The sequence below is a fragment of the Tolypothrix tenuis PCC 7101 genome (assembly GCF_963874875.1).
Taxonomy (GTDB): domain Bacteria; phylum Cyanobacteriota; class Cyanobacteriia; order Cyanobacteriales; family Nostocaceae; genus Aulosira; species Aulosira tenue.
Window position 1 is genome coordinate 6,704,691 of sequence record NZ_CAWNJS010000001.1, and the last position, 57,671, is coordinate 6,762,361.

The 57,671-nt window shown below is 40.1% G+C and carries 36 protein-coding genes and 1 pseudogene (2 of these 37 cut by a window edge); 5 read left to right on the forward strand and 32 right to left on the reverse strand.

The window, feature by feature from the left end:
• Together AACU25_RS26425 and AACU25_RS26430 are read left to right on the forward strand one after the other, a co-directional pair.
• Positions 1 to 657 carry the 3' portion of a pentapeptide repeat-containing protein gene (locus tag AACU25_RS26425; protein WP_096580772.1) on the forward strand. Its footprint begins 93 nt before the window's first position, so 657 of the gene's 750 nt are visible here — the last part of the coding sequence; its start codon lies beyond the left edge, outside the window; the stop codon is at positions 655 to 657.
• Between the two features lie 10 nt (positions 658 to 667).
• Positions 668 to 964 (forward strand): hypothetical protein, encoded by a 297-nt coding sequence (locus tag AACU25_RS26430; protein ID WP_096580774.1) that lies wholly within the window; start codon positions 668 to 670, stop codon positions 962 to 964.
• Here the strand turns inward: AACU25_RS26430 and AACU25_RS26435 are convergent.
• The 27 genes and pseudogenes from AACU25_RS26435 to AACU25_RS26565 all read right to left on the reverse strand — a co-directional run bounded on the left by AACU25_RS26435 (position 961) and on the right by AACU25_RS26565 (position 46,370).
• Entirely contained in the window at positions 961 to 3,585 is a 2,625-nt protein-coding gene (locus AACU25_RS26435) for a chloride channel protein (RefSeq protein ID WP_096580776.1), read from the reverse strand. The genes AACU25_RS26430 and AACU25_RS26435 overlap by 4 nt on opposite strands.
• Before the next feature lie 314 nt (positions 3,586 to 3,899).
• Complete coding sequence (locus tag AACU25_RS26440; RefSeq protein WP_096580780.1) at positions 3,900 to 4,568, reverse strand: hypothetical protein; 669 nt, start codon at positions 4,566 to 4,568, stop codon at positions 3,900 to 3,902.
• Positions 4,569 to 4,837: 269 nt separating this feature from the next.
• Positions 4,838 to 6,730: an alpha-amylase family glycosyl hydrolase gene (locus tag AACU25_RS26445; protein ID WP_096580782.1), complete on the reverse strand. Its 1,893-nt coding sequence runs from the start codon at positions 6,728 to 6,730 to the stop codon at positions 4,838 to 4,840.
• 937 nt (positions 6,731 to 7,667) lie between these two features.
• Entirely contained in the window at positions 7,668 to 10,304 is a 2,637-nt protein-coding gene (locus AACU25_RS26450) for a CHAT domain-containing protein (RefSeq protein ID WP_096580784.1), read from the reverse strand.
• Between the two features lie 85 nt (positions 10,305 to 10,389).
• Complete coding sequence (locus AACU25_RS26455) at positions 10,390 to 13,878, reverse strand: two-partner secretion domain-containing protein (protein ID WP_190445873.1); 3,489 nt, start codon at positions 13,876 to 13,878, stop codon at positions 10,390 to 10,392.
• Positions 13,879 to 13,935: 57 nt separating this feature from the next.
• Positions 13,936 to 17,145 carry a DUF11 domain-containing protein gene (locus tag AACU25_RS26460; RefSeq protein ID WP_096580788.1) on the reverse strand — a complete coding sequence of 1,070 codons (3,210 nt, stop codon included), beginning with the start codon at positions 17,143 to 17,145 and terminating at the stop codon, positions 13,936 to 13,938.
• A 956-nt stretch (positions 17,146 to 18,101) separates the two neighbouring features.
• Positions 18,102 to 19,265: a glycosyltransferase family 4 protein gene (locus AACU25_RS26465; protein WP_096580790.1), complete on the reverse strand. Its 1,164-nt coding sequence runs from the start codon at positions 19,263 to 19,265 to the stop codon at positions 18,102 to 18,104.
• Positions 19,266 to 20,054: 789 nt separating this feature from the next.
• Positions 20,055 to 21,545: a glucose-6-phosphate isomerase gene (locus AACU25_RS26470; RefSeq protein WP_096580792.1), complete on the reverse strand. Its 1,491-nt coding sequence runs from the start codon at positions 21,543 to 21,545 to the stop codon at positions 20,055 to 20,057.
• Positions 21,546 to 21,698: 153 nt separating this feature from the next.
• The gene (locus AACU25_RS26475; RefSeq protein WP_096584090.1) at positions 21,699 to 22,664 is read right to left on the reverse strand and encodes a glycosyltransferase; all 966 of its coding nucleotides are present in this window, start codon (positions 22,662 to 22,664) and stop codon (positions 21,699 to 21,701) included.
• 129 nt (positions 22,665 to 22,793) lie between these two features.
• Positions 22,794 to 23,906: pseudogene (locus tag AACU25_RS26480) on the reverse strand (glycosyltransferase family 4 protein); the annotation flags it as partial.
• A gap of 180 nt (positions 23,907 to 24,086) precedes the next feature.
• Positions 24,087 to 25,181, reverse strand: a complete 1,095-nt coding sequence (locus tag AACU25_RS26485; RefSeq protein WP_096580794.1) for a glycosyltransferase family 2 protein — start codon at positions 25,179 to 25,181, stop codon at positions 24,087 to 24,089.
• Positions 25,182 to 25,363: 182 nt separating this feature from the next.
• A complete protein-coding gene (hepA, locus tag AACU25_RS26490; RefSeq protein WP_096580796.1) occupies positions 25,364 to 27,199 on the reverse strand; it encodes a heterocyst formation ABC transporter subunit HepA in 1,836 nt (611 codons plus the stop codon).
• Positions 27,200 to 27,260: 61 nt separating this feature from the next.
• Entirely contained in the window at positions 27,261 to 28,205 is a 945-nt protein-coding gene (locus AACU25_RS26495) for a hypothetical protein (RefSeq protein ID WP_096580798.1), read from the reverse strand.
• 120 nt (positions 28,206 to 28,325) lie between these two features.
• Positions 28,326 to 29,078 (reverse strand): heterocyst development glycosyltransferase HepC, encoded by a 753-nt coding sequence (gene hepC / locus AACU25_RS26500; protein WP_096580800.1) that lies wholly within the window; start codon positions 29,076 to 29,078, stop codon positions 28,326 to 28,328.
• 535 nt (positions 29,079 to 29,613) lie between these two features.
• Positions 29,614 to 31,902, reverse strand: a complete 2,289-nt coding sequence (locus AACU25_RS26505; RefSeq protein ID WP_190445874.1) for a GumC family protein — start codon at positions 31,900 to 31,902, stop codon at positions 29,614 to 29,616.
• Between the two features lie 11 nt (positions 31,903 to 31,913).
• Positions 31,914 to 33,023: a glycosyltransferase gene (locus AACU25_RS26510; protein WP_096580802.1), complete on the reverse strand. Its 1,110-nt coding sequence runs from the start codon at positions 33,021 to 33,023 to the stop codon at positions 31,914 to 31,916.
• 517 nt (positions 33,024 to 33,540) lie between these two features.
• Positions 33,541 to 34,854: an NAD(P)H-dependent oxidoreductase gene (locus AACU25_RS26515; RefSeq protein WP_096580804.1), complete on the reverse strand. Its 1,314-nt coding sequence runs from the start codon at positions 34,852 to 34,854 to the stop codon at positions 33,541 to 33,543.
• 186 nt (positions 34,855 to 35,040) lie between these two features.
• The gene (gene rfbC / locus AACU25_RS26520; protein ID WP_096580806.1) at positions 35,041 to 35,607 is read right to left on the reverse strand and encodes a dTDP-4-dehydrorhamnose 3,5-epimerase; all 567 of its coding nucleotides are present in this window, start codon (positions 35,605 to 35,607) and stop codon (positions 35,041 to 35,043) included.
• 69 nt (positions 35,608 to 35,676) lie between these two features.
• Positions 35,677 to 36,516, reverse strand: coding sequence for a phytanoyl-CoA dioxygenase family protein (locus tag AACU25_RS26525; protein ID WP_096580808.1), 840 nt, complete (start codon positions 36,514 to 36,516; stop codon positions 35,677 to 35,679).
• 30 nt (positions 36,517 to 36,546) lie between these two features.
• Complete coding sequence (locus AACU25_RS26530) at positions 36,547 to 37,563, reverse strand: glycosyltransferase family 2 protein (RefSeq protein ID WP_096584099.1); 1,017 nt, start codon at positions 37,561 to 37,563, stop codon at positions 36,547 to 36,549.
• Between the two features lie 276 nt (positions 37,564 to 37,839).
• Positions 37,840 to 38,868: an NAD-dependent epimerase/dehydratase family protein gene (locus AACU25_RS26535; RefSeq protein WP_096580810.1), complete on the reverse strand. Its 1,029-nt coding sequence runs from the start codon at positions 38,866 to 38,868 to the stop codon at positions 37,840 to 37,842.
• A gap of 138 nt (positions 38,869 to 39,006) precedes the next feature.
• Positions 39,007 to 39,312 carry a hypothetical protein gene (locus AACU25_RS26540; RefSeq protein WP_321206796.1) on the reverse strand — a complete coding sequence of 102 codons (306 nt, stop codon included), beginning with the start codon at positions 39,310 to 39,312 and terminating at the stop codon, positions 39,007 to 39,009.
• Positions 39,313 to 39,551: 239 nt separating this feature from the next.
• Positions 39,552 to 40,763: an L-2-hydroxyglutarate oxidase gene (gene lhgO / locus AACU25_RS26545; RefSeq protein WP_096580812.1), complete on the reverse strand. Its 1,212-nt coding sequence runs from the start codon at positions 40,761 to 40,763 to the stop codon at positions 39,552 to 39,554.
• A 212-nt stretch (positions 40,764 to 40,975) separates the two neighbouring features.
• Positions 40,976 to 41,749, reverse strand: a complete 774-nt coding sequence (rfbF, locus tag AACU25_RS26550) for a glucose-1-phosphate cytidylyltransferase (protein WP_096580814.1) — start codon at positions 41,747 to 41,749, stop codon at positions 40,976 to 40,978.
• Positions 41,750 to 42,626: 877 nt separating this feature from the next.
• Complete coding sequence (locus AACU25_RS26555) at positions 42,627 to 44,804, reverse strand: tetratricopeptide repeat protein (protein ID WP_096580816.1); 2,178 nt, start codon at positions 44,802 to 44,804, stop codon at positions 42,627 to 42,629.
• Positions 44,805 to 44,864: 60 nt separating this feature from the next.
• Positions 44,865 to 45,647: a PP2C family serine/threonine-protein phosphatase gene (locus AACU25_RS26560; protein WP_096580818.1), complete on the reverse strand. Its 783-nt coding sequence runs from the start codon at positions 45,645 to 45,647 to the stop codon at positions 44,865 to 44,867.
• Between the two features lie 48 nt (positions 45,648 to 45,695).
• Complete coding sequence (locus AACU25_RS26565; RefSeq protein ID WP_096580820.1) at positions 45,696 to 46,370, reverse strand: vWA domain-containing protein; 675 nt, start codon at positions 46,368 to 46,370, stop codon at positions 45,696 to 45,698.
• A gap of 617 nt (positions 46,371 to 46,987) precedes the next feature.
• On the opposite strand from AACU25_RS26565, the gene AACU25_RS26570 reads away from it, so the two are divergent.
• Entirely contained in the window at positions 46,988 to 48,391 is a 1,404-nt protein-coding gene (locus tag AACU25_RS26570; protein ID WP_096580822.1) for a response regulator, read from the forward strand.
• A 47-nt stretch (positions 48,392 to 48,438) separates the two neighbouring features.
• On the forward strand, positions 48,439 to 48,801 hold the full coding sequence (locus tag AACU25_RS26575) for a response regulator transcription factor (protein WP_045873396.1): 363 nt from the start codon (positions 48,439 to 48,441) through the stop codon (positions 48,799 to 48,801).
• 248 nt (positions 48,802 to 49,049) lie between these two features.
• On the opposite strand, the gene AACU25_RS26580 is transcribed toward AACU25_RS26575, so the two are convergent.
• Positions 49,050 to 49,541 carry an orange carotenoid protein N-terminal domain-containing protein gene (locus tag AACU25_RS26580; protein ID WP_096580824.1) on the reverse strand — a complete coding sequence of 164 codons (492 nt, stop codon included), beginning with the start codon at positions 49,539 to 49,541 and terminating at the stop codon, positions 49,050 to 49,052.
• 711 nt (positions 49,542 to 50,252) lie between these two features.
• Between AACU25_RS26580 and AACU25_RS26585 the strand changes: the two genes are divergently transcribed.
• Positions 50,253 to 53,018 carry a PAS domain S-box protein gene (locus AACU25_RS26585; RefSeq protein ID WP_096580826.1) on the forward strand — a complete coding sequence of 922 codons (2,766 nt, stop codon included), beginning with the start codon at positions 50,253 to 50,255 and terminating at the stop codon, positions 53,016 to 53,018.
• Positions 53,019 to 53,595: 577 nt separating this feature from the next.
• Here AACU25_RS26585 and AACU25_RS26590 read toward each other — a convergent pair.
• The 4 genes from AACU25_RS26590 to AACU25_RS26605 form a co-directional block, all read right to left on the reverse strand.
• Positions 53,596 to 55,248 (reverse strand): FAD-dependent oxidoreductase, encoded by a 1,653-nt coding sequence (locus AACU25_RS26590; RefSeq protein ID WP_096580828.1) that lies wholly within the window; start codon positions 55,246 to 55,248, stop codon positions 53,596 to 53,598.
• A 417-nt stretch (positions 55,249 to 55,665) separates the two neighbouring features.
• On the reverse strand, positions 55,666 to 57,252 hold the full coding sequence (locus AACU25_RS26595; RefSeq protein WP_096580830.1) for a glucose-6-phosphate isomerase: 1,587 nt from the start codon (positions 57,250 to 57,252) through the stop codon (positions 55,666 to 55,668).
• 107 nt (positions 57,253 to 57,359) lie between these two features.
• Complete coding sequence (locus AACU25_RS26600) at positions 57,360 to 57,617, reverse strand: hypothetical protein (protein WP_045873391.1); 258 nt, start codon at positions 57,615 to 57,617, stop codon at positions 57,360 to 57,362.
• Positions 57,618 to 57,671, reverse strand: partial view of a hypothetical protein gene (locus tag AACU25_RS26605; RefSeq protein WP_045873390.1) — the 3' portion only. The gene runs 156 nt beyond the window's last position; 54 of the gene's 210 nt are visible here — the last part of the coding sequence; the start codon falls outside the window, past its right edge; it ends in the stop codon at positions 57,618 to 57,620.

Sequence of the window (57,671 nt, forward strand, 5' to 3'; positions counted from 1 at the left end):
GCTTTGATCCGGCAATATGAGGTTGGAGAAAGTGCTTGGTCTGGTAGAGCCAATCTTAGTGGTATTAACCTCTGTGGGGCTAACTTGGAATTGGCTAACCTGGAAGGGGCTATCTTGAATGGAGCTAATTTGATTAGTGCTAATTTGACTGGTGCTAGATTGGATGTTGTTCGGTTGAATGGAGCTGATTTGACTGGTGCTAACATCAGGAATGGTAAATTCTGTAGTGCCAGTCTGCACCAAACCAACATGAGTGGTGCGATCTTGGAAGATGCGGTTTTGACTGATGCCGAATTGATAGGCACGCTTCTGAAGGGAGCCAAGCTCAGATGGGCTGGTTTGGAAACTGCTAGTTTGATTGAGGTTGATTTCAGAGGTGCTGACTTGAGAGAGGTGTCGATTGGGCCTGCTACTGTGGAAAGATGTAATTTTAGTAAAGCCAACTGGAATAGAGGAGATATCTGGCACTGCCACTTCTTTGATTGCAATATGACCAATATCAGTTTTAGTAAAGCGAGATTGATTGAAATGAGATTTGTTCGTTGTAATTTGACTGGTGCGAAACTCAGGGGAATTGAAATGGGCGATGCCACATTTGAGGAAGTTATTCTCCCAGATGGGAGTCGAATCAACAAAGCTACTGATTTCTTCCGTTAAGCTTGTTCTAATGATTCTCATACCCCAAGTAGGTACGACTGCCCAAGAAGATTGTGACACAAAGGCAGCGATCGCAATTTCTAGCCGTGACCGCGCAATAGAGATGCGAGACATTGCCTTTCAAAACCATTGCTATGGTTGGGTTGTGCAAATAAAAGTAAGAAAGGGCGCAACTGGATTTTCTTACTTATGTCTGTATTGTTTCTATCTGCACCACCGGGCGATCGCTCCTGTGGGTGCGACCGCGCAACGTTACTCACAAAGGCTGATTTTGAAAGTGTGTAGACATGGAACCCAATCCTTTTAACTGTGAGTAATTGCACCCCTCACCAAAATGACTGTACTTTCTACACCAGAGGCGATCGCTTCGGGAATATTACCTTGAATTGCCTGCTGTAATAACCCTTCCCGGGAAGCGCCTAAAACGACTACATCGTACCCCTCGGTTTTCACTAAGTTAATCACGCCTTGGGAAACTGAATCAGCTTCAACTGGGCAAGCAATTACAGTACTAGATAATTTGCGGTGGTGAATTAGCTGGCGGATAGACTGTTCTAAAATTGTCATGTCTGGTTCTAATTCCGATGGTTTAAATACCCTTGTGAGGCGAATAAGGGGATCGTCTCCTAATGTCACTAAAGCGGGAAGTAATTTAATCGCCATCCTGGCATTGGGGCCACCAGCCATAGGTACTAACCAACGGTTGAATGATTGTTGACTGTTGACTGTTGACTGTTGACTATTACCCAATTTGACTAACATCACATCACAGGTAGCTTGGCGAATGATGCTATCGACAACGGTGCCAAAAATCCTACCTGGGGTAGATGTGTTACCTTTCCAACCCATCAAAATTAGGTCAATGTGACGCTCGTTGATTGTCTCTAAAATTGCTTGGGCGACATCATGGGCGACGCGAATTTGTGTGTGTAATGGAATGCGCCACTTTTTAGCTAATACTTCTGCTTGTCTGAGTAAGCGGCGACTTTTGGCTGTTCTAACTTGGGTTTCGGTGGGGGAACTGTGGCGCGAGACTAGAATAACTTGCACACACTCGATTTCATAATGGCGATCGCGGGCGATCGCAGCTGCCATTTGTAATAAAGTCTCTGCTGTTTCGGGGTTAGCAACTGTGACGAGTAATCTACCTCTACCAACGTTGGGCGCTCGCGTTTGGTAAACTACATAAGATGGTTCGGGTTGCGGCCCTGGTTTAGCATTCTCACAGTTGAGATAGTCGGCTTCCGCACGAATAATATCTGCACGGGTAATAATACCAATCAGTTTTCGCCCTTCCACTACTGGTAAGCGACTAATTTGATAACGATCCAGCAAATACAAAACATTACTCAGGTTGTGTTTTGGTGTCACCGTGATTGGGCTGGGTGTCATAATCTCCCGTAAAGGCGTATCATTTGGGATATTGCGATCGCGGATTTTCAGTAAATCGGATTGAGTAATAATTCCTACTAGTTTACCTTCTTCGACTACCGGAAACCCCCGGTGATGAGAACGTGAAAATGCTTGTATAGCCTCCTCTGCGCTCATTTCTACATCCAGAGTTTCCACACGTTGTTGCATCACATTATTAGCTGTTAATGTTCGCATGACGCTTTCTACAGGAACATTACAAGCGAGGGTGATACCTTTTAACAGTAAAAGCTTCTCGTAAAGCGAACCTGGGACTACTTTCTCAGCAACCAAGTAAGATGCTACACAAACAATCATTAAAGGTAGCACTAGGTTGAAATCGGTAGTCATCTCAAACACAATCACAATCGCTGTGATTGGGACTTTAGAAACAGCGCAAAAAAATCCGCCCATTCCCGCCAAAGCGTAGGTTGTAGGTAAACCACCTCCTAAAATTTGGGACTCAAATACACCAATGATGTGACCTAAACAAGAACCTAAAATTAGGCTAGGTGCAAATAAACCTCCAGGTGCGCCGGAACCAAAGGCGATCAAGGTAAGAACGAACTGCGCCACAAATGCGATCGCCGCTAATAAAGCATTAGCATCACCTGTAATAAAATACTCTCTTAACCCAGTATTATCACGAAACGAAGCGGGGAGGATAGCGATGACACAACCAGAGACAAAACCCGCTAAAGCCACTCTGAGCGGTAAACTGATGTGTAATCTGCGATAAAATTTGATACTAAAAACTAAACCCTGATTAAATAATGCCCCGAACAATCCAGCTAAAATCCCCAATAGCAGGAAAAAAGGAATTTCAGGGATAGAAAATTGACTTTGGGATTGAGCTAAATGCAGGTTTAAGTCTAGACTCCCGCCACCCAATAAGCGAGATATTACCCCACCAATAAACGAGGCGATAATTGCAGTTCCCAGAGTTAGCCCCGATAAATCTTGCAGTAACTCTTCCACGATAAACAAGACACCTGCGATCGGCGCATTAAACGCAGCTGCCAAACCTGCACCAGCACCTGCTGCAATCATCTGTCGGCGGTAATCTGGAGAGGTGGGAACCCAACGACTCATCCCAGCTGCCAAACCTGCACCCACTTGCACAGTGGGGCCTTGCCGTCCTAGAGTCATACCAGAACCCAGGGCAATAATGGCGCTGAATAACTTTACAGCCGCCACACGCCAAGATAGAGTTATGGGCACATTAGCCAACGAAGCTTTGACTTGCGGAATACCGCTACCTGAAGCCTCTGGCGCAAACCTTTCTACCAACCAGCCAGAGACATACCCCAAACTCATACCAACTAAAGGTAACGCCAACCATACCGGAAACAAGTGAGTCGTATGGACTCGCCATGTCCCCAACCATCCCGATCCCACCTTCAAAAACACTGCCGATAAAGCAGCGACAATACCGATCACAGACGCTTGTGCGATCGCTAAACCTCTTCTTGGCTGCCACAGTCTACGAAAGCGCTGAGTCAGAACAGGGAGCGGCATAAAAATTTAAAAAATATTAAGTTATTAATACATCAAATCATATTTTAGATGGGGATTGGGCATTGGGCATTGGGCATTGGGCATTGGGGAAAAATCAATTCAAAATTCGTCTTGGAAAGTTTGCTCAACGGGGGGAACCCCCGCACGCAACTTTCCGCAAAATTCAAAATTAAAGAACTCATGGGCATTGGGGATAGGGGAAAAGGTAAAGGGGGAAAGGAGATAAATACCATTACCAATTACCAATTACCAATTACCCATTACCATGCCCCATGCCCTATGCCCTATGCCCCATGCCCTATGCCCCACACCCATTACTGACTGCTTGCAAGCGCAGATTTCAGTTTTAGCTTGACGTTTGTTCCTCGTTTGAGAACCACTTCACCCCCAGGGCTGGATAAAACATAAGCAGTCGCAGCTGCCGCACCCCCTAAACCACCATGTTTAACATTGGTTTTTTTGCCGATAAAATGGCCTGCAACGGCTCCACCTAGAATCAGTCCAGCATTTTGGATAAATTTGCCTTTAGTTTTCGTTTCTACTTGAGTATTTACTAAAGCTGCATCAATTGGATATGTTTCGCCAGTTTTCAAGGTAATTTCATCGAAAACTAGACGTAGACTAGCTTTTTTACCTTTAGCCGCTTTAACTACATTTTCTACGTGTCCCTGAATTTCCGCATTTTTTAAGTCTGGTTTTACACCTTTAACCGAGTTTTTAACTCGCAGTGTAAAAGGCTCATTATCGCTATTTTTACCAGTAGATAACTCTTTTTGCAGTACAGTATCTAAGCTGGTTCCGGCTGGTACAGATATTTGGGAATTTTGGGTATTATTTGTGTTTTTAGCAGTCTGAGTAGTTGGAGTAGTCTGAGTAGTTTGATTAGAATTAGCATTGTTGGCAACTTTATCATTTGGCTTACTACAAGCTACGGTGTTAGTAAGTAAAGCCGCACTCAGTAATAGTGGTACAAATCTTTTCATTTTTAGCTTTTGTGAAATTTGGTAGGCTATAAAATTTAAATTAGAGCAAGCAAAATTGCTTAAACTCTAATTTTTAAAAGATTATATGCCAAATCAGAAATAGAGCATTGATTCTCTTTATAAATGTTGTGAATATTTCAGCTTAGTCAGTAATATTTTGTAATCTTATTCTTTCTTAATAGAAATACAGCATTTGTTAGTCCAGTAGGGTGCGTTAGCCTTTGGCTTAACGCACCATCATCTGAGTGGGTTAATGATATTGCTATAGCTTAACTAGCCCAAGTATCACGCCATTTAACAGTACCTTGCTCACTTAAAATCCAGCGACGGCTCACAAGATTTTCGCGCAATGGTGGTTGATTTTTTCGCCAAAGCGCATATTTATAACATATGGCTTTACCCGCGCTTTCATTAAACGGAATTTCCCCAAACCAAGTGTTTTCATTGATATATTCTAAAGCGTAAGCTTTGCTAATATTCCAATCGCCTAACTCTGGACAATCACCAATTACAACAACTGTATCTCCGGGTTGCGTTTTTAAGCCATTTACTTGCGCTCTCACAATGGTTTTCCCTTTGACTCGCTCACCTAAATAGCTGAGGACAATTAGTTCTTTTGCAGCCAATTTTAGCCCTAAAATTTTGCCATTTTTAACTTCAATTTGGCGCTTGGTAACAATACAGTTATATTCCCCATCTTCTAATTCTGTATGCTCCACATTAATAGTAGTGGCAGCACCTTTATTCATGGCGACAAAACAGCGATAATCGCGATAACTCCGCAAATAACAATAGACATTATCGGTAATATATTTCTGTTTTTGGCTACCCAGAGAAACAGCAGGATTTAAACGCCGCAATTTAGATAATAATTGGAGATCCTGGTAAAGCTCTGTTTCTGTGTCCCATTTTTCCATCATGGGACGATTATAAGGATCGTTACCGCCATTAGTATCGTTATGGAGATATTGCTCAGTTCCGTAATAAATACAAGGAATACCGCGACTAGTCATAATGAATGCGATCGCTAGCCGCAACAGTGCTGGATCTGGGTTGAGACTTTGAAAGCGCGGCATATCATGATTATCAATAAAGGTAATCAATTCTGTCGCTGTATTGTAGAGATAATCAAGGTTTAAAATATCTTGAATTAAATGAAATCCGCCTGGTAATCCTTGTGCTAAAGCTTCGCGAATTGCACCACATAAACCAAAGTCTAAAATTGACATTCCAGACTCGTTAGCAAATTTAATTGAGCTACTCTTATTGGGATTGCTAAAACCCCATTCACCAAAAGTAAATACAGAAGGTTTATGAGTTTGGATATCGCTATTAAATTCTTGCCAAAACCAAATCGGCATATGCTTGACTGTATCAACTCGTAAAGCATCAACGCCTCGGTCTAACCATTGTTTAATTGCTGTTTTAATATAATGGCGATAATCAGGATTACTTTCATTGAAAGTCGCTAATCCTGCCATTTCGTAATATAGTAATTGCTCTTCGTTTTCCCAATCAGTAATCTCGGGATTATGGTAATACCAATTATTAACATCATTATAATAATCGGCAATTAATACACCATCTTCGTAAAGTTTCCCTTTTTCCCCATTCACATCTGGGCTACTGTGATTACAAACAATATCTAAAATTAACTTCATGCCTCGCTCATGCAAGCCAGCAATTAAGGTGTCAAAGGTACTACATCTAAATAGAGAATTATCGTCATGAGTAGCTAAAAACCTGGGGTTAATACGTTTAAAATCTTTTGTCCAGTAGCCATGCATTGCCGCATTGTCAAACTGTAATGCTTCTACTTGTTCAAATAGCGGTGAAATCCAAATAGCTGTAACTCCGAGATTTTTTAGATAATCTAGTTTGTCAATAATTCCTTGCAAATCTCCACCCCAATATTTACCCCACTTTTGCTTAGTGGGATCGTAAAGTTCAGGATGAGCGCCTGGATTATTACTAGGGTCTCCATCATTAAATCGGTCTACAATGATAAAGTAAATTGTTTCTTGGCGAAATTCAATTGCTCTGGTGAAGAGAAACTCAACATCTGAGATAGTTTCGGATGTAACTGTATCAGTATGAAACCCAGCAGCAGCTTTAGTCGCTTGAGTTTCAATCTCGGACTTGGCTGAAGAAATTTGCACCATAATCTTATTAAAAAATACTAAAGTTTTGGCTTTTTCTAGTTAACTTATGCGTAGGTATTTCCAGCTTGACCTATCACAAATTTTACATTGTAGAGAATAACTAGTACCGCTACACGGAAGTCAAAAGTCAAAATACTTAATATTCTCTGCTGTTACAGCATTTGAAGATTTTTAGAAGAATATAGCCATCCTATATGAGTTGTAAAGTTAGTCATGAAGTCGTGGAACAGGAAAGAATAACTTATAAATGTACTCTGGCTTTTATATATGCAATAAGATTTTTATATCAGTAATACTAATTTGAAAAAATAATACGACAGATTGTAGGGGCACGGCATTGCCCATACGTGTCAACTTAAGCTAAAAGCTATATATGGCGCGTGTTGTACAAATACCCTCGCCCTCATCCCCTAACCCCTTCTCCCCCAGGAGAAGGGGAATTAAATCTCTGGCTCCCCTCTCCCTGAGGGAGAGGGGCTGGGGGTGAGGGCGAAACCTTGCAACCAAGCGGGTTTCACGTTAAGTTGACACCAATGGGCATTGCCCACCTGTGTCAACTTAAGCTAAAAGCTATATAGGGCGGGCGTTGTACAAATACCTCGCGCCCTCATCCCCTAACCCCTTCTCCCACTGGAGAAGGGGAACTAAATCTCTTGCTCCCTTCTCCCTGTGGGAGAGGGGCTGGGGGTGAGGGCGAAACCTTGCAGCCAAGCGGGTTTCACATTAAGTTGACACCAGTGGGCAATACCGTGCCCTCTAGAAGATATTGATGTGTCGCAATCATTTTGAAAAAAGAATGCGACAGATGGGTAGGGGCACGGCACCAATAAGATATTTGATATGCCAAAAGATTGAGGATGCCGTGCCCTTACAAAGAATTTATCTGTCGCCAACATTATTTGAATTGCTATAATATCGAAGGCGATAGGCGCACAGCTTATAACCAATTACCTACCAATACGAAAGAAGCCCAAAAATAGGGATGTTGATATAAAGGATTAGCCATAATTTTGATTTGCGCTTGTCTTAAGGCTTCAGCTTTGCTCAGTTGAGAGTTATTCAACTGCTGATAAAATTCTTTCATTAAGTTAGCGGTTGATTCATCATTAACTGACCATAAACTAGCAATTGTACTTTTAGCACCCGATCGCAAAGCTAACCCAGCTAACCCTAAAGTGGCGCGATTATCACCAGATGCTGTTTGACAAGCACTCATCACCAAGAGTTCAACTGGTTCTAAAATTCCCAGTCTTCTTTTTTGGAATAACCGATCAAAATCTAAAATAGAAATGCGATCGCTCCATGTGAGTAAGAAAGTTTCCTGAGGATTAGAACTAAATTGACCGTGAGTTGCTAGGTGAACGATGGGGAATGATTGACTATCGAGTTCTTTTTTCAATTTATCGCGAGTAAAATCTTGGTTTAGCAAGGTTTTTGCCGGAAATTCCTTAGTTAGTTCTTTAATTTCTCCTGTTACCGCAGGTAAAGAACTAAAGCCTTGACGTGCTTCTGTTAATCCCGCCGCTAACACATCGAGTTTTTTGCGTTGCAATCCTTGGGGAAATAATTGTAACCCAGGGCTGAGAGCAACGTTATATTTTTCTATCAAGTAGCGATCGCCATCGTGAAGCGCAGACATGGGTAAGTTGCGTAATAAACCATCCAGCACGAATACCAAGGTTTTGACGTTATTGCTATTCAGTTTCTCTTCTGCTGGTGCAATCAGCCATTTGTATAGTCTTTGAGACAAGCGGAAACTCTCTTCCCGAATATAACCACGAGACATATAAGAATAAAGATGTCTCAGGGTATTTTCAACTTGCTTTTTTGACAGTTTTGTGGTGTAGTGATGCAACGGTTGCTTGGGAATAGAAAGGATGACTTCTAAGCGATCGCTTAAAATAATTGGGTAAATAACAGCCGCTTGTACGTCAATTTGGTCGATATTTACAGGATAGTTATCAACACAAGCATCTCGAAAGTAGTTATCTAACTCCGCTATTTGTAGCGCTTCAATTACCTGACGTGCTTGTTTAAGGTTTTTTTGATTGTCACCTTTTTCTAACAACAATCCTACATATTCTCGATATATTGGTTCAATACTTTCTTTAAAATCAAATTGCACATCGGTACTAATAGCAACTAAATCGCCTCTGAGGGATTGGATGTTATTAAAAGCAGTTTCATAAGCTGCGATCGCACTATCAATATCTCCTTGTGCTTTAGCTATTGCGCCTGATTGTGTGGCTGTTAAAGCTAACAAATCAGATGCATTCATTTCTTGAGCAATATTTTGAGCCTGTTGTGTAAGTTTTTTCGCTTCTGCTAGCTGGCTATTGTCTTGATAGAGTTTACCTAATTCTTGCAAAGCATAGGCTTCAGAACGAGAATCTTTAATTTCTCTGGCTTGTTGAATAGCTGTTGCTAATAATTCCGCGATTTTGGGATTATTAGAGGTTAAACTTGCTTTTCCACTTTCTATTTTTTCTTCTATTGTCATCAAAGTTTCTGCAAAATTTATCCGCGCATAAATAGCCGGACGACTCGCAGCAAGTTGAGCCAGGTTATTTTCTATGATGGGAGTTAGCGCCTCTACAGCTTCCCAACGTTCGAGTTTAACTAAGACGCTTAACTGATTTAATTGTGCTGATAATTTTTCTTGAATTTCTGGAGATAAATTAACTACTTCTTGATAATTACCTATCGCCACGTCGTATTCTGCTAAATCTTGAGCGATATTACCTAAACTAAATACAACTGCACTCACATCTTTTGGCGAGTTTAATTGTTTACTAATTGCTAAACTTTTCTCTAATGCTGTTTTAGATTGTTTCAAATCCCCAATAGTTTGCAGCGCTACACCTAAACTTCTTAAACTTTGCGCTTTCAGTAAATTATCAGGTTGACTTTGTGATGCTGTTACTAATTCCTCTAACAGCGTTTTGGCGCGGCGATATTGTCCTAGATTTTGTAAACCCTGTGCTTGATTAATTTGGCTAATGAGTTTACCTGTGTTATCTCCCGCACGTTCATAGATTGCTGTGGCTTGCTTCCAGGTATCAATAGCTGTTTCTGTTTGTCCTTGTAGTAGTTGAATTGTCCCTTGGGTATTTAAAGCTTGTGCTAACAGTAAATGATTTTGATTATCTGAAGTTTTCCAGTTTTTGAGTAAATTAAGACTTTCCGTAATTGTAGTTTGAGCTTGAGGGATTTTTCCTAAATCTTTATATGCCAAGGCTAAATAATTCAGCACTTGTACCTGACTGACAGAATCTTTATTATTTTGATAAGATTTAAGCGCCTGTTGCCATATTTTAGCTGCTTCTGTATATTGCCCTTTTTGATAGTAATTTTTTCCTTGTTGTAATAAGTCTAAATTATTATCTGGTTGTTGAGTTATAGACTGCGAATTTAGTAAATTTGGTTGATTAGCAACAACAGGAACATCCTTCGTGACTAATAGTATTGTCAGGATAATGCTGAGTCCAAAAAGTCCGTAAATCTTGATTTTTCGGCTGGAAGATAAACCAAAATTTGGCAAAATTATTTTTTTATTTAAAAATTTATGTTTCATCTTATTAAAATATTGCAATCCGCGTAGCACCAACTCAATGCTGAATTTTTGACTCTTGACGCTTGACTCTTGACTTAAGTCTTGTTTATGAATGTCTACAATTAAATCTTTGCTGAGGTGAAGTTTCTTGAGGTACAGCTGCTACCAATTCTATTTCGCCTTGGGCATTAATTCTCCAGCTGGTTGCAGCAACAATAAATTCTGGAGTTGGTGGTGGAGACTTACTAGCTTGATTGCGGTTCTGTGGTGTGGTGAAATCTCGCAGATCCGACAACAGAGTTTGATCGCGAATAGTTGTAGTGGGATCGACTGGTAAGCCGCCTCTTCCTGTGATTGTAAAGGAATTACCCTCAGTTGCCGCACAACTAGCAATAATGCGATCGCTGGGATCGTTAGGTTTATCTGGTAACTCCACTAAGCCGGAAGCTGGATCGATGTCGAGGTTATTAATCGATACAGTACCGGCAACGCCAAACTCAGAACTTGCAGTAATCTTATTTCCAGAAGTACCTTGCTGTTGATTGCCAATCCCAAACAGACTTGTGGCGGTAATATCGACATTGCCACCACGTCCAAAGAAAGCATTGGCTGTAATATTATTATTGTCTTTGGGTACAGTCACAATAAAATTTGTGCCGATGATCACATTGCCACCATTGCCGCCAGCACCCGCATTGCCAGCATTTGTGGAAACGCGGCTGTTTTGCAGTAACAATAAATAGTCTGGTAAACTCAGGCTAATATTGCCGCCATTGGTACTGGCTGTCTCCGCAGAAATGACAGCTTGATTTGCTAGGGTTAATCTGGTGGCTTCAATCCGGATATTGCCACCAATCCCAGTGCCTTGGCTATTCACCGAAACAATTGCGCCATCCCGAATTTCTACCAGTTCGGGATCGATGAAAATATTGCCGCCATTGCCAGTAGAACCAGCCGTGGTATTGGAAAATACCCCTGTATTTGCGCCAGCCAGCAAGACTTTATCTTTAACGATGACTGCGATATTACCTGCATTCCCACCACCTGCAGTTAATGCTTCTAATTCTGCACCATTGGTAACCGATAAAGAGGGTGCAGTAATTTGTAAAGTTCCACCTTTGCCGGTTGCACTTGCTAAGGTGCTGACAAATGCACCGCTAGGCTTAAAGGGTTCACCAGGATTACCATCGAAGGAGACTGATTGTGTAGCATTAATAAAAATACTACCTGCATCATAATCAGTAGCAGTACTAGTGCTAATCCCAGCACCATTTGTGACTGATAGCTGACCTGTTTTGATGTTAATAATATTACCTGTTCCTTGGGAACCGGGTAAAACTTCGCTCAGAATACCGCTAGGAATTACCTGTGATGGGGGAAGATTGCCAGGAGAGAGTAAAATTGCCCCATCAATCAGAATGGATTTGGCTGCGTTTACCTCAATTCTGCCTGCATCACCAAATCCCTCTGTAGAGGCTTTAATTTGCGCGCCTTGTTGCAAAGATAGAGAGTTAGTCTGAATATCAATAATGCCACCGTTGCCTTGAGCATTAGGAAAGACAACGTTACTAAAACCACTAAAAATCCCCCCATCAGAGATACCCGTGAGAGCGATCGCATCTGTAGCTCTGACGGTAATTTTACCACCATTGCCCACACGCTCGGTTTGTGAAAATACTTGCCCACCATTGGTAGCAGTGAATGTCTTGGTATTAATTTCTACATTGCCCGCATTGCCACCATCTGCACTGATAGTCTGGCTTCCTAGTTTAGAGTTATTTAAAAAGATGCTGTCAGCATTAACGATGACGTTGCCAGCATTACCACCAAGAGTAAAAGTTGATAATTCCGCTTGATTGGCTTCTAAGGAATTAGCAGTAATAATCAGCTTACCACCAGGGCCTGTTGCCCCTGCATACAAATTACTTTGGACATAGTTACTCAGGGAAATCAAAGGTGCGTTTAATGTGACATCACCACCTTGTCCCGAACCAAAGCCTGCACTTTCAATATAGGAATTACCACGAGTTGCTGGTGCTTGAATAATCGCTGATTGACTCTTGAGAGTAATATTTCCCCCAGCAGAACCGTAGGAAACAATTTGCGATCCTGATGGCATGAAAATATCACCTTGAGCTAACAGTGTGATATTTCCTCCAGGGTTGGCAAAGGAAAAGTTAACAAAATCAAATGCCGAAGCATTCAAAACGTTGGGAGTGGTAATTTTTCCCCGGGAGTCAATCACTACATCGCCACCCCTCGCCACACCGCCGTAGGTTCCTAGCAAAGATGTCACGGTAATATCACCGGATAAAGCCGGATTAGGTTGATATTGGTTAGTTAAGAAAACCAACCCTCCCTGGTTAACAATTTGATTGATGGTGATATTGGCACTGCTGGGATTGCCATTTGTATTAGGAATAGGAGAAAAATCAGAGGGTTCTCCTGTAATTCCCGGTGGGTTAATAGCGGTGGTTCCGGCTCTAATATCAACGGTGGGTGTTACACTGCCATTAATGGGAACTTTGGTTACGCCATCGGATAAGGTGACTGTTTGATTAATAAAATTAGTGGTATCGGGGCCTGTGATATTTAAACTATCAATGGTGACACTTCCACCTGCAAAAATATGTAAGGAAGCCCCTGTATAACTATTAAAACTCACATCGCCTCTGGCACGAATCACCGGATCATCTGTGCTGGATAAATCTCCGCCACTACCATTCAATTGTTCGAGGCGAAAGTTACCATTGCTATAAAATTGGGCGTTTCCACCAATTGCATTGGCTGAACGTAACAGCAGATTTTCTCCAGCAAACAAGCCACTGGCGGGATTATTTAAAGCAAAGATATCTATTTTATTGCCTTGGGCTAATAGTTGTTGTCTGGCTGCGGCGATGAAGGGGTTATTAACAGTATCGCGAATTTTAACTGTATCGCTAGCTTGTAAAGTTAAATTCCGCCCAGCTTGTAACTGTCCTTGTAAGTCGAGATTTTGACCCAATAAAGTTAAATCTTGCCCTACAGATAAGTTACCAGAATTAGTAATTGTATTTTCGGGAGGTAACCAACTATCTAAACCTAGAGGTTGCTTGATAGTTAATAGAGGTGGCGATTGGGGGTTTTGAGTACTAAATTTCTCGCCGTTGGGGAATAACACCCCTCTGCTGGTGCTAGCGAAAAAAGAACCGGAAATATCTAAGCGGGCATTTTGTCCGAAAATAATGCCGTTAGGATTAATCAAATAGAGGTTAGCACCACCTAACACCCCTAACGTCCCGAAAATCTTTGAGGCTTGGTTTCCCGTAACTCGTCCCAGGATATTTTCAATACCAGAGGGATTGGCAAAATAAACTCGTTGGCGATCGCTAACGTTGAAGTCTTGGAAGCTGTGAAACAAATTACTACCCCGAATTGCACCGCCATCAATGCGTTCAATGACATTGCCTTGCTGTTGCACATTCGGGGTCACAATTGAGCGATCGCTACCTAAACTATTGTCAGGGATAATTTGTGCTTTTACGCCTGTATTTAAGCCTAGCGTACAGGCGATCGCACTACTACTGGCGAAAATTCCCAGCAGTCTATACCACATTATCCCTAGCTGCGTTTTGCTTGCCTTACCCTGATAAATCGGCATGAAAATTATCACTTAAAGAATAAAATCGGTGATGTTAACCGAAGTGACTCCTGTGAAAGTGATAGTACCACCATTTATCGAGGTTAGATCTAGCTTGAGGTTGCAATTGTCGATTGAGGCGAGTTGATCGCAGCTATTAACCACACCATCGCTATTGCTATCTAAAGTACCTTGAGTCAAAATCAGTTGCTTGAGGTCGATTTTATCTTCCCATCTACAAAAGTCGCGGATAGTATCGTTACCAAAGTTAGCACCAAAGATAAACCTATCCTTACCTTCGCCGCCACTTAAATCATCATCGCCTCTACCACCAGTAATTAAATCGTCTCCTTTACCGCCACAAATCACATCATTACCATCGAAACCAGACAAACTATCAGCGCAATTTCCGCCTTTAATTACATCATTGAAGCGAGTGCCAATAATTTTATTGCTATCATGTTCGCTGCCTTGCAAAGTAAAAGTAGTATTGGGATTAGCAACAATCAAATTCTGTGAAGCAAAATCATAGTTTGCCCCACTTCCACAAGCTGCAAAAGTCACGTGATTCACATTACTATCAATTGTAATGCTGGAGACTAACCAATTATTTTTGTAACCGCCTATTTCTTGCAAGCGTGTAGAAATGTTGCCATCACCATTAGAATCTTGAATCGTAATATTAACTCCTGTGGGAACGGAAAAATTAAAGGAGTCAAAGATAGCTTGTAAGTCACTAAATTGTGAATCTGCAGATGTGTTGAAACTCTCAACTTGACCATCAGGTAATGCTTGTCTATTAATTTGCGGGTTATTTTCTGTGAAAACTACACCTGTATCTGTGACTAAGATATTGACAAAATCAATCAGTTCTGGAGAATATTGACCTGCTTGAAAGTTCAGGTTTTCTATTTGGGTGCCGTTATTAAAGGTAAATGAGCCCTTATTAAAGCGATCGCGACTATAAACACTATCGGCGATAAAATCAACCAAAGCATTGATTACAGCTTGTTCATCTGCAGTTGTAGTTTCACCAGCAGTAGTTAAACTGCCATCAGCCCCTAACCCATTCCAAACTGCTAAATTAGCTAAATATTGCGGATCTGTACTTTTTGCCCAATCTGCCTCAAATCCCGCAATACCAATCTGGCCTGGTTGTAAAAATTCGGATTGATTTTGGTAAGGATAGCCAACACTAACAGAACCACTAATAGGATCGGGATTAAAGAAGAAGGAGGCGTTAGTATTGTTGGGGTTATTGAAATTCTCCACCGAAAACACTCTAAATGGCTGTTGGTTATTTAAAGTGCCTTCAAGTTTATATGTGGAAACATCTAACCTACTACTAGCTGCAATTGTACCGGGATTCAGTGTTTTACCATTGACTGCCACAACTTCGGCTTGATTTTGAATATTTAAAAAGCCAAATTCTACCCTATCGTCTCCGTTGCTTTTTTGCACATTGTAATTGAGGAAAAAGACCCCATTAAAAGGTGTTTCATAATATTCAGGCAAAGCTGGATTGATATCACCTGTGTTAGGGTTAATTGTGCCTAATCTGCCTGTTAAATTTATAGATGTAATATTTTCGGTACTAACTTTAGCATTGACGGTAATAGTTTTAGTTTCTCCAGCTGCAATATTGTCAAACAACACCTCTAGAGTTTGAGCATTATTGTCTGTGTCAATGCTAGTACCACCATCGAGATCAGCAAAACTGATAAAATCTAAACCAATGGGCAATTTCTGCCTGAGGTCATCAACAATTTGCACGCCTGTGGCATCACCAAAACCCTTATTGCTGACGGTAATTGTAAATGTCACTTCATCCCCAGGCAGCGCAATCACTTGATCTGCTTTACCATCGTTGTTGTAATCAACAGATTGTTTCAGACTGCTAAAGGATTGTTGATTAACTAGGGTAAATTCTTTCTCTACAGATAGGTTAGCTACAGGTGCCAGGATACTGCTGTAATCATCTTCTGTAGGATCACCATTATTCACAACTGAATCTGGATCTTCTTGATCGGCGGCAACAATTTCCGCCACATTAGTATAAGCAGCCCCATCAGCAGCATTCACAACTTTGGCTTTCAGCGTCAGGGTAACATTATCGCCTGATTTGATAGAACCGACATTCCAAATTCCAGTTGTAATGTCATAAGTTCCCACACCAGCGTCAGCACCAAGGAAGCTAAAACCAGAAGGTAGTAAGTCTTGAATTTTTACCCCTGTCGCATTGGCTGGGCCGCTATTATTCAAAGTTACGGTGAAAGTAACTTCATCACCTACAAATAAAGATTCATTAGATATTGTTTGACTCAGAGATAAATCAGCTTGCTTAACTACATATAAAGTGGCACTGCTGTAGTCATCTTCTCTAGGGTTGCCATTATTTACCACTGAATCTGGATCTGGTTGATCAGCAGCAACAATTTCCGCCACATTAGTATAGGCAGCTGCATCAGTAGCATTCAAAACTGTGGCTTTCAGCGTCAGGGTAACATTACGCCCTGATTTGATAGAACCAACATCCCAAATTCCAGTTGTGCTGTCATAATTCCCTACACTAGCCTTAGCATTGATGAAGCTAAAACCAGAGGGTAGTAAATCTTGAATTTTTACCCCTGTCGCATTGGCTGGGCCGCTATTTTTTAACGTTAGGGTGAAAGTAACCTCATCACCTACAAATAAAGATTTATCAGATATTTTTTGACTTAGAGATAAATCTGCCTGCTTAACTACACATAAAGTGGCACTACTATAGTCATCTTCTCTGGGGTTGCCATTATTCACAACTGAATCTGGATCTTTTTGATCGGCGGCAATAATTTCTGCCACATTAGTATAAGCAGCCGCATCAGTGGCATTCAAAACTGTGGCTTTCAGCGTCAGGGTGACTTTACAGCCTGACTTAATACAACCAACATCCCAAATTCCAGTTGTGCTGTCATAAGTTCCCACACTAGCCTTAGCACCAATGAAGCTAAAACCAGAAGGTAGTAAATCTTGAATTTTCACCCCTGTAGCATTAACTGGGCCGCTATTATTCAAAGTCAGGGTAAAAGAGACCTCATCACCTACAAATAAAGATTTATCAGATATTTTTTGACTCAGAGATAAATCTGCCAATACTGGTTCGCATTTATCTGTAGTCTGATTTTTACCTTTACGCTGGCCCGAGGAATCCAACTTTTCAAAACTTTTAGATTTTTGAGAAGATTTAGAATTTTTATTAGTCATAACTACAATTATTTTATTAAATCATTGTTAACAATTTGTGATTTATAATAGCGGATATCCTAAATTTGCTTACCTTTAAGGTTCTGCTAGGCAAGTACTGGTGTGGGAAATTCTAGGTTTATCCTCATCCCTGTTTCGGAAAAGATTTTGATCAAAAGCGAATTAAATTTGACCGATATCTGCCAAATATCAGCTTAGTTGAATGTTAATAACAACACTCTACTAATATTCTGCTAATTCTCCATCATCATCTCAAAATTATTGTCAGTTATTACCCATATTGTTTGGGCATAAAATTAACAAAAATATTCTTTGTTCAACATAAATAACCTAAATAAGATTGATACATCAAAAGCTTTGATGATGGGCTGAACTCATGAGAATCAAACAGGAAACACTTATTTTAGCTATTAAAGCACAATGTAATGAATTTAATAAAATTCTCAGTAATATCTTTAAATAGGCTCTAAAAAAGAGGAGTTCTATAAATAAATGGTTAAGTAGCTAGTTTTTTTAACCTAAATATGTATATAAAATTTTGTCTTCCCCTAAATAGCCTAAAAGCCTGATTCTATAAAGAATTTACGTTAAATCAAAATACCCAGAAGCTGAATTTTAGGCTGTTACTTTCAGCAGAGAAAAATTATCCGCTTGTTAAAAATTTCATATTTAACGATACAGTTTTCTAGTATTACCACTGACTGCTGAGTCTGGTAAACCAAGTTGGGGTAAAGGGAATGAGCCAAAGGTGTTTTTCCTTCTCTCTTTCCTTTTACCCTTTTCCTTTAACCTACAAGTATTGAATACAGAAGTGAATTTCTCTGCATCCTTTAAATATTCATTGTGGTTCTATTGAGCAAACAACAAATATTTAGAGGATAAGAAACAAAGCGATAAAATGCTCCCAAAATATGATTCTTGCGGAGTTAATACTAATAAGTATCAACGCTCAGTTTTTAATTCAAAGTTGAAGGAGTTGTCTTCACCGTTGTGATGGTTTGAGACACATGAGAAACAGCATAACGAACTGTATTAATAAAATTTTGGGCGTAACGTTGCGTGGAAAAATCTAAGGCCCGTTGTCGTGCTGCAACTCCAACACGATCGCTAAATTCTGGATCATCAAGATAGCGGAGAATTGCGATCGCTAATGCATCTGCATCACCATAAGGTGTCAACAGCCCATTTACGCCATCTGTAATGATTTCTGTGGGGCCGCCAGCATTCCCAGCCACCACGGGTTTACCGAGGGCCATAGCCTCAATAATCACAATCCCAAAAGGTTCATTATCAGAAGCGTGGATAAAGATATCCATCGCCTGCATCCACTCAGGAACATTGCGCTGTAGTCCCACCATCAACACGCGATCGCTTAATCCCAATTCTGCTATTTGTGCTGTTAACAAGTCCTCATAATCAGCCTCTAAATCATGCTTACCACCAACAATGACACAATTAGCATCAGGATATCTCTGCAATATTTGTGGCATAGCATCTACTAGAGTATGCATTCCCTTCCATCGTTGCAAACGTCCCACAATCCCAATCAAAGGCCCGTGTAGCGGTAAACCCAACTTTAACCGTGCTGCCATTGGCGCAGGTAGAACAGTCGGCTCAAATCTGTCTAAAGCCACACCCGGATATACTAAGTGTGTTGGTCTATAAGGCCAAATCTTCGCCTGTGCTTCCTTACCCTCTTTCGAGAGAGTGATAATCGCCCGTGCTGGTAATAACGTCGCCAATTGCAACAACCAAGACTTAGCGTTAGGTACTTCTAGCTGATACCATACAGCAGGTACACCAGCTGCGATCGCAGCTAGCCCTCCATATAGATGAGTAATCCACATCCAATTGGCGATCGCATCTACACGTTCTTGTTTCGCCAACATAGCGATACGAAACACCGCACTGATCATCCGGTGAACTTCTCGCAAACGGCCGCTTGCAATTACTCTGGTATCAATACCCAATGCGCTTACTTGTGCCACCATTGGGCCATCTTCTAAAAATACCGCTATCCATTCAATCCCAGCTTGCCGTCCTTGTTGCATCAAATCCCAAAACATCATTTCCCCGCCACCTCTTTGTTCGGCCAGTGGCATAATAGCAATCACTTTCATAATGTCTATCCACTCATACTAGTTTTTACTTGATATGGGAGCTATGGCAATCCGATGATTTTTTGCCATAGTCTTGGTATTTGTAGGAAAGCTGGAGTCGTGGGAAGCTTTCCTTCATCAGATTCTGTAACTTACAATCTGAAGGTTTTAATGTTGTAATTTTGGCGTTAATACAGCCGCAATAAAGCGAAAAGTTATAATGAAATTGCTGTGGATCTCAAGTTTAGTGCCAAGCAATATCAAAATTATCTATGTATTCAAAAATCAATGCATAACTCTACAGATAAATAGATTTTACCTTCCCGATAAATTTTCAATTGCCATCACTCATTAGCCAAGATAATCAATAGTAATTCTCAATTATTTAGGAAAAAAATCTATAATTTAATATTGCTACACTATAGAATTTATCTCAGATTCCTGAACTACTATAAACTTGGAATATGCTTGATATATCCAGCTACTACAAGTATAAACACACTTAGATAAAGCAGCAATAGAATAATGAAATATTTTTTAATAAAATGTATAACTTATAATTGTAGTTTAGTTAAATAAGTATTTTATAAAGCTAATATAATTTAAATTATACAGCAGATTATAAATTGGTAATTTGCAGATTATCGTAAGGGCAAGACACTGCCTTGCCCTTACGCGCATACCTTATTTACTTGAAATAGGATAGATGTATGATTGATGAGAATATGATTAAATAACAAAGATTACCTAATTACTCAGATAATCTTTGTATTTCTCGTCTAGCCACTTCAGAATCGAGCAATAAAATAGTTAATTAGAATTACCTATTTGTGGAATAGAGCCGGGATACTTGATAATTAGATATTGCAAATTGCTTTGCTGCTGATAATATTTATGTGCTGCCATAGACATAGCGAGAAATCCCCATAAAATCATACCAGCAACACTCAACATCCCACTACCAATAACTAACTGAAAACAACCACTGATTCCAATTGCACGGGCAGCACTGACAAAACTATCAAAGCGACCTTCTTTGTACTTACTCACATTGATAATTGTCAAAATTAAGCCACCTAAATAAAAGATAGCCCCAGCCCAACCCAAGGTGAAAAACATATCAAGAACACCACTGTCAATTACAAAAACTTCGATTTGTCCGGTTTTTTCATTGACCTTCCAGATATTGCCTAAACCGTTACCTAATACATTAGAAAGCGCAATACTCAAATTGCGATCATAACTGCCAGATCTATCTTTAAAACTGGTGTCATTTTCTAAATTAGAAAAAGTTTCTAACCGAGTAGCTACCACCTCTGAAATTGGCTCAATTGTGGTTAAGGGAACAACACATATTGCCATGACCACAATAATCGTAATTAAGCGCATTTGAATTTTAGCTTTGACTGAACCTAAAATCATAATTACGCCTAATAACCAGCCGCCCCAATTAGTACGTGCTTGTGCTAATAAGAAGGACAAATAACCCACAGCCGATGCAGGAAAAATTAAAAATCCAGTTCTAGTAAATAACAATAATAGACCAGCTTGCATTACAGAACCAAAAGGCCCAACTGAGTGTAAAGTACTCCAGACACGCATCCCAAAAGGTTCTGGATCTCCGGAACTGGTAAACATTTTGGATTCGATTAACCAATATCTATCCCATTCCGGTGCTACCACAAATTGATAAACACCATAAGCACCAGTAATTAACACACACCAGAGAAATACACGCTGCATTTGCTCTCGGTAAGTCGGATAATCTCGCCAGTTCATAAATAAATGAAAAGCGAAAATAATCGGACTTAGCCAATCTAAAAGACCACGCGCTACAGGCACAGGGGCATTATAAATCAGACCCACTAAAAATCCATAAAATACCCCAATAAACGCCAAAAGAAAAGGTAAACCTCCTTGGCGGACACTGCTAGGCAAATATTTAATAAAAGTGCCAATAGTGACAAACACCACTAAATAAGGTGCAATCAATATCTGACGAGTAGGGTCCCAACCAACTCGGTAATCTACCAACCGCGCAACTAAAGGCGTGAGAAACCAAATCCACCAAGTAAACCCAATATAGAGAATGGGATGGCGGAAATAAAGAAATAAACCTACTAATAAAGATGTTGCCGGAAAAACTAACCGCAACATCGTTGCTGCACCAGTAAAATAACAAACTACTGTGAGCAATATGTAACCCAAGATTACCATCCAAGCTTGTGCAGCCCGGTCTTGAGGCGAGAAGTTTTCTTGCAAAACAGGATTGTAAAGTATTTGTTTCTGTTGAGAAGACATTCAATTTTGGATTTGTATTGATTTGAGTACAGAAAATTGAAATTTATTCTTTGCGCTTTTGCGTGATATTTATTAATACTTTTTAACGAACCGCATTCGCGTAGCGTCTCGCAGAGAAGACGCGAAGATAACGAAGAAAGAGAGCTAATTTACTCAAAACACAACAAATTTATTTTTGAAGTTTGGATTTTGAATTTTGAATTGTTGATGTGTTTGCCAACCTAACCAGCGCCCACGCAAAGAAGCCAGGAATTTTTTACCTGCTAATTGTCCTTGGCTAGGTAACAATCTCAACCATTGCACAAAGCCCAAACTATCCCTTGTGCCTATAAATATTGCCCATAATAAAAACACTGCACGACGTAACGGTGGCAGATGATCTAATAAAACTAAAGTTTCATTATGGACTAAATTAATAAAGGCAATTTGATTAAAATTATGGCGTTGGTCTTCATCAAAACGTTGTGCAGGATAATGATCGACTGCCACTTGGGGATCGTAAATTAGCTTCCAACCAGCGCGTTTTAAGGCGAAGGTAAACGCCATTTCAAAATGGACTTGTGCGCCTGTACCACGCATTCTTTCATCAAAATGCAACTGCGCGATCGCAGCGTGACGAAAACTCATGTTCACGCCTTTAAGAACATCAACTTCCCGCGCTTCTCCCACTCCTAAGTGATGGTTACCAATCACCCGTCCAAACCACTGTAATTTTCCAACTACCTGGTGAGAACCTTCTTCCAGTTTGTTACGTTGATAGATCCAATCACGCCCACCAACGCCAGCAATACGGCTATCTGCCAGAAAATGCGCGTTGATTTTCTCTAACCAATTAGGATGGGGGGCTGCATCATCATCGGTAATCGAAACAATGTCACCCTCAACTGCGGCGAGTCCGGCGTTTAAGGCTGCTACTACTCCAGGTACGCTAACTGTAACTGTTTGTAGTGGCAGTTTATCGGTAGGAAAATCCGCGAGAAATTGCCAAGTTTCCTGATCTGTATCACGAACAACGACGATTACTTGATCGACTGGTTTAGTTTGCGCCTGTAATGCTAAAAGACAACGAGACAAATCTAGAGGACGGCGATAAGTGGGGATAAGAACAGTGTTTTTCATGGAAAGTTGGCGGGAATCTGCATTTTCTGGCGATTGATTAGAGATAGTCGCCCGCTTCTGTGACGCAAAAAAACTCTTCTCCATGCCCTTTGCCCCATGCCCCATGCCCAAAAAGGTAGAATTTGCTTTTAAATCCTCAAATAGATCCACGTAATTTTGTGCCATCGTCATCCAGCTATATTGTTCAGCAAGAGAACGTGCTGCTTTACCCATTTGCTGCATCAAAGGGCGATCGCAGATTAAAGATGACAGTGCTGCGGCTAAAGCCTCAATGTCATCGGTATTTGACAAAACCACTCCGCATTCTGGTGTCACCAGTTCTGCACCTCCGGTGGCGGTGGCGGTAATAACTGGTAGCCCAGAAGCGAGGGCTTCTAATAATACGAGGGTGCAAGCTTCATAACGGGAAGGAAATACAAATAAATCCACAGCCCGCATAATAGCGGCTATATCACGCCGATAGCCTAAAAAATGTACTCGTTCACTTAACCCTAAAGATGCTGCTAGCTGCGGAAAAGGGCTACCTTCAGTGTCACCCACAACCGCCAGATGTAAATCAGGAACCTTGGCTAAGGCATAGAGAACTGTATCTAAGTTCTTTCTGGTGGTGCGAATATCGCCAGCAAACAGCGCTAGAGGCACATTTTCGGGTAAATTCCAACTTTGGCGACTGCTGATCCCAGGGGTAAACTCTGTTAAATCCACGCCATTGACAATTACCTGAATTTGCGATCGCGGTACGCCAATATTGACTAATTCCTGCGCTACTTTCTCGGATACCGCCACAACCACTTTCGCTTGCTGGAAAGCCTGTTTTTCCCATTGGGCATTTAAGGCAGTATAAAGCCACTGGTACAAACCATAGGCATCGCGCCGAGTGCGAGAAATATGCACAGGCGATCGCAACCAAGAACTGTGAACAAAATGTACAGCATTCACATCCGCAGAGGTTGTTGTAATCGCACCATTAACTTTGACTAAATCAAATTCAGCGCGATGTTTGTTTAACCAATCTGCACTTTTTTTGGCGAATACCAAATTCCGAATAAATTCTGTTGGGAATTTTTGAACTGAAATTTCTACCCAATTAACTAAACTATTATTTTGTAGTTCTGGTGCTACTTCACTAGCTAATAATGTTAGTTGATGACCACGACGAATAACTTCTTTCGCAACTTCATAGTTAACTCGACCTTGTCCATCACCTTTTTTCAATTTGTGAGTCACAATACAAATTTTCACACACCACCTCCTGCGGCGATTAACTTATATACGCACCTAAATAGCTGAATCCAGTTCAATACTACAAGGGATAGCGTTTTGAACTTAAAATTGATTAAGGGGAAAAGGTTAAAGGTTAAGGGTTAAAAGTCTTTTCTTTCCCTTTTCCAATTCTCCTTTTTTCCCTTAACCCACAAGCAGTTAATTGATGGATTGAGGTAGATTAATATCTATGATATTTTTTTTCAGAGAGTTGATTTTTTTAGCAAATTTATTTTTTTTACAACTAACCCACTCAATGTAAAACTTAAGTAAATCGAAGAATTTCGTAGCTAGAGGTTGGGGAATAAAACTCAGAGTTAATGCTGCGATAGTTCGCAGATTAAACTTCTGTTTGCTTAGTGCTTGCCAAAAATAAGAACGCGCTTCTAATACTTGCTGATTTCGCAGTAAACCTATTCCCAAAGTGGTATTAGCTTCTAACCATTGCTTTTGGAAGTAGGACTTAAACTCTTCAAGACGAGGGTCTTCCATAAAAACTTGATAACAGAACAATTCGCTTTTAGCCTTGCGAATTTTTGCCTCAGCATTGCGATGACCACTGAGCATTGTATCAGTTTGCTCATGGGCACGATAATAAGTCAATCTTTCAGGATAATAGTAAGCTGCATAACCAGATGTAGCGCAAATGTAGCTTAAATATACATCCCATAAACCGCCAACTTGGGGGGGAATATTATCCCAATTCATGAGATTAGCTCGAAATACACAAGCTGCAGCAGTGGGGATACTTTTATAAAGTAAACCCATTTTATAAAAAGCTTTATATATTCCTTGTTCTAGTGTGTCGCGCTTAAAACCACGGGTATTTGCTTCCGTACCAGAATAATTAATATTGCCAAGAGCATCAATGATATATTGATCGCTAAAAGCAATAATTAATTCTGAATGTGCTTCTAATATGGGCACAAGTTTAGCTAAAAAATCTTCGTGCCATAAATCATCATCATGGAGGCTAGCAACATATTTACCACGCGCTATCTTAAAGCCATACATCTGATTACTAAACATCCCAATATTTTCTGGATGTCGCACGAATTTGATACGTGAATCACCAAAAGATTCCACAATTCCTTGAGGATTTTCGGGGCTACAATTATCAGAAACAATAATCTCCAGATTTTGGTAAGTCTGCCTGACTGCACTAGCGATCGCTTGTTTGAGATACTGTGGTCGATTATAAGTAGGAATAATTACGCTAACCAGTGGTTGTACTACTTCAGAATTGTTAGACATAATATTTATTACAGTAGTTGAGTTTAAATAAGAGACGCAGAGACGCGATTCATCGTACAAAATTTGTAGAGACGCGATTCATCGCGTCTGTAAAAGGGAAGGGAGAAAAGACATAATGCATGAATTTTGAATTCTCCCAATCCCCAATCCCCAATCCCCAATCCCTAGTCCCCAGTCCCCAATCAGCTATTTCCCATCTGATAATGTGTCTGGTGATATTTCCACAGTTGACCTTGAAGTTCAAGTAATTCTTGATACTTACCCTGTTCCACGATGCGTCCTTTTTCGAGGACGACAACCTTATCAGCTTGAGCAATAGTAGAGAGACGGTGAGCAATTACAATTACTGTGCGTCCTACAGCATAGCTTTCTAAAAACTCTTGAATTGTCTGCTGTGTAATTGCATCTAAAGCACTGGTGGCTTCATCTAATATCAAAATTTCGGGTTTGCGTACTAAAGCACGCGCGATCGCAATTCGTTGTTGTTGTCCACCAGATAGTTGAATGCCGTCCGCACCTAAAATTGTGTTAAAGCCCCCAGGTAATTTTTCGATAAATTCTAGTGCATGGGCTTGACGTGCTGCTTCGCGGATTTCCTCATCGGTAGCATTAGGAGTACCGTAAGCAATATTGTTGCGAATGGAAGTGTTGAAGATAAATGTTTTCTGGCTGACTATCGCCATTTTGCGACGTAGCGAGTCTATATCAAAATCTCGCAAATCAACGCCATCGATGAGAATTTGTCCTTGTACTGGATCGTGAAATCTAGGAATTAAATCAGCCAGGGTACTTTTACCACCACCAGTTTCTCCTACTAAGGCAATCATCTGTCCCTGTTCCATGCTCAGGGTAATATTATGTAGCACTAAATTATTAGGCTCATAACCAAAATCTACAGATACTATATCAATTCCTTGTTTTAATCCAGGGAATTGAATTTTACCATTTTGAAAATAGTCTTTATCTTCTGGTGTCAACAACTGTTTAATATTTTCGACTGCCCCCGCTTGGGTATTTAAAAAAGCTACTACGCCATTCAAATCTTGAATCATTGGCACCAAGCGGAACAGGATAAAGAAGAATGTCAACAATGAAGCCACCTTCATTAAGCCAGTTGTTAATGCCACAATAATCATCATCACAAGAATTAATGTGGCAGCACTCTCAGTAATTGGTCTCACTGATAAAGACAGCCAATAAACTGATTTCCAAGTAGTGACTATATTTTGACTAGCTTTGTAATACCGTCGCCGTTCAAAATCGATGGTAGAAAATGCATGAATAGTCCGGATACCTTCCAGAAATTCTAGCGCTCTTGCAGTAAATTTATCGTTAGCTTTAGTAACGCCAAAACTCCGTTCCCGCACATTTCTATTCAGAGTTGTTAGCCCCACAGCCAAGAGACTAAACAGTAAAACAGAAATAATAGAAAGTTGCCAAGAAATTAAAAATAGCGAGAGAGCATAGACGGCAATTGTTAATAATCTAGTAATGACAAAAGCCACACCGCCAAAAATCTGCCTAATCCTCTCCATTTCATTGGTGAGACTATTAATCAATTCACCAGAACTTTTCTTAGCAAAATATTTGAGTTCTTGTGCTTGTAACTGCTCAAATATCTGTTTTCTGAGATTGTCTACTAAATTTACTTCGCTCAGTTGAATGCAAAGCTGTGCGAGGTAATTAAACGAAGCGCGGATAAAAGTTATAACTACAATTAAAATCGATACTCTGTACAATCTTTCATTGGGAGAACCATTAATATCTAAAATTACGACATCAAACCATTGAAATCCAGTTTTTATGGGTTCAGCATCAGGAGTAGTTAAGCTCTGCAAAAATGCTAATAAAAAACCCAGTCCAAACCCCTCAAATGTAACAGCACAGAGCGATAAAATAATCGCTAATGTAGCAAGTCGAGGGAATTTTTTGAACTCTCGTAGAATCAAATAATGATTTTGCCAAAAGCTACTAGTTTTGATGAATCTACGAGTTGACTGTGGAAGATTAAAATACATAAATTTTTGACAAAGCTTTCAATTAAACAACAGACCAAGCACTTAAGTTAATTGCCGGGTCTTAAATAGGATGGCGATAGATGAAGCGACCAATAGCCGAGCCACAAAGAATGGCAAATTTTTGTTGCAGAAGTTTGACAGAAGAATACATTTGAATTGGTGTTTGACTATGCCGCCAAAACAATTTATCTGTAATGCTAGGACGGCTACCTTGAAGAGCACTAATAATCAATTTCTTCCGCCAAGGCTTCACACTTGGTACGATGGCATGAGACATAATAGTGCCGCCAGGAATAAAATCCATCCCATCAGGCCCTACTGTACTTAGAGGTAAATTCGATACCATCAGTGCTAAGTTCAGGTAAGTCTGATCGCCATAAAGATAGGGATAATGACCAAAAGATTTATCGCCATATAAATCTTGTAAATCTGAGTGTCCAGCCATCTCACCCAGTTCTATCAGTTTCTGCCAAAGTCCAAGAATAGATTGACAGCTTTTATTCACACCAATAAAGCCACTATTGAAGTGATAATCTAATTGGTGATCGCAAACTAAGCCGTTACTTTCCGCAAATTCTTTCCATGCTAACCGTCGAGGATGATTTGCGGGAACGTGATACCAAGAATCGCCACACAGCGCAATTCCCCGACTCACCCACTTTTCGTAAAAATCCCAACTACATTTATTGACGATATCAGGGTCAAAGTAAAATAGTGCTTCTACATCTGGGCAGTAACTTTCCCATAATAAATTCATAAAATCAGGCTTATAAAAGCCAAAGTGTTTGCGGGTATCTAGTTTTACAAACCGAATAGCACAACCATCTGCGATCGCCAATTCTTGATAGCCCTTACCAGCTTTAACTGACTTCGCCCAAGGTGGTAAATTTCCGCGATACCCAGCCCAAATCACCCCGCGAAACCCATGATGATATAGGGAATTAGCCAAAGCCCCGACACCATAATGGTAGTCTTTTTCAAAAACAGTACATATAGCAGTTTTCATATTGCATCTCGTTAAATTCAGCAAATAATTTGTATTTTTAACCACCAAAGTTGTGAGCAACTTTGGGGTTGTTGATTCATAAAACCAAAAATCTATAATGCAGCGTTTTTCATGTGAGTTTTAAGATTCAGCCGGCTTCAACGTGGCTTCTACCTGCCATGAACCAGCCGTTTCTGGTGCTGCATTGAGATTTCGTTGTTTAGAAGAAGTGAACTGCACCGCATCTGCCAAAGTCCAACAATGTGATTGCACTAAACCTCTGTCACCTTGCAATACATTCAACAACTGCGGAAAGTTATGCAAACCAGATTTACTCAGCCAACGCCGCAATGGTGTGACGTTGCGCGCCTCAGTTGTCCGTAACTTGATGGCTGGAAAAAGCTTACCACGCTCCCCCACCAACCATTCCCGCGCGAACACTGGCCCTGGTGAATCAATCTGCATCAACAAAACCAGTCCCAGCATAACTGGACTTAGCACGACTAGCAACACAAAAGCCAAAACCCAATCAAACAGCTGCTTCCATAGTCTGACAACAGGATGAGCTTTTTTTAGCGGTTGATTCCCAGAGGGAAAGCGCAGAAAAATTGGCTTATTAGCTGCTGCACAAGCTTCCGCCCAAAACCGCAACAAATCCTCACTTAGCTTGGCATCAATACTCACCAACTTTACTGGGGAATGTTTTAAGCACTCGACTAACCATTGTTTGTCATCTAAAGAAGGCAGATATGGCTGTTTGATATATTTAGGAGACTTTACCAACAACTGACCCCGCCGCCATAACAATGTACAGTATGGAGAGTTGGGATTTGGTTGACGTTCCTCAGTTAGCTTGTAGGGATTCTGTAGAGATGGAATTATTGAGATAGTCATAGGTCATGAGATATGTAGAGAAGTAGATTCTTGACCTGATATCAAAGCGTTAATCAAAATTCTTTGCTGAAATTTATCTGATTTGAGATGTGAGAAAACAGGATTTTACTCTCACCAACTTAATGATGCGATTAGTCTGTCAAAATCAGTCTCAGCCTACTTTTTAGCTATTTTTAAACGGCTGTGATATCTAGGATAGAAGACTCTTTTGGAATAAATCTTGGTCAGAGAAATTCTTTATGTATTCTTGATAAAGTATTTACTTTTTCCAGAGAATTATTAAGTTTTTGTAAATTAGAGAATAGTTTTCATGACAAATTTCCCCAAACATTAAGGCACAACAATGTTGTGCCTTAAAATCTGCTGAGACTGCAGCTAATGAACAACGCCTATAGTGGTTTTCACTAGATGAAATACACCACTCTAGCCAATACTTGTCGGTTAAGGGGAAAAAGGGGAATGGGAAAAGGGAAAGAAAAAACCTTTAACCCTTAATCTTTAACCTTTTCCCCAAAACCAATTTTTGCGTGATTCCTTATCCTCTTTCCCTACGAGAACCTGTTTCACTCAAACGAGAAGAGCTGTATTTTTCCATAGCTTGTTGCAGCGCAAATCTTTGTGGCTTTGTATAAGGTACGTATGTGCTGTCAGCGTTGGAGGCTCCATTTGCTACGACTCCAATCAGATTTAACTTGCTCAACATCGCTGTAGCTTGAGCCATTTGGCTGCGAGTTACTCTACCAATGCTTGCCAACATCACAACACTACGACAAGATGATGCAGTCAACATCGCATCTACCAAGCCGAGGACAGGAGAACCATCTACCAGTACCAAATCATAGTTCTCTTCAAAAGTTGCCATTAATTGTGTCATCCGTGGCGAACTCAAGAGATTAGCTGCATCAGCCGGTGTGGGCCCAGCTGTCAAAATATCGATGTAGGATGAACCTGAGTATTGAATACTCATTTGGTTGGGTATAGAGCCTTCACTAGTGAGGAGAGTGGAAAGCCCTTGATCGTTGGGCAGATTGAGTTGATTGTGTAAGCTTGGTTCACGCAAATTAGCATCAATCAATAGTACCTTTTTGTGTAACCGCGCCGCACTCATTGCCAAACCTAACGCCAAAGCGGACTTACCCTCATCGGGTAAAGCCGAGGTAATCATTAATGATTTCAAACTGGTAACAGTATTGAGCAGTTCAATATTTTTATAAATTAGGTCTAGCGATTCCCAACTAGGAGGAGACTGTAATACTTGAACTGTCCAAGGTGCAAGCTCTTCTGGTTTACCAAAAGGCAACTTAATTACTGACTCTCTAGGTTTAACAGGGGGTAACTTGGGAGTAATACCTAACAATGGTAGAGCTGCGTGCTTCTCTAACTCAGCAGTAGTATGAACAGCATCGTCAGAGGCTTCTCGTACAAAAGTAGCAATACCTCCCAACATTAAGCCAACCACTGCACCCAACAACAAGTTTTGCTGCAAGTTGGGGCCCATTAATGTACCCTTTTGGGGTTCTTCAACCACTTCCCAATTAAATCCGCCTTTAGAAAGTTCTTGACGCACTTGCTGTTCAGCTCTCAACAACTGCTCTAACCTTTCACGACTAAATTGCAGTTGCGGTAATATGCGATTGTAATAAGCCAACAAAGGCGGAAAGCGTTTGAGTTGGAAACGCAAGTCATTCTCTTTCTGAGCCAAAGTTTGATCGCGCGCTGCTAAAGAAACAATATTTGTTTGTGTTTCTACTAGCTGACCAGCAAGATTAAGGTCAATTTGCCCGAGTTGTCCTTGTTCTAGGAGATTTCCACTATCTGCAACAGCACTAGCAGGTAAGCCGCCTAAAGTTCTGCTCACCTCTTGTTGCAATAATTCCTTCTGTCCTTCTAGTTGTGCTTGCAACTTTTGCACGCTAGGAGTTTCATCTGTGAACCGTAAGCGTTCTTGTGATAGGGCCAGTTCTGTTTTTTGAATCTCGTTGAGTAAACCTTGATAGCGAGTAGACTGACTCAAACGCGAAGAAACCAAAGCATTTTGTGGTGAACGATTAAGTTGGGCTTGCAAAGATTGTTGACGCGCCAAAGCTTCTTGATATTGAGAACGAGTAGTACGTCGTTCTTCTTCAAGTTTATTCAAAGCGTCTTCTAGCGCTTTTGCTTGTGTTTCCGGATCGATTAAATTCTGAGTTCTGCGAAATCGTTGCAGATTAGTTTCAGAAGCATTAACTTCATCACTAGCTTTTTTTAATTGCTCTCTAATAACTTGCAGCCCTTTCTGTAAACGGGAATCTTGCTGCTGTTTGTTATATTCCAAATACACCTGGCGAATCGCGCTCAGAACTTTTTGGGTTTTTTCTGCATCGCGATCGCTATATTCAACCTGAAAAATTTTCGTTAAGACATTATCTTCTTTGGTTTTAATTTGGTTCAAAACCAAAGCATTCTTAACATCATCAACAGTTAAGTCTGGATAGTCTTGTTGAACTTTATCAACAGCCTTTTGCAACAGTCCAGAACTCTTCATGATGTTGAGTTGGGTTGCTGTGTCTATTTCAATAGTAGGTTCAGTAAATTGATTTTCTGGAGTTGCTGTTCCTTGTTTAACTTGATAATTAGGTTCTACCAACAACTGCATAGAACTTTTGTAGGTAGGCTTGGTTTTTGTAGTGATAAAACCAGCAAAAGTAACGGAAGTGAAAAATACAAGAACAAACCAGGGAAATCTGCGTAGCATTACGGCCAACATCTGTCCGTAACCTGCTTCATTTTCGGGAGGTGTATGCGGATTGGGATTGAAACTCGGATTAAGACTAGTTTGAACCACTTTTATTATCCTTAAGCTAACAAATTACTTGATTGATGCACTCTCCAAGCCTGGTCAATAATTTGTTCGACTTTACTAAAGAAGGCTGTTTCTGAAAAATTTGTCACTGCATGATTCCGAATGTTTTGGTAATCCCAAGTTATTTCACCAGCTTCTAGTAATGCAGTTTGTAAAGATTCTGGTGTTTGTCTCTTAAAAAAGACTCCTGTTTTTCTGGGAACTTGAGTATCTAAAACACCACCTGCTCCATAAGCAATAACTGGAGTACCACTAGCATTAGCCTCCACTGGAACCAATCCATAATCTTCTAAAGCCGCAACTATCACAGACTTAGCTTTAGAAAATAAGTCTTTACGTTTTGCATCGCTGACGTGTCCTAAGAACTGAATATTATCTAACGCTTTGGATTTTAACCGCGCTTGTTCTGGCCCATCGCCTGAGATTAATAAACGCCACCCTAGCCAATTAAAAGCTTCAATTATTATATCTAAACGTTTATAACTGATCATCCTCGCAGATGCCAAATAATATTCTTCTTTCTGATCTGAGAAAATGAAGTTACTGGTATCAATGGGATAATTAATGACAATAGCTTGCTTTTGATAAATATCCTGAATGCGCCGAGCCACAATACTAGAATTAGCAATATATAAGTCCGGTTCCTGTGCATATTCCAAATCTACCTTTCTCATGACTTGGAATATTCTTTCTAGTAACGGTGCAAAATAGCGATAATCACCGTATTCCCTTAAATAAGTTTCTGTATCCCACAAGAAACGCGTAACATTATGGCAAAAGCAAATATGTAGCGCTTGGGGTTTTTTTCTGACTGCTTTCGCAAAGCTCGTACTACTACTGATAATTAAGTCGTAGTCTTGTAAATTTAAAGCGCGAAAAGCAGAAAAATAAAAAGGAGCCATCAAGCGAAAATTTTTGACTGCACCGGGAATTTTCTGTAAAAAAGTTGTATTAACTACACGCTCACTTAAATCTATAGTTTTTTGATGATTGTAAACAGAGGTGTAAATATCAGCTTCAGGGTAGCGCTTACAAAGCAATTCAAACACGCGCTCTGCTCCACCGCGCTGGGTTAAGTAATCATGGACTAGAGCAATTTTCATTAGTTCAATCTCCAGTTTCTTTAAGGTTTGCTTGAATACTTCCCAGCAAGTAATAGTAATTCTTAGTTCGTAATTCGTAATTCGTAATTAAGAGGATGTTTTAAAAAGATTTAGTAATTTATCAAATAATTTTAGGGACTTCCAAATAAAAAAATATCCCAGCATCTATTGTGGGGTGGACATCTTGTCCGGCCCGTTTATGTGGCGGGCAAAATGCCCGCCCCACAAGATGGAATAATTTATTTGTTGGAAGTCTCTTATATGCTGATAAATCCGCTTTTTCAAGGGGAATATTGGCACTTGAGAAGTGCTTAAATTCACAGCGAACCACTTTTAAAACAACCTCTAATAAGCTTAATTATTTGTAATCTCAGAAGATGGAGTTGAAATTAAACAGGTTTCCAGTAGCGCCTTATAAATAGGATGCTAAGGACGCTAAGGAATAGTAGAAAAAGATGTTGGTACGTAGTCAGGAATTTAATAGTGAAAAGAATAAATTCCTGACTACACACTGAATTTAACCGACAGCTACGAGAGCTTTTTCTGTGGCAAAATAAGCGTTTTGTTCGGCTCTTAATTTATCGCAAAGTCTATCTGCGGGTAATTCTATATCGTCGTAAGTTAGCACTTGATCCTTGGGAATATCGCGTTTGAGGCGACATCCTTCAGCTAATCCCATTGGTAGGAGGTTTTGCTGTTGTGCGATCGCAGAATTTTCGCATTGTCCGTAGGTCATGTAGTAGCCGATACCATCTAAGGTTTCTCCGGCTTTTAAATCAATTTTAGCGGTGGTGACTACATCTACTATCGGGCCACCCAAGGGAGCCATCACAGCATCTTGGAAGAGAACCGCACGGGCTACCGAGAGAGGAACTTCAAAATGGCAGAGGTGATAAGGAGTATAGAAGCTGTAAAGTGGGCCTTCACCGAGTTTGTACAAGTTGAGATAGTGGCGTTGTTTGGGATCGTCGTGGGTCGCAAATACAAATACCCCTGGGCCTGGTTTAGCACCAACAACATAATCAACAATACCGCCCAATTCCTTCAGCTGCTCTACATCATACATATTGGTCATTTCATCTACATGACCTGTGAAGTCATATCCCAGCATTCCCCGTTTCGCAACCTTCATCCCGGTAGCGTTGGCGACGATCGCTTGCTCAAAGGAAATTTTGCTCCCATCAGCAAAGCTAGTTACCATGTGGGCTTTTTGACCCCAACGTTTAGCGAAGGCTTCTTGAGTGGTGGGATTGCGATAGGGGTCTTGTAAGCCCTTGATGTTACCGCACAATAGGGGAGTCAAACCAATGCTCTTTACAAAGCGGTAGAGGTTCATTTCTACCCCTGGCTGATCGCCATCGCAAGCGCTGAGAATCACACCAGCTTTGTCTGCATAGACCTTGAGGATAGGGCCAATGGTGCCATCGAGTTCAGCATTCATCATAATCACGTGTTTGTGATGTGCGATCGCACTCATGACGATATGTGCGCCAAATTCGACTGCACCGGTAACTTCGATTAAAGCCTCGATCCCATCAGCACGAGTCAGTAACTCTGCATCCTCTGTGACTGCATATTTACCCTGAGCGATCGCATCTTCCATATCGGTGATATTGGTCACCACTTGAATATCTTCGATACCTGCTTCTAAATAAGCTCGCTTGGCTGCATCAATTTGGCGGTTGGAGATAGCAACTAACTCCATTCCTGGCACAGAATTAATAATTTGGTTAGCAATACCTCTACCCATAAAGCCTGCACCAATCATCCCCACTTTGATGGGTCTACCTAAAGCTGCGCGGGCTTCTAAAGCGCGGTCTATAATAATCATTTTGTAATTCCTACATACACAATAATTGTTAAAAATCTCTTCCGCTGTTCCCTTTTTCCCTAACCTTGAGTAGTAAGCCAAGGCAATTGGCGGGGGAAAGGGTAAAGGAGAAAGGTATTTGTCCCTTACCCTTTTCCCTTTAACCTTTACCCAACCTCCACCTAACATTTTTGGGTTGGCAAACTACTAAACTTTAGCCTCTATTTCTACTCCACCAACGGGCATCATGCTTAATAAAGGCCAATTTAAATCTTTCTCAGAAATTTCTGTGACTTCTAAAGGCCATTCAATGTTAAAGAATGGGTCATCATAACGTAAACCACGCTCATAACCTGGTGTGTAAAATTCACCAACTTGATAGACAACTTCAGCATCATCTGTCAGCGCTTGATAGCCGTGGGCAAACAGTTCTGGTACATATAAAGCGCGGTGGTTATCGGCAGTCAGTTCCACACCAATATGAGATAAAAAGGTGGGAGAGTCAGGACGCATATCAATAATTACGTCATAGATAGCGCCTTTAGTACAGCGAATTAATTTAGTTTCGGCTGCTGGCGCTAATTGATAATGCATCCCTCGCAATGTCCCCTTTTTGTAGTTATACGACACATTACATTGAGCAACTATAGATTTTAAGCCGTGGGTAACAAACTCTTGCGCGCAAAAAGAACGAGCAAAGAAACCACGGTTATCTTGCTTTTTTTCTAATTCAACAATAAATGCGTCTTTCAGTGAAGTTTTGATGAAAATCATAATTTACCTCAGAATTAATTTTTATTTAGGAGTAAATAACTAGCTAATTTGTGACAATTAGTTTGTTACTTAAACGGTTTCTAGTGCAGAATTTAACTCCATTCTGGGATATGTATCATCCCAATATTGAGTACATAGTTCTGGTCTTTCGGGAGGATTAGCTGTATAGCAGAAAAACAATGTTGCTCGTTCTTCTGTACGTACAGTTCCGTGATGTAAAACATTTTTGGTATCAGCAAAAATGACTGTACCTGCTGGCCCCTTACAAGATTTCCAAGCTGCTTGAGGAATGGCTTTTTTGACAATTTCATCATCAATTCCCATATAGCTTGATTGCCAAAGCTTGTAGTACAGCCAATAGTATTGCCACCTGAATAAAGAAGTTAAAGAACGGGGAATATATTCAAAAGGCCCTGTTTTTTCATCTACATCTTTCAGAGAAAGAAAAATTTTGATAATCCGTCTGTCTTCCGCATCGCTGTGCCAAAGCAATGTGCCAAATTGATGGTCGCTAGGAAAATCTTTGCGTAAATGCACACCATGAAATTTAATAGGAAGACCGATGTAATTTTCAATAATGTTGAGTAGCCGTTTTTCTGTAGCCCAAGCAGAGATTGCAGGAATGTCTGTAACTGTATAAATCTGGGGCCACCTTTCGTCTAGCTCGTCGTTATTGGCTTTTTCCATCTGGGATAATTGATGATCAGCAGCCTGGAGTAATTCGGAAGTAGAATTAAACCCTAAATCAGCCAGGGTTGTAACATATACTCCATCCTTTTTGAGAGCCTTAAGAATAGCGCGATCGCATTCTGCCAATGATGGTAGATTTTTCCTATGTTTCCATCTAGCTAAGGCACAAGCTAAGTCAGAATACAGCGCAGATAATTTGCGGTTAATGGTTTGCAACATGATACTAATCCTTTTTGATTTCAGATTAATTTAGAGGTTTAATTCTCTTTTTTTTTGCACTTGTTGAGTACATATCTCTGCTGTTTCTGCCATACTCGCTTCTTTAATAGCTATGACATCAAACATTGCTAATCCTAGTAAGGCTATAAAAGGAATAACTGTTTTCACAGCAGATACAGGCCATCTTCTTAAAGCACCGAAAAATACTCTTAAATCCGCTTCCTTACCATTTTGCAAAAGCATTCTTTTACAAAATTGTTTAGAATATCCGCTCTCTTCTAGTTTTAAAATAACTTCAGGTATATGTTTGTATTGCATTAATAGTGCAGACCTTGGCTCTTTCTGCCAATAACTCACACCAACAATACATTCTAAAAAAGTCTCTTTGGTGACAATCACACTGCCATTAGCGGCACAATAACCTGCTAAATATGCTAAACATATCCAATTATTTGCCGCATTTGGCCAGCGTTGCAGAGCCGTTTTAACTAAATCAGCACGATAGATTGTAGCTGTAAGAAATATGACTGCACCAACACTTTTTGCAAAGCAATGTTCAAATATTGCCTTACCATCACCACTACCATCTTCACTATCAGCATCAAACCAACGATTACCTACTATTGTTGGTGGATGAACTGCTTCACTAGTAATTTTATTGCGTCCAGAAAAGTTGAGAAATAATAATGATAAATATTCATGCTGCTTGATTTTGTTGATGACATAAGCAATAGCTCGGTTTTGAATCGGATCGTCATCACCAATTGTCCAAACATATTTAGTTGTGGCAGCATTGAGGCAGTAAAGAATATTTTTCATTACGCCTAAGTTTTCAGCATTGCGGTGAGACTTAAAGGTGATATGGCTGAGTGTGGCTTGCCACTTTTTTACAACCTCTGGAGTTTTATCTGTAGAACAATTATCAGAAACTAAAATTTCACAATCGGATTCAAAACCTTTTATAGCTTCAGCTAACCAAGCTAACTGTTTATCTAATAATTCCGCTCGATTATAAGTAGGAATAGCAATTGTTAGTAATTTATTCATTGGCTTCTTTAAAAGCTCATTCATTAGAAAAATAAATTCTGGTAAAAGATAATTCTCTGCGGAGAGGATATTTCCGGAAAATTTCCCTTTTTTAGCTATAATTTAGAACTCTAAACATTGGGTTATTTCATCCCATACCAAAGATAATCAAAAACCTAGTAGCGAAGGTTTTTGATTTTTGCTCATATCCCCGACTTATTTAAAAAGTCGGGGATATTGTAAATCAGCCAGCTTACGGTCTATACCTGCTGAAATTATGAATTTCTTACAGAAGTACTAATTTTTTTGCCAGAAAAAGTCTTTGTCAATTTGCTGGGTGCGAATTAGATACTCTAACTGCTTTAATCTTGTAAATCCTCTGAACAGGAAAGTATCTTCAGTCATATCTATTTGACTGAACAATTTAAATAGCTGTTCGGCACCTAATTGAGCATTCCAATCACACTTAAATCCGGGTAGCATATTGTTAATTTTCTCAAAAGATACCCGGTAGCTGCGGTTGTCTGCACCGTTATCGCCAAAAGACAATTGACAGCCTGTGAAGACATCTGCAATGATTTCTGCGATTTCTCTAACTCGATAGTTGTTTGCAGTATCCCCAACGTTAAAGATTTGCTTGTGTACGATATCACGAGGTGCTTCCAAGGCACAAACAATTGCTTTGCAGATATCTAATGCATGAACTAACGGCCGCCAAGGTGTACCATCGCTAGTCATTTTGATTTCTTTGCTAGTCCACGCCAAGCCAGCTAGGTTGTTTAAAACAATATCAAACCGCATTCTCGGCGAAGCCCCAAAAGCTGTAGCATTTCGCATAAAGGTAGGAGAGAAATCATCATCAGCTAGTTGCATGACATCTCGTTCTACCAAGGTTTTACATTCTGCGTAGGCTGTTTGGGGATTTACAGGAGATTCTTCTGTAACATCTCCCTCGGTAGCTACACCGTAAACACTACAAGAAGACATATATACAAAGCGACGTATACCCGCTTCTTTAGCTAACTTAGCTAGGCGCACTGAACCGTGATGATTGATGTCGTAGGTGATGGTAGGCGATAGTTGTCCAGTGGGATCGTTAGACAGTTCCGCCATGTGAACAATAGCGTCAATATCTTGTAAGTCTTTAAGTGTAATGTTGCGGATATCTTTATTTAGGGTTTTGGCTGTCACATCAGTACCATTGAATAGCCAGCCAGCTTTATAGAAACCTGTATCTACTCCTAAAACTTCGTGTCCTCGTTCCATTAACAGAGGAGGTAATAAAGAACCAAGATAACCTTCTGTTCCAGTGACTAATACTTTCATTGTTGTGAAGCCTTTGTATTGATTATTTGCTTGTGTTTCCCATTACTAAATAGGCGCAAAAATCTGCTTTAATTTTGCCTATTTCTTCAAATTAGTTCAGAGTTTTGAGTTATTGATACGGGACAATTTCATAAATTTTCAACCCAAGCGTCTCCCAAATGTATCTCGCCATCCTGACCAAGCTGTCATGTCTAAATATTGGAAGAACAAATGCTTTTTAGGATGTTGACATTCCACTCGCAATCCCGCACACCAAGGTTGAGGAGAATTGGTAAAGTGAATAATGTAGAGACGATGCAATAGCTCGTTATAAATATCTTCAGCAAAAAGACTTTCTTTCCAGGATGAATAATCATAAATTCTCGGCATTTGATTCCATTGCGGATGAATCAAATGCCATTTCCCTGCCAGAATTGCGTTTAGTCCATCCTGGCCATTTCTCACATACTCTTATAACTTTCATAACTTTCACCTAAATATTTGTTAGCTGATGTTGGGAATTGAAAATGGGATGCTATCAGCACACAGGTGAAGTTGAAAATCAATAACTACAGCAGCAAGGAAGACTCAGAGAAAGGCAATTTAGAGAGAGATGTTGCGAAACTCAGAAATATGGATATGGTGGGCAGTGCCCACCCTATGCCTATTGAGAATGCTGCAAAATATCAGATACCCTTGATGGGTTAAATAACCGATGCTGCTAGATGTGATGGTTCAGGAACTTGCGCCACAATTGCTTTGCCAATTTCTAGAGAAGAAGTAGCGGCTGGTGAAGGCGCATTGCAAACATGAATAGAGTTTTGCCCTGGGATAATTAAGAAGTCATCCACTAGCTTACCGTCATTCATCAAAGCTTGAGCGCGAACTCCTGCATGGGTAGGAACTAAATCTTGGGCTTGCACTTCGGGAATGAGTTGTTGCAAACTCTTCACAAAGGCGGCTTTGCTAAAGGAACGGATAATTTCTTGAATTCCTTCATCAGCGTGTTTGGCTGCTAATTTCCAGAAACCAGGATAAGTCATGACCTCAGCAAAATCACGCAAGTCGAAGTCTGTTTTGTGATAACCTTCGCGTTTCAGGCTCAATACGGCATTGGGGCCTGCATGAACGCTACCATCAATCATGCGGGTAAAGTGGACACCCAAGAAGGGAAAATCTGGGTTAGGTACTGGGTAAATCAGAGTTTTCACCAGGTAGCGTTTTTCTGGGGTGAGTTCGTAATATTCTCCCCGGAAGGGTACTATTTTCGCTTGTGGTTCCACATTACCTAATTTCGCCACGCGATCGCTATGTAATCCGGCGCAATTAATTACAAACCGAGTTTCAAAGCTACCATTGTTGGTTTCTAGTACCTGATTTTTCCCACTAGGTCTAATCTTCTCTACTTTGGTATTGAGGCGTAAATAGCCTCCTTGCTGTTGAATTAACTCAGCGTATTTCTCGCTAACTTGCTTGTAATTAGCAATACCTGTAGAGAATACTTTAATGCCAGCTACGCAACTGACATGGGGTTCAATTTCTCTAACTTCTTCGGGACTAATTCTTTGGACTTTAATGCCATTTTCTAAGCCGCGTTTGTAGAGATTTTCTAGGCGTGGTATTTCTGCATCGGAAGTTGCCACAATTACTTTGCCACAAATCTCATGAGCGATGCCATATTCTCGGCAGAATTCCACCATTGAATTAGCACCGTCACGGCAAAATTTAGCTTTATAACTTCCAGGCTTATAATAAATTCCTGAGTGAATTACACCGCTATTATTACCTGTTTGGTGAAATGCCCATTTGCTTTCTTTTTCTAATACTAAAATCCGGGCATTGGGATAGCGTTTGCCTAAAGCCATCCCTGTAGAAAGTCCAACGATTCCCCCACCAATAATTGCAAAATCGTACATTAGTATTATCGCACCTTTAAAAACAACCAATTTAAGAGTTTAGCGAATTTTAGATTTTAAATTTGGGATTTTATATTGAAAATCTAATTTTTAACTATTTTCAATCATCTAGATTTATATGCACTTGACAATCAGCAAGAGACTGGGAATAAATCTAAAATCCAAAGTCCAAAATCCAAAATTGATTCATCTCGCAACTCTTAAATATTCTACTACCATACTTTCCAAGGTGCCTGACCACTCTTCCACAAGTCTTCGAGATAATTCTTATCACGTAATGTGTCCATTGGTTGCCAGAAACCATTATGTTTGTAAGCCGATAACTGTTCCATATCTGCTAATTTTTCTAATGGTTCTTTTTCCCAAACTGTACTGTCATCAGCAATGAAGTCGATTACTTGTGGTTCTAAAACAAAATAACCGCCATTAATCCAAGCACCGTCACCTTCAGGTTTTTCACGAAAACTAGTAATTTTAGTTTGTTCTTGTCCCAAAGAAATTGCGCCAAAACGTCCCGCAGGTTGTACTGCTGTGAGTGTGGCTAAGGTATTTTGTGCTTTATGCAGCTTAATTAGTTCTGTAATATTTACATCACAGACACCATCACCATAGGTAAAGCAAAAAGTATCGTTACCTAAATGTTCTCTGACTTGCTTTAAGCGTCCACCTGTCATGGTGTTATCGCCTGTATTCACCAAGGTCACACGCCAGGGTTCAGCATATCCAGAATGCACATTCATCTGGTTAAAACGCATATCAAAGGTGACATCTGACATATGCAAGAAGTAATTAGCAAAGTACTCCTTAATGATGTAACCTTTATATCCACAACAAATAATAAAATCATTAATGCCGTGGGCAGAGTAAATCTTCATGATGTGCCACAAAATTGGTTTTCCACCAATTTCCACCATCGGCTTAGGTCTGATACTTGTTTCTTCACTTAAGCGTGTACCCAGACCACCAGCCAAAATCACTGCTTTCATGCAATTTCCTCAAGATTTGCAGGTAGTTTAATAATTAACTTTTCGTTGCTAATGAAGCGATTGCACCTGGAATAGAGAAAAATCTATTTACCATTTATCTTTCTCCGTAAATAATCTAACTAGATTTTTTCGATTTTCTGTAAAGACAAGGTAAATAAAAATCTTTCTTATATAAAAGCTTTATGAATACGGAGGAAATATGAAAATTAATTACTTCATAGGTGAGCGATATAACCCAAAAAATAAATCGGATTTAGCAATCGCTAAACCCGATTTTATTGATGATTTTCTCATACTTACCAATAATTGAGTATTAATTGAATGGTGATAAAATTTACTTTTTTCATAAAAAAATAGATTATACCAATTCAAATAATGTTTGCGACAGATAAATTCTTTGTAAGGGCACGGCATCCGAAATCTTTTGGCATATCAAATATCTTAATGGTGCCGTGCCCCTATCATCTGTCGCGTTCTTTTTTCAAAATGGTATTATTGGCAGTTGTAATAAATTCTTTGCTTAAATAATTGTGAGTTTGTAGCCAATACCACACAGCAATTATCCCTGCTAAAAGAAGATACTCCACGTATCTAGCAGTCAGAAATTTCAAATATCTAGACAAAAAAATTTTGCAACGCGCCGCTTTTCCTCACGAAAACGCTACGCGTGGCTTTCTAGTGTGGATGTAGCAATTAACTGGCTCCACCACATTTTTTATCAGCATATCTACGGGCGGACTACCACCCGTTATGAACGATCAAACTGAACTCTAGCCTCTAGTACAGCACCGCGTAAATTAACAGACCATACTTCTGCAAAATCAACAAAACTCTGACTCTGTTTGAATTTTGAATTTAGAATTTATGGCGGTACTATTTACCTTGTTTCTGCTGAATCCAAAACATTGCTACTTTGGAATAAAGCATCACATTTATTTTCTACAACAATGCAGAGGCTACTGAGTGCCTGTTGGTAGTTATCCATATCTTCTTGTTCCAGAGAGACTTTGGCGGATGTTTGTAAATCGTCAATTGCTTTCATCCGATTTAGTTCTGAATTTTGACTACCATATTGTGACAGCTCGTAGTGAATCATACCTCGTTTGAGGTAAACTTTCCCCTGTTTAGGGTTGATGCTTAACGCTTGGTTAAAGTCGGCGATCGCTTTATTGTACTCGCGCGCATAATCGTTGCTGTATTGAGCAATCTGTGAATGGACAATACCCCTTTGGTAGAAAGCTTCTGGTTGTGAGGCATTGATATCAATGGCTTTGGTAAAATCATTGATGGCTTGCTGATAATCTTGTTGCGAGTCACCACTATATTTAGCAACTTGGGCGCGGACAACACCTCGTCTGATGTAAGCTTCTACTTCCTTACTATTAAGACGCAGTGCATTATTAAAGTCAGCGATCGCTAAGGTATATTCGCGATCGGGATCGTTGCTATAGTCAGCTAGCATATAGCGCACATTACCCCGATTCACAAATGCTTTGAGTTCTCTGGGGTTGAGTTGCAAAGCTGCGGTGTAGTCGCTGAGTGCGCCTTCATAATCTTTCATGTTATAGCGGGCGTTACCGCGGTTAACATGAGCTTTGGCGTGGTTGGGTTCTTTTTCTAAAGCTTGGTTAAAGTTCTCAATCGCCCGCCCATAGTCTCGCACTTTGTAAGCTGCATGACCCTGTTTATAGTAATCATCAAAGCTGAGGTTTTTGTTTTTGATTGTCTGATTAGACATCAAAGTTTGTTGGGTATAAGCATTTTGGGAAACAACTGGGCTAGTTAATTTCACCATGACATCTAGATACCCTAACAAACCAAAACCGAGTACGCACAAGCCTACTGGGTACCATTTGCGATTTTTGAGGATATTGGGGAAAGTAGCTTTTTTGTTATGAGTGGGTTGCCATTGATGTGTTGTTAAGGGGGCTACAGGTTGCGGCCTTTGAGTAGGCTGATTGTAGCGATTTCTAGCTGGTATACGGGGTTTGAGGTGTTCTTTGGCTGCGATCGCGCGATGTGATGGGAAAGGATCGCGTCCACCTAAGCGTTTACTACGTTCGCACCAAGGACATGAATGTAGATGCTCGTTATAGCTATGCTGAGGATTAACGCTACAAGTAATCAGGCTTTCTTCCGCTTCAGCTATGGCTAGCATCCAAGTTTGGGCGCTGGGACGGACATGGGGATCGTTATGTCCATCTTCAAAACAACGCAAAAACAATTCTTGTAAGCTGGGGTGCAGAATATCCCAAGCTGGTGCTATGGGAGTAGCTAGGTAAGGAACTTTCCGCCTTTGACTGTAAGTAAAATGACCAGAAGCAATACGTGATTCGTAAGCGGGTGGTTCGCCAGCCCCTTGGAAAATACCAGAAAATGGGTGGGTACCTTCCATCAACAGTTGAAAGATCAGTACTCCTAACCCAAACAAATCGTGAGTAACTTCGCGATCGTGCTGTGAGAAAATCTTGTTTTGCAGTTCTGGTGGGGTAAATTCTGGTTTACCTACAGGGCATCGGTAAACAGCATGAGTATCAGGATCGAGTACCTGGAAGGAGTCTGTATCGACTAATGTCACCAGCGCTGTGTCGCTTACCAGGATATTGGACTCATTGACATCACCAATACAATATCCGCTACTATGTAAAGCCGCAAAAGCCGCCGCCAGATTTCTTGCTGTACGTAGCAGGTACTGATAGTTGAATAATGGGCAGTGTTGGCGGCGGGTTCTGGGATTGTAAAAGTCAATAATAGGACGCATCCCGCGAATCCGAGGCATTAAAAAGCCAACAATGCGATCGCTGCCATCTACTGCGCGTAATACATCCTGTGGCCAAGCAATGGAAATATGACCTAAATTAGCTGTAGGGTTTTCTGGCGGATTGACCAGCATTGCTTGGAGTTTGTAAGCGTGGGCGGCTGTGGGTTTGTGATAAACTTTAGCCACTAAGTTGCTTTGGGATGGTACTGCATAGATACAAGCTTCACCACCACGCCCTAGACTGACGTTAAGATTCAGAATTTCCTGTTTAGGAAGACAACGTAGTACCTGCATGATAGAGTTACGGTTAACGGGGGTTACTTAAAAATGCTGAATCATCTGGCGGATCTGGGCTTACGGTTTGCTGAGTGCCGCGATAATGAGTGTTAAATCATCATCAGTGCGCTGTGTAATCCGTTCAGATCCTAAAAACTTGACTAATTGTTCTTTAGCCACCGTCTTATCCTGAGTATTCGCGACAAAGTCGAATAACGGAAAGAAGAATGGTTTATGCGGTTCGCCAACCACCATATTTAAAGCCAGCATTTGCAGCCCATCGGTGAGCAGACTGACATTAACTATGGATTCACGCCATAATTTCATCTGTGCTGTTTCTACGGCTCCTGGCGAAGTCAAAAAAGTGGTTTCGTTAATATATTCACCACTGTCAGGCATAGTTAATGCCAGTAGATTCCCTGTACTATCTTTGGCTACTGCCAAGCCGTCACCAATCTGGGCCACCGCTACCACTTCTGGTGTGGCGACCATCACAATTAAGGTAGTTGCTAAATCCTGAAGCTGATTATTACATGCGGCCGCTTCGTCTTCTACCGCTTTTTTGGCGGCTAAGATTGCGTCTGTCAACAGCGATCGCACGACTCCATCATCCGCTAAAGCATCGCGAGTGACTTCTTTGATAGCTATGTTTTCTATCGCTGTTTCTACAGCAATCATCGCTCCGACTTTGCCTTGAATGGCTGAACCTGCACCATCTGCTGCTGCTGCCACTAACACATTATCCGATAATAATTGCCAGTGGTGAGCATCCTGACACAGCTGTTTGTTTTTTAAATGGCTAGTACCACATACTGATGCAGCTACTACCTGCCATTGAGGTATCTGTTTCGACATATTCATAGATTTTTTGCAACAGCTAGCTGTGTTAGTATCAAGCTGCAATATTTATTAAACAGTACCCCAACCTATTGGTGGTAGTGCTACTTGTTCATCAAGTTGTGAGTGAGACACAGCTGACATACTGGCTGATAACCAGACAAACATTTCAATAAAATTCAATCCCTTTAGTTTTAAGGGAGTACGTACAGCTATCTGGTTCAGACGTGTCATATTAGCATTTTCTACCCCTACAGTAAAAAATGCTACTTTTTTATTGGCTTCGTCACCTTGCAAGCGTTTACTTGCTTGTTCTACGACCTGATCTAACTCTCCTTGTGGCTCACCATCGGTAATCATAAACACCCAAGGACGGTAGTAGGCGATACCATTGGTACGATATTGTGATTTACGTTCTTGAATCATGTCTAAGGCTTTATGAATCCCTGAACCCATAGTGGTCAATCCTTGTGCTGTCAGGATTGGTGGGTTAAATTGATCGGCAGTCACAAAGTCTTGGACTACGTTCACAGTACTATCAAAAGTGACTATAGCTACTTCTACTCGTCTAGCTGCTAAAGAATTTTTGACCAATTCATCTTTTAAACTCAGCAAGCCTTGATTTAAAGCTTCTATGGGATCTCCTTGCATCGAACCAGATGTGTCTAGCAAGAGCACACAAGGGCATCGAGGTTCAGGATTTTCCGCAAATTCTACTACTTCATCAAGTCTTAATGTATCATGCATAACTTTGTGTGTTATGTTATAATTCAAAGTATTTTTTCCTTATTAGCTCTCAGTATATAGTTTTTAGGTAAAAAAAACTACATTCATGAGGATTTTATTTGCAGATCTCTTAATAATTATTAATGAGATTCTTCCCACTCAATTACCTACATATTCAAGAAAACCTTAATTTATCAGCGATTGAGTCAAGAAGAATTTACATATAGTTTACTTTAATCGCATTAAGCCATTTAGTGAACTTCATAATTCTAGTAAACTCACAATACAATAAATACCAGCATTTTCCCACAAAAAAGTTTAAAGCTTCTGTGTAGAAACCAGTAGTTTTATATGAAAAGAATAAATCATTGGGAATCGCAAGCATCATCATCATCAGAATTATCCTCAGTTCAATATGTTAACTGTGAAGCCAAAGCACCGTAAAAATACTAGGCTGTTCTCAGGGTACAAAATTTAACAAACAAGTTATACTGTGGTTTTTAAGGTCAGTCAGGGATGTAGATATTTCTTAGCAATAATTTGTTTCAAGAGAAAAATTAAAGCTAAGAAACCATATTCATTGTTGTTATTTCAAATTTACTTTGATTCACGTTGATTTTCCGGAAACCTCGAAAAGTATGAATCTCTCTGGCTCATTCACCAAACTACGTCCCCAAAGTTTGTTAAGTCAGTTATCTAAAAGTTCTGACAGTACCTATTTACGAGCATTTAGCAACTCTGTAACTTGGTCGATTTACCTGGAACAGGGGAAAATAACCTACGCTACCCACTCAGTTGAACCCTTCGATCGACTAGAACGTCATTTACGTCGTCTCAGCCATCAAATTCCTTTACTTACTAGTGAAACTCGCGTGCAATTACGTCTGATGTTTGAAGTTGACTCACCAAATCAACTGATGCAACACCAGAGTAATTCAGATAACGAACCACCGGATTATCAAGCAATTGTCTGGCTTGTCAATCAGGGACACTTACATTCCACACAAGCAGCAGTACTGATTCAAGAATTAGTCAAAGAAGTGATTGAATCTCTGCTGTTAATCAAAGTGGGAAACTATGAATTAAGTGATTTACCGCCTCATGTACCGAAAATTTGCAGGCTTGACGTAGAAAAGATTATCGAACGTTGCCAAACAAGATTAGAGCGTTGGCAATCTTTTGCTCCTCATATTTCTTCTCCCTATCAGCGTCCTTACCTGTTTATTAACAAATCAATTCAAAACCCAATATTTGTAGATCTGCAACCTAATTTAACTTACTGGATGAAGGGTTTTAGCCTGCGTCATCTGGCTGTGATTATGAACCAAGATGAAATCCAGCTGGCTCAACACTTATATCACTACATTGTTAATGGTGGAATTATATTACATGAAGCCGATCCGCCATTTGATAAATTACCTAAGACATTTAGCCCCAGCTCATCTCCGACCCAATATATAACAGAACCAGTTGAATCGGGATTAGTTAATAAAGTCGTAGAAGTCAATAATACCTATGCTAAAGCCTCCCCAGATATCCCTGTAGAGAATATAGAGCTTGTTGAGGAATTACCATATATTTCTTCTCCTTCTTTGGAAAACCATCAGGAATTAACACTACCAAATAACATAAATTTAGCTCCTGAAAGAGTAACCACTGCTACTGCAACCGCTAAAAAGGTTTACAAAATTATTTCTGTAGATGATAGCCCTACCATCCTCAGAGAAATTAGTCGTTTTTTAGAGGATGAAAACTTTGCTGTAGTGACTATTGAAGATCCACTCAAAGCTGTCATGTCAATTATTAGGCATAAACCAGACTTAATCTTACTAGACTTAAATATGGCAGGTATTGATGGCTATGAACTGTGCCGCATTATACGTAATAACTCAATATTTAAGCATACTCCTGTTATATTTGTTACAGGTAATAAAGGTCTGGTAGATAAAGTTAAGGCAAATTTGGTAGGAGCTTCTGGTTATCTTACTAAACCTTTTACTCGTGCCGAATTATTGAAGCTTGTCTTTATGCATTTGGCTTGATTAAATAAAGATTACATTACTTTTGGATTGTGGTTCGGAATTATTATATGCCTACCGTTTTAGTTGTTGAAGATACTCCCTCTCAATTAGAATTAATTAATAGTTATCTGGGAGATAGTGGTTACATCGTACTCAAGGCTTATGATGCTAAAGACGGGCTGAATCAAGCAGTCAATCACCAGCCTGATGTGATTATCACTGATGTTGTGATGCCAGGACTTAGTGGTTTTGAATTCTGTCGTCAATTGAAAAAAAATCCTGCAACCCAAAAACTACCAATTATTATTTGTAGTTCCAAAAATCAAGATATCGATAGAATTTGGGGAATGAAACAAGGAGCAGATGTTTATTTAACCAAGCCATTCACCAAACAACAATTAATCCGTGCGATTGAATCTGTAGTTGGGTGAAATAATTGCTACTAAAATACCAGCTTCTCATGTGGGTGCATCGTACTCAACCTGCAAGTATAGGTAGGCAATTTTTGGTAAAAAAATATAATATTCTGCTTTATTAGTTTATATTACCGAATGCTTATATAGCAATAATACTGGAATACAGTAGAGCGATCGCTTCTATAGGACTCATATTCAATTTCTGAAATTCATGTAGGATGCGTTAGCGTAACGCATCCTACAGCAGATGGAAAATTCAAAAATTAAAGTGCTGCACCAGATTTCGCTTCCGCACCCATAGGTGCAACATAATCACGGAAAAGAGTAATCTGTTGCTCAAAAGCTAATCCTTTAATTCTATCTAACAAAGCTTGAGCTTCTGTAGATAGCTTGTAATCGGAAGGCATAGGAATGATAGTACCGTCATCCATACCTTGAGATAAGCGATACCAAAAAAGTAACTTTGTGGTTTCACCTAAAGAACCGTATTGACGAGATAGTTGAGTGTCAACTTTGTTAATTAAATCACGCTGAACTTGTAATTGTTCCTCGTGAGATAATTGCTTCACTTGATTGAATAACCCTTCTGCAATGTCTGAAGAAGCCGTACTTGCACCGGGTGCTGCTGGTGTAATTGAACCACCCATCTCTTTGTAGATAAACCAAAACAAAGCAAGCTGTTGATCTACATCCAATTGTTGCCAAGCTTGAACATGTTCTCTGATAGTTGGATCGTTGGTTTGGGTGTATGTCATTACAAACTCCACTTAAATTTTTGATTACTTAGGTAACCGTAACAAAGTTATTTCTGTGGTTTAACCCTACTGAAGATAGAAGTATATAAATTTCCCAAAATAATCTTTAAAATCTGGCAAAAAGACAGGTTTTAGGGATTTACAGCTAACTAAGGCTAGTTTGTAAAATATTTTTTTTGCTATCTAAAGTAGCAGACACAAATAGAAATTTAACCTTACTGAAGACAGATGTAATGCTAATTTTCTGCCTCAAGCTACCTATGAAAGAATAAGGTTCAGTTAAGGATAAATTTGTGGACATAAAACCAACTATGTTACGAAACGTAAATAGGCTTACAACCCTTTAGGTTGCGCGTTAGCGGTACAAGCCGGGGAACTCGTAAGGGTGCAGTGGTTCACAAAGAATAATGACAGCCTTTAATTGCACTGCGATTTCGACTTAATATTTCTTATTTAAATTTTGTGAAATTCACGTTTACTTTATAGTCTTTTCGGGAAATCTAAATCTAACAGAAAACTGGGTAAGTAGAAATTTTGGTTAAAGCTTAACCGGGAAGCAAATCGGCCTTTTCCAAAGCACTAAGTGCTTACTAGGTGAAGGCTAAATTTTGCGGCTGAATTTAGTAGGTAATTGGCATGACTGGTGAAATTGTGAAAATCTACCCAATTTACACCTAATTAAAAATTTCAAAATTTACAAGCTCTTGGTATATGCAACAGCCATTTCAATTAGAAGATGTAGAGTCGGTAGCTAAATATTCGCGATTTTTCTCTCTTTCTCTAGATTTACTTTGTATTGCTGGTTTTGATGGTTATTTCAAACATCTGAACCAAACTTGGAGTAAAGTTTTAGGCTGGTCAAATCAAGAGCTAATTGCTAAACCCTTTATTGAATTTGTGCATCCAGAAGACCGGGAATCAACGATTTTAGAAGCAGAAAAATTAACAACAGGATTAGATACAATTTACTTTGAAAATCGCTATCTCTGTGCAGACGGCTCTTATAAATGGTTGTCATGGAATTCTACAACTTTCCACGAGGAAAAGTTAATTTATGCCATAGCTCGTGATATTACTATCACTAAAGAGCAGGAAATTGTTCTCCGGAATTCTCTGCAAGAATCAGAAAATTTAAAATATGCTATAAATGCTCATTCTTTGGTAGCAATTACTGATTACAAGGGCAGGATTACTTATGTTAATGATAAATTTTGCACAACCTCTCAATACTCCAGAGAAGAACTGATAGGAAAAAACCACAAAATTATCAATTCTGGTTATCACAGCAAAGAATTTTTCGCGCAATTATGGGAAACTATTTCTCAAGGGAAAATTTGGCAAGGAGAAATTAAAAATAAAGCCAAGGACGGTACTTTTTATTGGGTAGAAACAACTATAGTACCAAAGTTATCTGCGGACGGACGACCGGAGAAATATGTCGCGATTCGTACTGATATTACTCAGCGTAAATTTTCTGAGTTAGCGATTCGAGAGCGATCGCATCTTTCACTATTAAGTGCAGAAGTAAGTTTAATCTTAGCTCAAAGTGGGAGCCTGACTGACATTATTCAACAGTGTACACACACAATATCGCAATATCTGAATGTTGCTTTTGTGGGAATTTGGACTGGAGAAAGGCAGACAACAGATATTCAATTTCAAGCAGGTGTGACTTGTACAGATAGTAGCTGTAGCGTCTTAACAAATCTACAAAATTTCCCTAATCAAACTTTATTAGTTAATAGTGTTATTGACACAATCAATCAAAATCATCAAGTAATATTAAATCAAGACTTACCAACAAATTACCAATTTAGCAATCTAGAAAATATATCATCAAACTTACTTTTTTCAGCCTATCCATTAATAGTTGAAGAAGAATTAGTAGGCATTATGGCTTTATTTAGCTGTGAATCTTTGAGCCAACCTACTCATAATATGCTCAATTGGATTGCTAATAATATTGCTGTAGCTATTGATAGAATTTGGGCAAAAGCACAACTCCTCAGCCGTCGGGAAGCTTTACTACTAGGTCTAGCTAGCCAAATTCGTAGTTCTTTGGAACTCGATACTATTTTGGAAACTGCTGTGAGAGAAATCCGCAGTTTATTACAAATTGACCGTTGCTACTTTATCCGTTACTTACCTGATTTTTCTCAAACCAGCTTGTCTATTACTCATGAAGCACGTCAGCCAGAATTACCTAGTATATTAAGTGTAATTTCGCTAAAAAAATACTCTTTTTTAGCGAAACATCTGCTGCATCAAGAGCTAATTTGTATTCACAATATTGATAGCGATCGCCAAATTGAGGAGCATATCGAAAAATTCTTGACTGAGTTTGGTATTACTTCTTTATTATTGCTACCAGTTAGTAGTAATACGGGAGAATTAGGAGCAATTGTTTGTAGCCATTGTAGCGGCGAACGTGTATGGGAGGATAGTGAAATCAACTTGTTGCAAGCTGTCACCGATCAATTAGGAATCGCCATTGATCATGCACAACTTTATACACAAAGTCGTTCTGCTACCTTAGCAGCGCAAGCTCAAGCTGAAAAACTCAGTGATACTTTGCATAAGTTGCAACAAACTCAAGCACAACTCATTCAGCAAGAAAAAATGTCTAGTCTAGGACAATTAGTTGCTGGGATTGCCCATGAAATTAATAATCCAGTAAATTTTATTCATGGTAATCTTACCCCAGCTGATGAATATGTCCAAGAGTTGCTAGAACTACTAAAACTTTATGAGAAACACTATCCTTATCCTGTTCACGAAATTCAGGAATTTTGTGAAACAGTTGATTTAGAATTTATTGCTCATGACTTATTAAAACTACTTTCTTCTATGAGGATTGGTACTAATCGCATTCGAGAAATTGTGCTGAGTTTACGCAATTTTTCGCGTTTAGATGAAGCGGAAATGAAAGCAGTTAATATTCATGAAGGTCTTGATAGTACGCTCCTAATTTTACAGAATCGGCTAAAAGCTAAACCAGAGCATCCCATTGGCATTGAAATTATCAAAGAATATGGTGGATTACCTTTAGTAGAGTGCTATCCTGGGCAAATAAATCAGGTATTTATGAATATTATTAATAATTCTATTGATGCTCTAGAGAATGATCACAATCAGCATTCTCGGTCAGATACTCAAAACAATCGCAGCCAAATTAGAATCCGTACCGAACTTGTGAATAATAATCGCGTGATTGTGAGGATTGCTGATAATGGTACAGGGATCGCAAAAGATGTACAGTCAAAACTATTTGACCCATTTTTCACAACTAAACCTGTAGGTAAGGGTACAGGCTTAGGTTTATCTATTAGTTATCAGATTGTTGTAGAAAAGCACGCGGGAATTTTAAGGTGTGAGTCAATATTAGGTAAAGGCACAGAATTTTGGATTGAAATTCCTTTAAAGCAGAAAGAAACGCCGATTCTATCTCAGGAATTACGGCAGATTGCCAGTTGCTAAGTACAGATAAGTCAATACAGTTCAGTTTCATTAGAGATTGATTTGTCACTTATTAAATAAGCCAGATCAATTGGGGGATTCTCCCCCAAACCCCCGATTGGGTGACGGTTGCGTCCCCCAAACCCCCTCCAAAATTATGGTTCTGTTTTTTGTTGAGTAACTAGTGCATCGCAGCAAAAGTTTCTAAGCTGTCGTGATGGTAATGCTGAGTACTGATACCATTTTGAAAAAAGAACGCGACAGATGGGTAGGGGCACGGCACCAGTAAGATATTTGATATGCCAAAAGATTGCGGATGCCGTGCCCTTACAAAGGATTTATCTGTCGCAAACATTATGTGATTTGATATGACTTGAATTTTGTACTGATTAGTTATTTCTGCCAGTCTGCACTAGTTTTTTGGTTTTGTGATCAATTAATTTTCTTAACTGAACTGCATTTACAGATAAGTAGAGCAGGGCAGCAGTAAGATAATTTGATGTATCACAAAATTGTCGATGCTCCCTACATAGATTTTATCTGTTGCAAACATTATTTGAATTGGTATAAGCCTACATTGAAGCTATTTCTAAATTGATTAGTTTTTCCTCGCCTGATAAGTTTTAAAACCGCCACTAAGGTTATAAGCATCAAAACCGTTGAGCCTTAAAGCACGAGTAGCGTAATAACCCCTTTGTCCGACTTGGCAATAAACCCAAATCTCTTTTTCTGCAGGTAGTTCACTCATACGCTGACGCAATTCAGGTAAGGGAATATTAATTGCTCCTTCTACATGGCCTGCTGCAAACTCATTCACCCCACGCACATCTAAAAGTAAGCCATTTAATTTTGGTAAATATTCCCAATGTGCTAAAGGTGCATCTTGATTTAGATCGTTAGCTGCAATCATCCCAGCCAGATTTACTGGGTCTTTGGCTGCACCAAACTGAGGCGCATAACATAATTCAGCTTCTTCTAAGTCATAGACTGTTGCTCCTAGTTGAATTGCCATTGAGATGACATCTATACGCTTTTCTACCCCATCTTCTCCCACAGCTTGCGCTCCGAGAATTTTGCCATCGACGGGAGAAAACAGCAGCTTCATATTAATCGGCTTGGCATTGGGATAATAACCAACATGATGCCCAGGATGTAAGTAAACTTTGTCATAGCTCCAACCTAAGTGCTTGAGTGTTTTCTCATTCGCACCTGTAGAAGCGATCGCTAATCCTAACAAGCCACATACTGAGGTTCCTTGGACACCTCTAAAATTAGTATTTCTATCGAAAATTGCATTGGCAGCGATTCTCCCTTGACGGTTAGCCGGGCCTGCTAAAGGAATGAAAGTCCATTCTTTAGTGACAAAGTCTTGTACCTCCACTGCATCCCCTACAGCCCAAATGCGGCGATCGCTAGTTTGCATCTGTTCGTTAACGCGAATCCCTCCACGCGCTCCAATTTCCAGCCCCGCAGCCTTAGCCAGTGTGGTTTCTGGGCGAACACCAATTGCTAAAATTACCAAATCAGTGGTGTGGATTTCTCCAGATTCTGCGATCGCGTTAATGCTGCCATCAGGGTTAGATTCAAATCCAACGACTCCATCCCCTAGACGTAACTTCACACCATGCGCTGCTAGGCGATCGTGAATTGGTGCTGCCATTTCTGGATCTAAAGGTGCCATCACCTGAGATTGATTTTGTAATAAAGTCACAGCTATACCGCGATGGAGAAGATTTTCGGTCATTTCTAAGCCGATGAAGCCTCCACCCACAACCACAGCGCGCTTGACTTGCTTTTGCTCAATCCATTCTCGAATGCGACGGCTATCAGGAATAGTTCGCACAGCAAAAATTCCGGGTAAGTCAATTCCTGGTAGTTGTGGTCGAATTGAGGCTGCTCCGGGTGCTAGTACTAAAGCATCGTAAGATTCTTGGTAAATTTCGCCTGTTTTATTGTTTTTTACCTTAATGGTGGCTGTTTCTTTATCTATATCCAGTACTTCATTTTCCAATCGCACATCAATATTAAACCTATCTTTGAATAAGTCTGCATTCGCTACGATCAGCTTTTGCTCATCAGTAATCACATCACCAACGTAGTAAGGTAATCCACAATTAGCAAAAGAGACATACTGACCTCTTTCAAACATAATAATTTCTGCGGTTTCCGATAAACGGCGCGCCCTCGCTGCACAAGAAGCACCACCAGCAACACCACCAACAATCAAAAGGCGTTTTCGCTCGCTTGTCATTTTTTAAACTCCGTTATTCAAAATAGATGTAACAATACCTCAGAGCCAAAACTCCCGATTTTCTGACATCTGGCTCACAAACACCGCAATATCAATAGAAATGGGTAATTGATGCTACAGACTAGAATGTCGTTTTATTCTCTTATTATACTACTATATAGTAGTATAGCAAGTTGATGTACTGTTGACTGTGAAGTGCCATTGACCAATTACCAATTACCAATTACCCATTACCAATTACCCATTACCCCTTACCCATTACCAGCTATCTTTAATTTCACCACCCTACTTAAATACAATTAAGCACCCTGGAAATAGAAGTTTGCGCTTCAATCACCAGGATGCTTAACGATAAAAAATTGTTGTCAATTCAACAATATGGAAAGATAGTTTGATTGATGTGTAAGCTATATTTCGTTAGCTGACAGAAACTTTTAAACTGCTGGGTTGTGCGAGATTACCTTGAAAGACTACGCCTCGTTGATTGGCTTGTAGATGACGCAGAATTTTGTAAATAGACTCAATTTCTTGAGATGCACCTGCTTTCTCGGCAATTTCATCGAGAGTTAGAGCAGATTTTGCTGATTGTAGAACTTCTAGGACGCGCTTTTGCAAGTCAAGAATTGCGGCGGCGGCTTTTTTACCAGCTTCAACCCCTGGTTGATGGTAAGCGTTGATGTTGACTAAGCTTGCATACAAGCCAACAGCACGTTCATATAAAGCAATTAACGCCCCGACAGTACGCGCATTGACTTGGGGAATAGTTACGGTAATGGAATCACGCTGATTTTCATACAGCGCTTGTCTGGTTCCTAAAAGAAAACCAGAAAGGTAATCGCCTGCTGTTACACCAGGATCAATTTCGGGAGATGGATTTTTACGATCTTCTAAAACTTCGATTAAGGTAGCAAAGAAATTGGGTACACCTTCGCGCAACTGTTGGACATAGGCGTGTTGATCGGTTGAGCCTTTGTTGCCATAAACAGCAATACCTTGGTAGACGGTGTTACCATCTAAGTCTTTTTCTTTACCCAAGGATTCCATAACCAACTGTTGCAAATAGCGGCTGAACAACAGCAAGCTATCTTTGTAAGGCAGCACCACCATGTCTTTTTCACCCTTACCATTACCGGCATAGTACCAAGACAAAGCCAGTAAAGCTGCTGGGTTATTTTTCAAATCTGCTACACGGGTAGCATCATCCATTTCCTTCGCGCCTTCTAACATGGCGCGAATATCAATCCCTTGCAATGCAGCTGGTACTAAACCCACAGCAGACATTTCTGAGGTGCGTCCGCCCACCCAATCATACATGGGGAATCTTGCCAGCCAGCCTTCAGATTTTGCAACTTTATCGAGGTTACTATCAGCACTGGTAATAGCTACTGCATATTGAGCAAAGTCCAAATTTTGCCCAGCGTAGGCTTTTTTAACTTCAATCATCCCGTTACGTGGTTCTGGTGTACCTCCAGATTTGGAAATCACCAAAACTAAAGTGCTAGCGAGGCTATTTCGTAACTGAGTCAGAATGCGATCGATACCTGCGGGATCGGTATTATCGATAAAGTGAATTTTCAGGGGTGGGAAATCAGAGGACAGGGCTTCGGCGACAAATTCGGGGCCAAGCGCAGAACCACCAATACCTATAGAGATGACATCGGTAAAACGATTAGCTCTAGGAGGATGAATAGCACCTGTTTGGATTTTTTCTGCAAAAGCTTCGATTTGTTCTAAGGTTTGGACAATTTCTTGGGTGAGTTCTGGAGTTGGTGCTAAATCGGGATTCCGCAACCAGTAATGTCCAACCATGCGATTTTCATCCGGATTAGCGATCGCACCTTTCTCCAGTTCCGCCATATCCGCAAACGCCTGCTCAAACTTCGGCCGCAACGACTCCACAAAGGCATCATCAAACCGCATCCGACTAACATCAAGATACAGCCCTAATCCCTCGTGGAAATATAACCAATCCTGGTATCGTTGCCAAAGTGCTTTAGCATCCATAAGGGAAATCTCAACTTAACGTGTTTTTCACAAACCAGTTTAATGTAAGGCTATAGCGATCCCTGCTTTGCCTTATACAGTTTTAAGTGTTGACCTAAGCTCTGCCCTTAGACATCTGGCATAGGGATGACACGCAAAAATTTGACGATTTCACCCCTCACTTCTATGCCCACTAAATATTCATCTATAGTAAAGCGGTGAAATATTGCCTCATCATCAAGCTGACGAAATTCTGGGAGCGATCGCATCTGCCAATGGTGAGCGAATTCAAAAAACACAAAATTGTACACCCGCTCATAAGCAGATGTTTCTAAACTTTTCAGGTCTAAGAGAAATGACCTGGTATAGCGTACTTCCAGAATCACTTAAGTTTCACTTCCAAAATACATTAACTGTCTGATCGCTTCTTCTTGGGTTAA

Coding starts and splice junctions, on each gene's coding strand:
- AACU25_RS26570 (WP_096580822.1), top strand. CDS start 46,988: ATGAATCTCTCTGGCTCATTCACCAAACTACGTCCCCAAAGTTTGTTA.
- AACU25_RS26485 (WP_096580794.1), bottom strand. CDS start 25,181: ATGTCTAACAATTCTGAAGTAGTACAACCACTGGTTAGCGTAATTATT.
- AACU25_RS26455 (WP_190445873.1), bottom strand. CDS start 13,878: ATGTGGTATAGACTGCTGGGAATTTTCGCCAGTAGTAGTGCGATCGCC.
- AACU25_RS26535 (WP_096580810.1), bottom strand. CDS start 38,868: ATGAAAGTATTAGTCACTGGAACAGAAGGTTATCTTGGTTCTTTATTA.
- AACU25_RS26450 (WP_096580784.1), bottom strand. CDS start 10,304: ATGAAACATAAATTTTTAAATAAAAAAATAATTTTGCCAAATTTTGGT.
- hepA (WP_096580796.1), bottom strand. CDS start 27,199: ATGTATTTTAATCTTCCACAGTCAACTCGTAGATTCATCAAAACTAGT.
- AACU25_RS26460 (WP_096580788.1), bottom strand. CDS start 17,145: ATGACTAATAAAAATTCTAAATCTTCTCAAAAATCTAAAAGTTTTGAA.
- AACU25_RS26585 (WP_096580826.1), top strand. CDS start 50,253: ATGCAACAGCCATTTCAATTAGAAGATGTAGAGTCGGTAGCTAAATAT.
- AACU25_RS26470 (WP_096580792.1), bottom strand. CDS start 21,545: ATGTCTTCTCAACAGAAACAAATACTTTACAATCCTGTTTTGCAAGAA.
- AACU25_RS26445 (WP_096580782.1), bottom strand. CDS start 6,730: ATGGTGCAAATTTCTTCAGCCAAGTCCGAGATTGAAACTCAAGCGACT.
- rfbF (WP_096580814.1), bottom strand. CDS start 41,749: ATGAAAGCAGTGATTTTGGCTGGTGGTCTGGGTACACGCTTAAGTGAA.
- AACU25_RS26475 (WP_096584090.1), bottom strand. CDS start 22,664: ATGAAAAACACTGTTCTTATCCCCACTTATCGCCGTCCTCTAGATTTG.
- AACU25_RS26565 (WP_096580820.1), bottom strand. CDS start 46,370: ATGCATGATACATTAAGACTTGATGAAGTAGTAGAATTTGCGGAAAAT.
- AACU25_RS26515 (WP_096580804.1), bottom strand. CDS start 34,854: ATGATTATTATAGACCGCGCTTTAGAAGCCCGCGCAGCTTTAGGTAGA.
- AACU25_RS26510 (WP_096580802.1), bottom strand. CDS start 33,023: ATGAAAATTGCTCTAGTCCATGATTACTTAACCCAGCGCGGTGGAGCA.
- AACU25_RS26465 (WP_096580790.1), bottom strand. CDS start 19,265: ATGAAAGTGATTGCTATTATGCCACTGGCCGAACAAAGAGGTGGCGGG.
- lhgO (WP_096580812.1), bottom strand. CDS start 40,763: ATGTACGATTTTGCAATTATTGGTGGGGGAATCGTTGGACTTTCTACA.
- AACU25_RS26435 (WP_096580776.1), bottom strand. CDS start 3,585: ATGCCGCTCCCTGTTCTGACTCAGCGCTTTCGTAGACTGTGGCAGCCA.
- AACU25_RS26430 (WP_096580774.1), top strand. CDS start 668: ATGATTCTCATACCCCAAGTAGGTACGACTGCCCAAGAAGATTGTGAC.
- AACU25_RS26575 (WP_045873396.1), top strand. CDS start 48,439: ATGCCTACCGTTTTAGTTGTTGAAGATACTCCCTCTCAATTAGAATTA.
- AACU25_RS26595 (WP_096580830.1), bottom strand. CDS start 57,252: ATGGATGCTAAAGCACTTTGGCAACGATACCAGGATTGGTTATATTTC.
- AACU25_RS26560 (WP_096580818.1), bottom strand. CDS start 45,647: ATGAATATGTCGAAACAGATACCTCAATGGCAGGTAGTAGCTGCATCA.
- AACU25_RS26555 (WP_096580816.1), bottom strand. CDS start 44,804: ATGCAGGTACTACGTTGTCTTCCTAAACAGGAAATTCTGAATCTTAAC.
- AACU25_RS26580 (WP_096580824.1), bottom strand. CDS start 49,541: ATGACATACACCCAAACCAACGATCCAACTATCAGAGAACATGTTCAA.
- AACU25_RS26440 (WP_096580780.1), bottom strand. CDS start 4,568: ATGAAAAGATTTGTACCACTATTACTGAGTGCGGCTTTACTTACTAAC.
- AACU25_RS26590 (WP_096580828.1), bottom strand. CDS start 55,248: ATGACAAGCGAGCGAAAACGCCTTTTGATTGTTGGTGGTGTTGCTGGT.
- AACU25_RS26530 (WP_096584099.1), bottom strand. CDS start 37,563: ATGAATAAATTACTAACAATTGCTATTCCTACTTATAATCGAGCGGAA.
- rfbC (WP_096580806.1), bottom strand. CDS start 35,607: ATGATTTTCATCAAAACTTCACTGAAAGACGCATTTATTGTTGAATTA.
- AACU25_RS26525 (WP_096580808.1), bottom strand. CDS start 36,516: ATGTTGCAAACCATTAACCGCAAATTATCTGCGCTGTATTCTGACTTA.
- hepC (WP_096580800.1), bottom strand. CDS start 29,078: ATGACTATCTCAATAATTCCATCTCTACAGAATCCCTACAAGCTAACT.
- AACU25_RS26495 (WP_096580798.1), bottom strand. CDS start 28,205: ATGAAAACTGCTATATGTACTGTTTTTGAAAAAGACTACCATTATGGT.